The following is a 57,671-nucleotide window of genomic DNA, read 5'->3' on the forward strand; positions in this document are numbered from 1 at the left end:
GGTTGGAAGGACATGCCGCTGACCGACGCCGCGCAGACCGTGCAGGTCTCGGCCTACCCGGACGCCTACGCCCAGTGGGAGCAGCAGGCCGCCGACCTCGTCGCCAAGCACTGGAACTGACACACCAGAGCACGACAGCACGACCGCACGACATGATCGCTGGCCGGCACCCGAACACTGGGGTGCCGGCCAGCGGCATATCCACCGACAGTCCACGTACCTCGAGCTAAACCGGAACCGGCACACGGACGGCGACCAGAGTCAGGGCTGGGGGGCGACCGTCCCCGGCGCAGGGATCAAGCCTGACCGCCCGGAGCCGGGGACGGTCGCCCCCCAGCCCCAAGCGCAACCACCGAAAACCCGCAAGCCGCAACCCGAGGACATCAGACCCGGAAGCCAGCCGCCCGAGCCGCCTCACGTTCCCGACGCCGCCCGGAACGTCGGCGCAGGAACCAGTAGACGAAGGCCACCAGCCCGAGCAAAAAGGCCAGCACCAGCACGGGCAGGATGATCGCGACCACCGACACCACGACGCTGGTCGCGTCCTCGGCGGTGCTGGCCACCGGGGCGCCGAACCCGGCGGTGGTGGCGTTGATGACCGGGCGCGCGGCGGACTTGAGCAGGTGGACGCCGAGCGCCACCAGCACTCCGGTGACCACCGGCACCCACTGGTGTGACGAGAAGAAGCTGCCGGGGTCGCTGACCGTCACCGTCTCGGACGAGGAGCCGGCGCCGAAGGCCAGGCCGCCGGCGGTGGGGCGGACCACCGTCTGCACCACGTCGTTGATGTGGTCGACCACGGGGACCTTGTCGGCCACCACCTCCACGGCGAGCAGCACGGCCAGGATGACGACGACCCACCCGTTGCCGAGCCAGGTCCAGCCGCTCGGCAGGTCGATCAGGTCGGTGTAGCGCGCGAGCAGACCGAGGGTGAGCAGGGGTATGTAGGCGTTCAGCCCCGCCGAGGCGGCGAGGCCGGTGCCGGTGAGGACTTCGAACACCGTCTCAGCATCCCACCGCCGCGCCAGTGCCGCTCGGTGGCGATCGGCAGGCACTCGGCTACCCTCGTCGGGTGCGGTTGGTCATTGCGAAGTGCTCGGTGGACTACGTCGGACGGCTCTCGGCTCATCTGCCGCTGGCCACCCGGTTGCTGATGGTGAAGGCGGACGGGTCGGTGTCGATCCACGCCGACGACCGGGCGTACAAGCCGTTGAACTGGATGAGCCCGCCCTGCCGGCTGGAGGAGGCCCCGGGCATGTGGCGGGTGGTCAACAAGGCCGGTGAGGAGCTGCGGATCACCCTGGAGGAGATCTTCCAGGACACCTCGTACGAGCTGGGCGTGGACCCTGGTCTGCGCAAGGACGGGGTGGAGGCGCACCTGCAGGAGTTGCTGGCCGCCAACCCGGGTGTGCTGGGCGAGGGGTACACGCTGGTCCGCCGGGAGTACATGACGGCGATCGGGCCGGTCGACCTGCTCTGCCGTGACGCCAACTCCGGCTCTGTCGCGGTCGAGATCAAGCGGCGCGGTGAGATCGACGGGGTGGAGCAGCTCACCCGTTACCTGGAACTGATGAACCGGGATCCGCTGCTGGCGCCGGTGGTCGGGGTCTTCGCCGCCCAGGAGATCAAGCCGCAGGCGCGGGTGCTCGCCGCCGACCGGGGCATCCGCTGCGTGGTCGTGGATTACGACAGGCTGCGCGGCATCGTCAAGGACGAGCTCACCCTCTTCTGACCGCGCACGCCGGCCGGCCTCACCTCGGTACGCAGCCGGACCGGCAGGAACTGCATCCCGGGTGCGATCCAGCGCGGTTCGATGGGGAAGTAGCGGTAGGGCGTCTGCACCCAGTGCCGTCCGGCGAGCGAGCGCACCGCGTCGGCGAACCGTGCAGCCGACGCTCGTGCCCGCCGACGCGCTCCAGGACCGAGTTGGAGAAGACCAGGTCGTACCGGTCGCCGCTCAGATGGGCCGGCAGGTTGCAGGCGTCGGCCCGTTCGACCCGGGCCCAGTCGGGGACGATGGCGGGCGGCTGTTCCAGGTTGACCACGGTCACCCGGGCCGGTCGGAGGGTGGCACGGGTCCAGGTGCCGAGCCGGCCGCCGAGATCGATCACGTGCATCTGGTCGAGGTCGGGGAAGGTGCGTGCCAGCCAGTCCGAGCGACGACGTCGCTGCCGAGCGCTCCACGACCGGTCACTGTCGACAAGGCGGTAACGCAATCGATTGGGGCCCATTTAACGCAATGTGCCGTCGCGAACACGGCGGACAAACATGGGATTCACCTATCCCTGCCGGGATCGGTTATCCGACACTCACCTGCCGTACATCATCTTGATGGCCTTCACGAGACGGGCCATGTCGGACGGGGTGCGTTCGAAGGTCATGGACGGCAGCAGCGAGCGGGCCCGCCGGCGGGTGATCGCCTTGGCCCGGCCGAACTCGCGCAGCCCGTCCGCACCGTGGATCCGCCCGAAGCCGGAGTCACCCACCCCGCCGAAGGGCAGGGTGGACATCCCGGCGAAGGTGAGGGCAGAGTTGATCGAGGCCATCCCGGAGCGCAGCCGCCGGGCGATCGCCACGGCGCGGCGCCGGCCGAAGACCGAGCCACCCAGGCCGTACGGCAGGGCGTTGGCCCGGGTCACGGCCTCGTCGGCGTCGCGGACCCGGGTGATGGTCAGCGTCGGCCCGAACGTCTCCTCGCGGACGGCGGCGGACTCCTCCGGCACGTCCACCAGCACGGTCGGGTGCACGTACGGCGGCTGCACGGCCTCCGGGCCGCCGAGCACGGCGCGACCTCCCGAGACGATGGCGTCGTCGATGTGCCGGCGGATCACGTCGAGCTGGCCGGGCATGGTGATCGGGCCGATGTCGGCGCCCTCCGCCCCGACGGTCAGGCGGCCGGCGCGGGCCACCACCTTGTCGAGAAACGCGTCGAAGATCGGGTCGACGGCGTAGACCCGCTCGATCCCGATGCAGGTCTGGCCGGCGTTGGTCAGCCCACCCCAGACGCACGCCTCGGCGGCGGCGTCGAGGTCGGCGTCGCTGTCGACGATCATCGCGTCCTTGCCGCCGGCCTCGATCAGCACCGGGGTCAGTGTCTCGGCGCAGGCGGCCATGACCTTCTTGCCGGTGGCCGTGGAGCCGGTGAAGGCGAGTTTGTCCAGTCTGGAGCGGCACAGCGCGGCGCCGACGTCGCCGAGCCCGTGCACCGCGGCGAACACCGGCTGCTCGGGCACCACCTCGGCGAAGCTGTCCACCAGCCACTGGCCGACGACCGGGGTGTACTCGCTGGGCTTGAACACCACGGCGTTGCCGGCCGCCAGGGCGTACGCGGCGGAGCCGATCGGGGTGAAGACCGGATAGTTCCACGGGCCGATCACGCCAACCACCCCGTGCGGCTGGTATTCGAGGTGACCGGAGAACTCGGCGAGGATCAGCCGGGACCGCACCCGGCGCGGGCCGAGCACGCGGCCGGCGTTGCGGGCGGCCCAGTCGATGTGCTCGATCGCGGTGACGATCTCGACGATCGCGTCGGCGACCGGCTTGCCGCCCTCGACGTGCACCAGCTCGGCGAGCTGTTCGATCCGCTTGGCGAGCAGGGCGCGCCAGCGCAGCAGGCGTTCCCGGCGACCGGTGAAGCCGAGCGCGGCCCACCACTCGCCGGCGGCGCGGGCGCGATCGACCGCCTGCCGAACGTCGGCCTCGGTGGCGATCGGGAGTCGCCCGGCCTCCGCGCCGGTCGCCGGGCTGGTGGAGACCAGAAGGCCCGCCTCGATGACCGGGGTACCGGGGACATGCACAGCCGTCATGGCGGAAGTCTAGATTACTCGCCGGTAGGGCTGCGATCGCGCCGACGGCACCGAAGTCACCGCCCCCTGCCCGGTCGTTGATCAGGGCAGGCCACCGGCAGGTCAGCGAACCGGGCCACCCGAACCGTCGAACGGGAGGTGGCCGGGAGGAGGCGGCGAGATGGCCGGCCGGTCGGTATGGGCGACTACCGTGTGATGGCAGGCTGACGCGCGGAGTGACGGTGTGGGGTGGAGGACTGACTGTCCATGGAGGAACATCCGGAACTGATGCCGCTGTTGACGGTGGCCGGCGGGCCGATGCGGGGCGCGAGCTTCCGGCTGCGTACCGAACCGCAGCTGATCGGGCGGGCACCGACCGCCCACGTGGTCATCCCCGACCCGCACCTGAGCCGCCAGCACGCCGAGGTGTGGCTGGCCCCGGAGGGGGCGACGCTGCGCGACCTGGGCTCGACCAACGGCACCTGGCTCAACGACCGCCGGATCACCGGCACCGAACGCCTCGCCGACGGCGACGTGGTCCGGGTCGGCCGTACCGAGCTGCGTCTCTTCGACCCGGGGGTGGCCCGCACCGACCCGGTCGGGCTCAGCTTCGGCCCGGCCCGCCGCGACCACCGGCCCACGCTGCCGCTGCCGCTGGCACCGCCGCCCACCGCGCCGCGCGGCACCCCGGTCGACGCCGCGCTGACCCCGGGAGACGCGCCGCATTGAATCCCGGCGCCGCGCCACGCTGAGGCCGGGTAACGCGCTGAGGTCAGGGACCCACCCGCCTGGTCGGCCGGCCTCGAATGAGCGGGCGCGGCCACATTGGAGGAGCGCCCGGAATGGGCGGTCGACACCTGGTGCGGCGGTCCGCGGCGTGGCACCATCCCGCGGATGGAGACCGAGCAGCGCACCGTCACGGCGAACGGCATCACCCAGGCGGTACGGGTGGCCGGCCCGCCGGACGGCACGCCGGTGCTGCTGATCCACGGCAACTGCTCGTCGGCGCTGTTCTGGGAGCCGCTGGTCCGTCGGCTGCCTCCGACACTGCGGGTGGTCGCTCCCGACCTGCGCGGCTACGGCGACACCGAGGTCGCGCCGGTGGACGCCACCCGCGGTCTGCGCGACTTCGCCGACGACGTGGCCGCGCTGCTGGACGACTCCGACCTGTTCGGCTCGGCCGACGCCCGCCCGGTCGTGGTCGGGCACTCGCTGGGCGGGGGAGTGGCGATGCGGCTGCTGGTCGACCACCCGCACCGGGTGGCCGGGCTGCTGCTGGCCGCACCGGTCTCGCCGTACGGCTTCGGCGGCACCCGTGACCTGGTCGGCACGCCGTCCACCCCCGACTTCGCCGGTACCGGCGCCGGCACCGTCAACCCCGACTTCGTCGCCCGGCTGGCCGCCGGCGACCGGGGCACGGACGCCCCCACCAGCCCACGGTCGGTGCTGCGCAGCGCGTACGTCGCCGAGCCGGCCGCACTCGGCGCCGACGAGGAGCTGCTCCTGGACAGCCTGCTCTCCACCGCCACCGGGGACGACAACTACCCCGGCACGGCGGCGCCCTCGGCGAACTGGCCGGGCACCGCCCCGGGGGAGCGTGGCGTGCTCAACGCGCTCGCGCCGACCTGGTTCCGGCTCGCCGACGAACTGGTCGCCGTCGCGGCCAAGCCGCCGGTCACCTGGGTACGCGGTGACGCCGACGTGATCGTCTCGGACACCTCGCTGTTCGACCTGGCGTACCTCGGCTCGCTCGGCGTGGTGCCCGGCTGGCCCGGCGAGTCCGCCGCCCCGGCGCAGCCGATGGTCGGCCAGACCCGGGCGGTGCTGGAGCGGTACGCGGCGGCCGGCGGCGCGTACCACGAGGTGGTCCTGCCGGGTTGCGGGCACAGCCCGCACCTGGAGCGGCCGGCGGAGTTCGTCGCGGAGCTGCTGGCGTTGACCGGCGTGCCGGCCACCTGACCGCCACCCGGGAGCACCCTGGGCGCGGTGGGTGAAATATGCCACGGCGTCTCGACAACCGAGCGTCACATGGCAGACTCGCGCGCATAACCTTAGCGGCCGTTCAGCGGCCGTGCGGAGCATTTGGGGAGGCCGGTCGTGGCGCGCGAGTTCAGCAGCGTGGGCGTGGTGGGACTGGGCACCATGGGTGCCGGCATCGTCGAGGTCTTCGCCCGCAACGGCATCGACGTGGTGGCCGTCGAGATCTCCGAGCCGGCGCTGGAGCGCGGCCGGGCCAACCTCACCGGTTCCACCGACCGCGCGGTCGCCAAGGGCAAGCTCGCGCCGGAGGACCGGGACGCGCTGCACCAGCGGGTGCACTTCGCGGTCGGGCTGGACGCGCTGCACTCCGTCGACCTGGTCATCGAGGCGGTGCCCGAGCACCTTGACCTCAAGCAGCGGATTTTCGCGGAGCTGGACCGGGTCTGCCGGCCGGAGACCATCCTTGCCACCAACACCTCGTCGCTGAGCGTCACCGAGATCTCGGTGGCCACCACGCGGCCCAACCAGGTCATCGGCATCCACTTCTTCAACCCGGCCCCGGTGATGAAGCTGGTCGAGGTGGTCCGCACGGTGGTCACCTCGCCCGAGGTGGTCGCCGACGTGGAGGCGCTCTGCGCCCGGCTCGGCAAGGTCGACGTCACCATCAACGACCGGGCCGGCTTCATCGCCAACGCGCTGCTCTTCGGCTACCTGAACCACGCGGTCGGCATGTTCGAGTCGCACTACGCGACCCGCGAGGACATCGACGCCGCCATGAAGCTCGGCTGCGGCCTGCCGATGGGCCCGCTGGCGCTGATGGACCTGATCGGTCTGGACACCGCGTACGAGATCCTGGACACGATGTACCGCCGCGGCGGGCGGGACCGCCGGCACGCCCCGGTGCCGCTGCTCAAGCAGATGGTCACGGCGGGGCTGCTCGGCCGCAAGTCCGGCCGGGGCTTCTACACCTACGAGCGGCCCGGGTCGCCGGTGGTCGTACCGGACGAGGCGACGCCGCTGACCACCGAGGCCGCGCTCGCCGACGGCGCCCGCGCCATCGCGAAGGTCGGCGTCGTGGGCTCGGGGACGATGGCCACCGGGATCATCGAGGTCTTCGCGAAGGCCGGCTACGAGGTCGTCTCGGTCACCCGGGGCGCGGAGAAGTCCGCGAAGGTCTGCGAGGCGGTGAAGACCTCGCTCAACAAGGGCGTCGTCCGCGGCAAGCTCGCCGAGGCCGACCGGGACGCGGCGCTGAGCCGGATCAGCTGGTCGGCGACGCTGGACCACCTCGCCGACGTCGACCTGGTCGTCGAGGCGGTGGTCGAGGAGCTGAGCGTGAAGAAGGCGCTCTTCGCCAGCCTCGACGAGATCTGCAAGCCGGGCGTCGTGCTGGCCACCACCACCTCCTCGCTGCCGGTGATCGACGTGGCGATGGCCACCCAGCGGCCGGCCGACGTGGTGGGGCTGCACTTCTTCAACCCGGCGCCGGTCATGCCGCTGGTCGAGGTGGTCCGCACCATCCGCACCTCGCCGGAGACCACGGCCACCGCCCGGGCGGTCTGCGCCGCGCTGGGCAAGACCGGCGTGGTGTGCGGCGACCGTTCCGGCTTCATCGTCAACGCCCTGCTCTTCCCCTACCTGAACGACGCGGTGAAGATGCTGGAGGCCAGCTACTCCACGGCCGACGACATCGACCACGCCATGAAGCTGGGCTGCGGTTACCCGATGGGCCCGTTCGAGCTGCTCGACGTGGTCGGGCTGGACGTCTCCCTGGCCATCCAGCGGGAGCTGTACCTGGAGCTGCGCGAGCCGGGCTTCGCGCCCGCGCCGCTGCTGGAACACCTGGTCACCGCCGGCTACCTGGGCCGCAAGACCCGCCGCGGTTTCCGCGACCACTCGCACCGCTGAGCGTGTCAACGCCGGCCGGCCCGGGCGGCGTCTGCAGGGTGTGACCTTCGAGGAGTACGTCGGCAGCCGCGGCCCGGCCCTGATCCGCCTGGCCCGGCTGCTCACCGGCGACCCGCACCGGGCCGAGGACCTCACCCAGGAGGTGCTGTCCCGGGCGTACGTGCACTGGCGTCGGATCTCCCGCGCCGACCGGCCCGACGTGTACGTGCGCCGGATGCTGGTCAACGCCAACAACTCCTGGTGGCGGCGTCGCTCCAACCGCGAACTGGCCACCGCGAGCTTCGTCGACCAGCCGCACCGCGGTGACCTCGGCGGCGAGGCGGCCGACCGGGACGCCATGTGGCGGCTCATCCTCGGCCTGCCCGACCGCCAGCGCGCCGTGCTCGTGCTGCGCTACTACGAGGACCTCGACGACGCGACCATCGCCCAGATCCTGGACTGCTCGCCGGTCACCGTCCGCACCCACGCCATGCGTGCGCTCGCCAACCTCCGGGAGCGCTGCGGCGTCCCGACGACGAACGGGAGCCGACCGTGACCGACCTCGACCAGCGGATCGACCAGACACTGCGCGAGCACGCCGAGGGCAGCGTGGACACCGACCGGCTGCTGGCCGGCGCGGTGACCCGGGGCCGCGCCCGGGTCCGTCGCCGGCGTACCGTCGCCGGCACCGCGCTCGGCATGGTGGCGGTGCTCGGCGTGGGCATGGCCGTCGGCCCGGCGGACCTCCCCGGGGCGGGCCTGGACGGCGTCCTGCCCGGGCTGGGCCGACCGGCCGACGCCGTGGCGTCCGCGGTGCCGCCCCGGGCCGACGGCGTACCAGGCGCGGCCGCCCGACCCGACCAGGTCGGCGCCGATCCGAACGTGCTGCACTTCGGGTTCGCCCCGGGCCGCCTCCGGTACCTCTACTGGTCGGTGACCCCCGGGGTGGAGACGGCGCAGCTCGACGTGGGCGGGCGGGCGGTCACCCTGGAGCTGGCCGCGTCGGCCGAGGCGTTGCCCGGGTACGCCCCGGGCCTACCGGGAAGCGCGTCCGTGCCGGTCGGGAAGGGCGTCTTCGACGGATCGGTGTCGCAGGCTGCGCTGGTCGACGACAAGCCGGTCTGGCTGCGGCACTGGCAACCGGCCCCGGGAGTGTACGCGCGGGCCACCGTCACCGGCGAGGACCGGCGCGGCCTGTTCGACGTGGCCACCGCGCTGCGGCTCGACCAGGCGTACCGCTGCGGGGGCCCGCTGCGGCTCACCACGCTGCCGGCGGATGCCCGGGTCACCTCCTGCGACGGGCAGGTGGCATCGTTCCCGTCCGGGTTCCAGTCGCGGCTGGTGGTCACCCGAGGGGTCGAGGCGCAGATCTTCGTCGAGTTGCAGTACGGACTCGGCATCGTCGGGAATCGCACCGAGGGAAACCGGACGATCGGTGGCAGACCGGCCTACCGCTCCGGCCCGGGCGCGATTGAGCTGCTCGGCTTCCCCAAGGCCCATCTGACCGCCCACCTCGGTTTCCCGGACAAGGGGTTCACCGATGACGACGTGGCGACCGTGCTGGGCGGGGCGCAGGTCGCCGAGCCGCTGGACGATCCCTCCGCCTGGTGACCGCCCGGGCCGCTCCGGCCGCCGGACCGTACGCTTGGTGACTGTGAGCCCCCGTCGCAACCGCCCCCGCCGGGACGAGAACGCCAACCTGGATTCGGATCGGGTCCGGCAGGGCGTCGCCTCGGTGCAGCAGTGGACCGACGGTGCGTGGCAGGTGCGCGGGATCGGCGCCGGCGCGTCGGTCAAGACGTACCGCTGCCCCGGTTGTGACCAGGAGATCCGGCCCGGGGTGGCGCACCTCGTGGCCTGGCCGGCCGACGGCCTGGGCGACCTGACCGACCGGCGGCACTGGCACAGCGGCTGCTGGCGGGCCCGGGACCGGCGCGGCCCGGCGGTCCAGCGCGGCCGGGGCACTCCGCGCTACTGAGCGACCCGGCCGGGGCACCTCGCGCCACGGCTCGGCAACCCGGCCGGGCGTCTCGCGCCACGCCTGAGCGACGTGGATCACCCCGTTCGCGCCCGGGCGGGCGGCGGCGGCGACTTCGCGACAGACTTGACCGGTGAGCACACCGATCCGCGCGTCGTCGATCCTGCCCGGCCGTCGGGAGGACATCGAGCTGCACACCGCCGACGGTCTGCGGCTGGTCGGGGAGCTGGCTCTCCCGGCCGACCGGGCGCCGGTTGCCACCCTGATTTGCCTGCACCCGCTGCCGACGCACGGCGGGATGATGGACAGCCACGTGTTCCGCAAGGCGGCCTGGCGGCTGCCCGCGCTGGCCGACCTGGCCGTGCTCCGGTTCAACACCCGGGGCACCAGTAGCCTGCGCGGAACCAGCGAGGGCGCCTTCGACGCCGCGGTCGGCGAGCGCTACGACGTGGCCGCCGCCATCGAGTACGCGGAGTTCGCCGAACTGCCGAACATCTGGCTGGTCGGCTGGTCGTTCGGCACCGACCTGGCCCTGAAGCACGGCTACGACCCGGCGGTCGCCGGGGCGATCCTGCTCTCCCCGCCGCTGCGCTTCTGCACCCCGGCGGAGTTGGCCGTCTGGGCCGACTCGGACCGGCCGCTGGTGGCCCTGGTGCCGGAGTTCGACGACTACCTGCGTCCGACCGAGGCGCGGGAGCGCTTCGCCGCGGTACCGCAGGCCGAGGTCGTCGGGGTGCCCGGCGCCAAGCACCTCTGGGTCGGCGACGCGGAGACGGTGCTCGACGAGATCGTCCGCATCGTGAACCCCGCGGTCGAGGTGCCGCTGCCGAGGACCTGGGACGGCCCGATGGAGAAGGGCGACGTCAGCGCGTACGCCGACCGCACGGTCGCCTCGTTCGCCGACACGCCGGTGCCCGGGCCCCTCGCCGACCCGGCCGGCTGACCCACGCGCGCCCGGTCAGCGGGTCTCCTGGCGGGGGAGGACCACCTCGCGCAGGATCAGTTGCAGCGCCGCCACCGTGGGAATGGCGATCAGCGCGCCCACCACGCCCAGCAGCGCCACCCCGAGCAGCGCGGCGAGCAGGGCCGCCACCTCGTTGACCTCCACCGAGCGCCGCATCACCTTCGGGTAGATCACGTAGTTCTCCACCTGCTGATAGATCAGGAAGAACACCGCGCAGGCGATGCCCACCGGCAGGCTGGTGGCGAACCCGACCAGGCTCACGATCACCGCCCCGAGGGAGGCGCCGATCTGCGGGATCAGGTCGGTCACCGCGACCACCACGGCCAGCGCGAACGGGTACGGCAACCCGACGATCAGCGCGAAGACGAAGGTGGTCGCCCCGGCCAGCACCGCGATGCTCAGCGCGCCGACCATGTAGGCGCCCACCTTGGCCAGGATCTCGTCGCCGATGAGCTGCACGCGTTCCCGGCGCGAGCGGGGCACCAGCGCGTACCCCAGGGAGCGCAGCCGGTTGAAGTACGCCAGGAAATAGATGGTCAGCACCAGCACGGTCAGCGTCCGGAAGACCGTGCCGAAGATCAGCTGGGCGCCGCCGAGCACCCCGCCCAGCGCCCGGCCCACCGTCTCCGCGTTGGCCGCGTTCTGCACCCGCTCCACCACGTCGTACCGCTCCACCAGGTCGTTGACCGTCGGGTTGCGCCGCAGCTCCTCGAGGAGGCTCGGGATCTGGTCGACGAACTCACCCGACTGGGTGACGATCGGCGGGACCAACGCCACCACGCCGCCGCAGAGCAGCAACACCACGCTCAGCGCCACCACCGCGACCGCCAGGCCGTGCGGCAGGCCCCAGCGGCGCAGCCGCACCACCGCCGGGTTGAGCCCGACCGCCAGGAAGAGCGCGATCAGCACCAGCACCAGGATGCCGCCGGCATTGCGGATGCCGAGATACAGGGTGTACGCCAGCAGCACGCCGAGCGCGCCGGTGAAGCCGAGCAGGAAGCTGCTGCGCCGCAGCGGTCGTCCCGGCGTACCGAACCGCCCGGACGGTACGGCCGGCGGCTCCTCCGCGTCGACATCCGGACCGGGCTGCGGCACCGGGTGTGGCAGCTCCGCCGACGGTGTGCCCGGCTGCACGGCCGGTTGGTCGCGTGGTTCCGTGGCCGGCGTCGCGGCTGGCTGTCCGTCCGGGTCGTCGGCCGGCGGCCCGTTCTGCGGCACGATGGATCTCCGGGGTCAGGCGGTGGGTCGGCGGGCGGCGGCGACGAACGCGCGCCAGGCGGCGGGGGCGAAGGTCAGCACCGGCCCGCTCGGGTCCTTGCTGTCCCGGACGCCGACCACCCCCGGCAGGTTGTCCGCCACCTCGACGCAGTCGCCACCGCTGGCACCGCTGCGGGTCGACTTGCGCCAGCGTGCCCCGTTCAGCTCCATGTCGTCACTACCCTCTTCATCAGCTCGATGGACTGCCGGCGGGACAGGGCTTCGTTTCGCACGCTCTCCCATCTCGCCAGCAGCGTAGCCAGACCATCCTCGGTGTCCACCACCGTGCCGCCAAGCTGGTTCTCCAGATGCCCCACCCAGCCGCCGTCGGCACCCCGGGCGAGGACGAATGGACCGGACAGTCCGACGTGGAGTCCGACCTCGGCCGGAACAATGTGCACACTGACGCACGGCTGCTCCGCACAGGAAATCAGGTGCGTGATCTGCTCAGCCATGAGCCCCCGGATCTCCTCGCCGGTGCGGCGCAGCACCATCTCGTCGATTACCGCGACGAACTGCGGAGGATCGCTCTGGGTGAAGATGGCCTGCCGGTCCATCCGGCCGGCGAGCAGTCTGCCCACGCTCTCCTCGCTGAGCATCTCGTCGCCCCGTAGGACGGCGCGGGCGTAGTTCTCGGTCTGGAGCAGGCCGGGGATCAGCGTGGGCTGGAAGCAGCGCAGTTGCTGGGCGGCACGCTCGGCATCGAGCCAGGGTCGGAACCAGCTCGGTTGACCGTCCCGTTCGGCCAGCTTGAGCAGGTAAACCAGCGTGATCCGGCGCACCGTGAGCGGCAGCGGCCGTCAGCGCGCGGCGACCGGCCCACCCGAGGGTGGGCCGGTCGCGGTCGAGGCGGGTTGGCGTCGCGGTCGCAGCGGTCAGTCCTTCTCGACCGTCACCTTGCTGGGCTTGGCGCTGCGCTCGTCGATGGTGGGCTTGCTGGGCCGCTTGCCGTTCTCGCCCGTGCTGGTGATCTTTGTCGGGGTGGCGCCCCGACCGCCCTCACCGGGCATCGCGGCGACCGTCGGCTCGCCGTCGACCCCGGCGCTGGCGGCCCCGCCGTCGACCGTGGTGACCGGCTCGGCGGCCGGCCGCGCCTTCGACTGCTCGGCGCCCTCCGCCGCTGCGGTGCCGGCCGGGCGGGCACCGTCGACGGGAACGGCCTTGGCGTTCGGACCAGCGCCGTTCTTCGACGCGGTGTCGACCGTTGCGCCGACCTTCGTGCCTGCGTCGGCCTTAGCGGCGGCGGCGACCTTCTTCCCGCCGTCGGGCCGGTGCCCGTCGGGGGACCCGGCCGTGACGGCGGTGGACGGGACCGCTCCGTCGCCGCCGGCCGGGCCGGTGGCGATCTGCAAGCGCAGCTCGGCCATCTGGCGCTGCAACTCGTCGGACTCCTGTCGGGACGCCCAGGTCTCCTGCCGCAGGTCGGCGAGCTGCTGCTGCGCCTGGGCGATCTCCAGCATCACCTGGGCGAGCTGCTGCCGGCCGGCCGCCGCCTCCTGCTGGGTGGCGGCGAGGTGCTGCTGGGTGGTGGCCAGGTGCTGCTGGGTGGTGGCCGCGTACTCCTCGAACTGGCGGCGCGACGTCGCGACGTGTTCGTCGGCCTTGCGGCGCTTGTCCGCCGACTCGGCCTCGGCCCGGCTGAGCAGCGTCGCCGCTTCCTCCTCGGCAGACTGCCGAATCGCGGCCGCGCCCTGCTCGATCTCGTTCTTGCGGCCGGTGTACTCGCTCTCCAACTGCTCCCGGCGCGTGGTGAAGCTGGTCTCCAGCTCCTGCTGGCGGGCCTTGTGCTGCTTGTCCAACTCGTCGCGGCGCTTGGCGAACTCCTGCTCGGCGCTCGCGCGCCGCTGGGCCAGCTCGCGGTCGGCCGCCTCCCGCCGGGAGTTGACCTCCTGCTCGACCCCGGCCCGCCAGGCGCCCAGCTCCTGCTGGGTCTGCGACCGCGCGTGCTGGACGTACGCCTCGGTCTCGCTGCGCATCCGCTGCACGTAGGCCTCGGTCTCGGCCCGGCTGCGCTTGGCCGACTCCGCGGCCTGGGTGGTCACCCGTTCCGCTTCCTGCTGAGCCTTGGCCCGGGTGGCCCGGCCGGCCATCGACGCGTCGTCGATGATCTGCTTGGCCTCCTGCTGCGCCTTGGCGTGGGTGGCCCGCCCGGCCTCGGTCGCGGCGTCGGTGAGCCGCTTGGCCTCCTGCTGGGCCTTGGCGTGGACCTCCTTGGCGGCCTCCCGGAGCTGGCTGGCCTCCTGCCGCGCGGTGGTCAGCGCCTCGCGGGCCGCCTCACGCAGCTTTGTGGACTCCTGCTGGGCGCGGGTGTGGATCTCCTTGGCGCTGTCGCGCAGCTGGGTGGCCTCCTGCTGGGCCTTGGCGAGCGCGTCCTGCGCCGCCTTGCGCAGCTTCGCCGACTCGTCCTTGGCGGCCTGGAGGGTCGCGTCCGCCTCCGCGCGTCGGGCGGCGCTGTGCCGGTCCTCCTCCGCGCGCCGCGCGGAGAGGGCGATCTCGAAGTCCTTGAGGGCCTTCGCGGCCTGCTCGCGGGCCTCCTCGATGATGTGCTCGGCGGCGGCCCGGCGGGCCTCAATCTCCTCGTTGGCGGCCGACAGGATCGCCTCGGCCTGCTCCTCCGCGATGGTGAGGATCTGCTCCACGCGAGGGCCGAGGTGCCGGAAGGAGGCCCGGTCCACCACGCCGACCTGCTTGCGCACCTGGGCGAGATCGCGCTGAAGCACCTCGACCTGGCCAGCGAGCTTGTGGATCTGGGTATAGGCCTGTTCGCGTTCCGCTGCGAGGGTCGCGATCTCGTGCTCCGCACGCGCCACGTACCGGTCGACCTGTTTCTTCTCGTACCCCCGCAGAGCGGACTCGAAGCTAGGCTCCGTGGTCACGTCCCCGCCGAGAGCGAACAGTTCCTCGCCGTGCGACATGCCCCCATCCTCACACGCATCGGGCCCTGCTGGGGCGATACGGACGCCCCTTGTGGGACCTACTTCACTCCTGACGCGGCAAGGGATGTCACGGACGTCGGAAACGCATACGGCGCGAGGTCACACCGGTCACCCGGTGTCACCTCGCGCCGTCGATGCCCCGATCTGGCGCCTCGCGTCAGCTGGCGGTCTCCGCGTTCACCCGCTCCTGACCGGCGTCGGCCTTCTTGACCTCCGGCTTGGCTGCCGGGGCGGCCTGCGCCGGCACGCCGGGCACGATGCCGGCGAGGCCGGAGAGCATCTGGCCGAGCTGCGAGGTGACCGCGTCCTTCTGCCGGGTGAGGTCCTCGACCTCGCGGCGGGCGGCCTGGGTGGTCAGCTCCGCCTCGGTGCGGGCCTCGGTGAGCAGGCGCTGCGACTCGGCCTTGGCCTCGTTGAGCGTCTTCTCGGAGAGCGCCTTGGCCTTGTCGATCGTCTCGTTGGCGTTGCGCTCGGACTCGACCCGGCGGGCCTCGGCGCGCTGCTCGATCTCCTTGGCCCGCTCCTGCGCGGCCCGGGCCCGCTGCTCGGCCTCGCTGACCAGCTTCTGGGTCTGCGCGACCTGCGCGGCGTGCCGCTCGGACTCCTCGCGCTCGGCCTTCTCCCGCCGCTCGGCGAGCTGGAGCTCCAGAGCCTGGAGGTCCTTGTCGCGCTTGTCGCGGGCGTCGGTGAGCAGCTTGGTGGCCTCGGCGCGCTTCTCCTCGGCCTCGCGGGCGGCCTTCGCCCGCTGCTGGGTGATCTCGCGCTCGGCGGTGGCCCGGAGGGTGGCCACCTCCCGCTCGACCGTCGACTTGAGCTCGGCCACCTCGTGCGCGGTGACGGTGCGCAGCTGCTTGGTCTCGCGCTCGGCGTCGGCGCGCAGCGTGTCGGCCTCCCGGCGGGCCTGGACGCGGACCTCGGCGGCCTCCCGCTCGGCGGCGGTACGCACGTTGCCGGCGTCGCGCTCGGCGCTGGCCTTCATCGCGGCAGCCTCGGCGCGGGCCTTGTCGGTGATCTCACGGGCCTCGAGGCGGGCGGCGGAGAGGATGCCCTCCGACTCGCGCTTGGCCTCGTTGCGGTGGTCGTTGGCCTGCTCCTCGGCGAGCCGGAGGATCTGCTCGACGCGGGTGCCGAGGCCGGAGAGGGTGGGCCGGCTGTTCTCCTCGAGCTGCTTGTTCGTGTCGGCGAGCTTCTGCTCCAGCGCGGTCATGCGCTGTTCGGCCTGGCGGAGCCGACGCTGGGCGTCGTTCATCCGCTGCTCAGCCTCGGCACGGGCCTGCTCGGACTGGGTCAGCGCGGCGGTCATCCGGCCGATGAAGTCATCGACCTGGTGGGTGTTGTATCCGCGCAGGCCAACGGTGAAATCTGGCTGCGAGTTCGCGTTATCGAAGAACGCGAGAGGGGAGGACTGCTGCTGGGGCATTGGGACATACTGGCAGACGCCCCAGGGTGCTTCGCAAGAGCGGTACGGAGCTTTCGTGTCCTCATTACATGGTCAACTTCGGCGCTCGACGACGCCGGACCAATCGGCGATCTTGGCAGGTCCCGGGCGGGTCGGACGACACGCAGAGTGACGCGAAAAAGGGCCGCGGCGTGCTCCCGCGGCCCTTTGTTCGCCCCTGGCGGGTATCCCGCAAATGGGTGTGGAAGAACAATGGTCGATCACCGCAATGGCCATCGGGCACTCACCCGTCCGGCCGGTGGGCCGGTCAGTGCCCGCGGAACCGGTTGATCGCGTCCTCGTGCCGGGCCCGCAACTCACCGTCGCGTACGCCGAGCCCGTCGCTGGGGGCGAGGCAGCGCACCCCGACCTTGCCCTGGTGCGTGTTGCGGTGCACCTCGTACGCCGCCTGGCCGGTCTGCTCCAGCGGGTAGGTGCGCGAGACGGTGGGATGCACCCTGCCGAGCGCGACGAGACGGTTGGCCTGCCACGCCTCGTGGTAGTTGGCGAAGTGACTGCCGACGATCCGCTTGAGGTGCATCCACAGGTAGCGGTTGTCGTACTGGTGCTGGAAGCCGCTGGTGGACGCGCAGGTGACGATGGTGCCACCGCGCTTGGCGACGTAGACGCTGGCCCCGAAGGTCTCCCGGCCCGGGTGCTCGAAGACGATGTCCGGGTCCTCGCCGCCGGTCAGCTCGCGGATGCGCTCGCCGAAGCGCCGCCACTCGTCCGGGTCCTGGGTCTCCTCGTCCTTCCAGAACCGGAACCCCTCCGCCGCGCGGTCGATGACCAGCTCGGCGCCCATCTTCCGGCACAGCTCGGCCTTCTCGGGTGAGGAGACCACGCAGACCGGGATCGCGCCGCCGTTGAGTGCCATCTGGGTGGCGTAGCCGCCGAGGCCGCCGGACGCACCCCAGATCAGCACCACGTCGCCCTGCTTCATGTTGGCGCCGTGGTGCGAGACGAGCTGGCGGTACGCGGTGGAGTTGACCAACCCCGGGCTGGCCGCCTCCTCCCAGGTCAGGTGCCGCGGCTTCGGCATCAGCTGGTTGGCCTTGACCACGCACAGCTCGGCCAGCCCGCCGAAGTTGGTCTCGAAGCCCCAGATCCGCTGCTGCGGGTCGAGCATGGTGTCGTCGTGGCCGGCCGAGTCCTCCAGCTCGACCGAGAGGCAGTGGGCGACCACCTCGTCGCCCGGCGCCCACCGGGTCACGCCGGGGCCGGTGCGCAGCACGACGCCGGCCGCGTCCGAGCCGACCACGTGGTACGGCAGGTCGTGCCGACGGGTCAGCTCGGAGAGCCGGCCGTAGCGCTGGAGGAACCTGAAGGTGGACACCGGCTCGAAGATGCTGGTCCACACCGTGTTGTAGTTGATCGCGCTGGCCATCACCGCGACCAGCGCCTCGCCCGGGCCCAGCTCCGGCGTCGGCACCTCCTGCACGTGCAGCGCCTTGCGCGGGTCCTTGTCCCGGGTGGCCATGCCGTCGAACATCCGTGCCTCCTCGGCACGGACCACGACGCCGCGGTACGTCTGCGGCACGGGCAGCCCGGCGACGGCGGCGAGCTCCCGGTCCGGGTCGCTCGATTCCTCCGCTGCCATGATCGCTTCGAGGATGTCCTGCACGGTGACCTCCGGTTCGTCCGCACCCGCGCACGGGCCTGGGTGCTGCCATCGTCGGCGCCGGTGCGACCGACCACCATGTCGGTTTCCGACACATCCGGCACCGGCCGCGCTCCTGTGGGCCGGGACGTTACTGAACGGTAGCTAGGGCCGGAAGTCCTCTGTGAAAAACTGCATCCGCCGATGCGTGAAGGTGCCCGGCCGCGCCCCCAACCGCGCAGAGACGTGCTCGCGCTGCCTCAAGCGCGCGGTTAGGAGGGGCCCCGGCTATGCACGAGGCGTTAAGAAGGGGCCCTTCCTTGCGCGGTCAGTGGGTGGCGGCGGGCTGGACGAGTTCGACGAGGACGCCGCCAGCGTCCTTCGGGTGCACGAAGTTGATCCGGGAGTCGGCGGTGCCGCGGCGCGGAGTGTCGTAGAGCAGCCGCAGGCCACGTTCGCGCAGCGCCGCGCAGGCCACGTCGATGTCCACCACGGTGTACGCCACCTGCTGCACGCCGGGGCCGTTGCGGTCGAGGAACCTGGCGATCGTCGACTCCGGCGTCAGCGGCGCGAGCAACTGCACGCAGCCACCCTCGGCGGTCGGGCCGACGGCCAGCATCGCCTCCCGGACACCCTGTTCGGTGTTGGTCTCGGTGTGCACGCAGCGCATCCCGAACGTCCGCTGGTAGAAGTCGATCGCGGCGTCCAGGTCGGCCACCGCGACTCCGACGTGATCGATCTTGCGGAGCCCGATGTCTGTGACGTAGTCCGCAGCGGGCTCGGCGGGGGAGTTCTCAGCCATGGCGCTAGTCTGGCCGAACAATCGTTAAGGCGTACAGGTCGGCACCCCCCTCGGAGGCAGGTATGGCTTCGGTGATCGTCAGCGGCGCGCGGACCCCCATGGGGCGCCTGCTGGGCAACCTCAAGGACCTCCCGGCCACGAAGCTCGGCGGGATCGCGATCAAGGCGGCCCTGGAACGGGCCGGCGTGCGCGGTGACCAGGTCCAGTACGTGATCATGGGGCAGGTGCTCCAGGCCGGCGCCGGCCAGATCCCGGCCCGGCAGGCGGCGGTCGAGGCGGGCGTCCCGATGTCCGTGCCGGCGCTGACCATCAACAAGGTCTGCCTCTCCGGCCTGGACGCGATCGCCCTGGCCGACCAGCTGATCCGGGCCGGCGAGTTCGACATCGTGGTGGCCGGCGGCATGGAGTCGATGACCAACGCCCCGCACCTGCTGCTCGGCCAGCGCGGCGGCTACAAGTACGGCGACGTGGTGGTCAAGGACCACATGGCGCTGGACGGGCTCACCGACGCCTGGGACTGCTGCTCGATGGGCGAGTCCACCGAGCGCCTGGGCACGAAGCACGGCATCAGCCGCGAGGAGCAGGACGCGTTCGCCGCGGCCAGCCACCAGCGGGCCGCCGCCGCCCAGAAGAACGGCCACTTCGCCGAGGAGATCACCCCCGTGGTCATCCCGCAGCGCAAGGGCGAGCCGCTGGTGATCAGCGAGGACGAGGGCATCCGCCCGGACACCACCGTCGAGTCGCTGGCCAAGCTGCGCCCCGCGTTCACGAAGGACGGCACGATCACCGCCGGCAGCTCCTCGCCGATCTCCGACGGTGCCGCCGCCGTGGTCGTGATGAGCAAGGCCAAGGCCAAGGAGCTGGGGCTCACCTGGCTGGCCGAGATCGGCGCGCACGGCAACGTGGCAGGTCCGGACAACTCGCTGCACTCGCAGCCGTCGAACGCGATCAACCACGCCCTGAAGAAGGGCGGCCTGAGCGTCTCCGACCTCGACCTGATCGAGATCAACGAGGCGTTCGCCCAGGTCGGCGTCCAGTCCACCCGTGACCTCGGCATCAGCGCGGACAAGGTCAACGTCAACGGCGGGGCGATCGCGCTCGGCCACCCGATCGGCATGTCCGGCGCCCGGCTGGTGCTCACCCTCGCGCTGGAGCTGAAGCGGCGTGGCGGCGGCACCGGCGCGGCGGCGCTCTGCGGCGGTGGCGGGCAGGGCGACGCGCTGATCATCCACGTTCCGGAAAGCGCGGCGGCCAACCAGTGAGCGCGAGGAGTGAGCCGGTTCTGCGAGCCCCGCAGTCGCGAACGAAGATGGCGCAGTGAGCGAAGCGGTCGAGCACGTCCCGGCTACCGGCGCGCCGTCGGTGCGCCGCAGCCGGGACGTACCCCAGCTGGTCGAGCGGGCCCGCGCGGGTGACCCCCGCGCGGTGGCCCGCCTGATCACGCTGGTCGAGAACGGCGACGAGCTGCTGCCGGCGATCGCCTCCGCGCTGGCCCCGTACGCCGGTCAGGCCCAGGTCGTGGGGCTGACCGGCTCACCCGGGGTGGGCAAGTCGACCACCACCAACGAGCTGGTCCGGTCGCTGCGGGCACGCGGGCACCGGGTGGGCGTGCTGGCCGTCGACCCGTCCAGCCCGTTCACCGGCGGCGCGATCCTCGGCGACCGGGTCCGGATGCAGGACCACGCCACCGACCCGGGCGTCTACATCCGGTCCATGTCCAGCCGGGGGCACCTCGGCGGGCTGGCCGCGGCCACGCCGCAGGCGGTCCGGGTGCTGGAGGGCGCCGGCTGCGACGTGGTGCTGGTGGAGACCGTCGGCGTCGGGCAGGCCGAGGTGGAGGTCGCCTCGCTGGCCGACACCACGCTGGTGCTGCTCGCGCCCGGCATGGGCGACGCGATCCAGGCGGTCAAGGCCGGCATCCTGGAGATTGCCGACGTGTTCGTGGTGAACAAGGCCGACCGGGACGGCGCCGACGCCACCGTCCGCGACATCCAGGGCATGATCGCGCTCGGCGAACGCGGTCCGGGCCAGTGGCGACCGCAGGTGGTCCGCTCGGTGGCCGCGCGCGGCGAGGGCATCGACGACATCGCCGCCGCCATCGACAAGCACCGGGGCTGGCTGGTCGAGCACGGCGAGCTGCGCCGCCGCCAGGAGACGCGGGCCGCCGCCGAGATCGAGGCGATCGCGCTCGGCGCGCTCCGCGCCCGGATCGGTTCGCTGCGCGACGGTACGGAGCTGCCGACGCTCGCCGCCAGGGTGGCCGAGGGCGCCCTCGACCCGTACGCGGCTGCCGACGCGCTGCTCTCCCAGCTCGCCCGCTGACACCCTCCACCGGGGACACCCCGGCGGCACCTGGCCCTTGTAGGCTCGCACCGCCCCACCGGGGGCCGGGTGCGACAGCAGGGGAGCGGTACGTGAGCGACGAGTCGACGCGGGAGCTGGCCACGGTGCCGGCGGTGGCCGGCGGGGCGACCCAGGTTTCCGACGAGGTGATCGAGAAGATCGCCGTGGCGGCGGCGCGGGCGGTGCCCGGGGTGGCCGAGCTCGGCGGGGACGTGGCCCGGTTCTTCAACTCGGTGCTCGACCGGGTCGGTCTGGACCAGCTGGGTGACGCCCGGCGCGGTTGCTCGGCCCACGTCACCGGGGACGCCGCCGTGGTCAACCTGGTGCTGGTGATCGAGGCCGGCTACCCGGTTCCCGAGGTGACCGGCCAGGTGCGGGCCCAGGTCTGCGCGGCGGTCGAGGCGTACGGGCTGCGGGTCGACGAGGTCAACATCCGGGTCGACGACGTGGCGATGGGCGGGCCTGCGGCACCGGCCGTCTGACGGTCCGGCGCAGCTCAGGTTACCCGCCGGTACGACTTGCCTTAGCGATCGTTCAGGAGTGGGCTCTACACTCGACGTGCAGTCGAGGACCCAAGGAGGAGCCCTGCGCATGGACGCCGACGAGATCGCCGCCGGACGGGCACGCTGGCAGGCCCGGTACGACGCCGCGCGCAAGCGGGACGCCGACTTCACCACGCTCTCGGGGATGCCCGTCGACCCGGTGTACGGGCCGCCGGAGGGCGCCGCCTACCCGGGCTTCGAGCGGATCGGCTGGCCCGGCGAGTACCCGTACACCCGGGGTCTGTACCCGACCGGCTACCGGGGGCGGACCTGGACCATCCGGCAGTTCGCCGGCTTCGGCAACGCCCAGCAGACCAACGAGCGCTACAAGATGATCCTCGGCGCCGGTGGCGGCGGGCTCTCGGTCGCGTTCGACATGCCCACCCTGATGGGCCGCGACTCCGACGACCCGCAGGCGCTCGGCGAGGTCGGCCACTGCGGCGTCGCCATCGACACCGCCACCGACATGCAGGCGCTCTTCGACGGCATCGACCTGGCCGGCGTCACCACCTCGATGACCATCTCCGGCCCGGCCGTGCCGGTGTTCTGCATGTACCTGGTCGCCGCCGAGCGGCAGGGCGCCGACCTGTCCAAGCTGGACGGCACCCTGCAGACCGACATCTTCAAGGAGTACATCGCGCAGAAGGAGTGGCTCTTCGACCCCGAGCCGCACCTGCGCCTCATCGGCGACCTGATGGAGTACTGCGCCCGGGAGATCCCGCGCTACAAGCCGCTGTCGGTCTCCGGCTACCACATCCGCGAGGCCGGCTCGACCGCCGCGCAGGAGCTGGCGTACACCCTGGCCGACGGTTTCGGCTACGTCGAGCTGGGGCTGAGCCGTGGGTTGGACGTCAACGTCTTCGCGCCGGGGCTGAGCTTCTTCTTCGACTCGCACGTCGACTTCTTCGAGGAGATCGCCAAGTTCCGTGCCGCCCGGCGCATCTGGGCCCGCTGGCTGCGCGACGTCTACGGCGCGACCAGCGAGAAGGCCCTCTGGCTGCGGTTCCACACCCAGACCGCCGGGGTGTCGCTGACCGCGCAGCAGCCGGTCAACAACGTGGTCCGGACGGCCGTGGAGGCCCTCGCCGCGGTGCTCGGCGGGACCAACTCGCTGCACACCAACGCCCTCGACGAGACCCTGGCGCTGCCCACCGACGAGTCCGCCGAGATCGCCCTGCGTACCCAGCAGGTGCTGATGGAGGAGACCGGCGTGGTCAACGTGGCTGACCCGCTCGGCGGCTCCTGGTACGTCGAGGCGCTCACCGACAAGATCGAGGCCGAGGCGGAGGAGATCTTCGCCCGGATCATGCAGCTCGGTGGGGAGGGCCCGCACCAGATCGGGCCGATGACCTCCGGCATCCTGCGGGGCATCGAGGACGGCTGGTTCACCGGGCACATCGCCGAGTCGGCCTTCGTCTACCAGCAGGCCCTGGAAAAGGGTGACAAGAAGATCGTCGGGGTCAACTGCCACACCAGCACCACGGCCAAGGAACTGGAGATCCTGCGCATCTCGCACGAGGTGGAGCTGGAGCAGCGCCGGGTGCTGGCCGAGCGCAAGGCCGGCCGCGACGAGGCCGCCGTACGCGCCGCGGTGACCCGGATGGTCGAGGTCAGCCGCACCGACGGGAACATGATCCCGGCCATGCTCGACGCCGTCCGCGCCGAGGCGACCCTCGGCGAGATCTGTGACGCCCTGCGCGCCGAGTGGGGCATCTACCGCGAACCCGCCCGCTTCTGACCCTTCCCCCTTCCGCGATCGTGCACCCGCCGCCCCACCGAATGCCGCGAAAGCCGCACAACGGGGGCGCGGAGTGCACGATCGCGGAAGGGCGGGGGTAGGGGCGATGAGCAGGGGTGAGAGTCGCAACTGTCGCCGTCGCGGTTGATCTGAGTTCCGCTGTACACGTGCGAGACTAGGTAACCATGAGCGACCCACGGATCACCTCGTCGATCTTCACCCGCGGCGCGGTCGACCTCAGCACGCTGCGCGGCGCCGCACCAGCCAGTACCCGCCCCGGCACACCCTCGCAAGCCGGTCCCTCCGGCGGTTCCCCCGGCACCCCCGCCGCCGGTGGCGACGCCCCCGTTGTCGACGTGACCGAGGCGACCCTCCAGGCCGAGGTGCTCGAACGGTCCATGACCATGCCCGTGGTGGTCTTCTTCGGCGCGGCCGGCTTCCCGGAGAGCGACCAGTTCGCCCCGGTGCTGGAGCAGCTCGCCGCCGAGGGGGGCGGCGCGTGGGTGCTGGCCCGGGTCGACGTGCAGGAGAACCCGCGGATCGCCCAGATGTTCCGGGTGCAGGGCATCCCCATGGTCTACGCCGTGGTCGGCGGCCAGCCGATCGACGCCTTCTCCGGGGTGGTGCCGGAGGCCCAGCTGCGGCAGTGGATCGGGGCGGTGCTCAAGGCCGCCGGCGTGACCGTCGCCGAGCCCGAGGACCCCCGCCTCGACGAGGCGGACGACGCGCTGATGAGCGGCGACCTGGACGCCGCCGAGCGGGCGTACCGCAAGATCCTGGCCGACGCCCCCGCGGACGCCGCGGCCGAGGCGGGCCTGGCCCAGGTCGGGGTGGCCCGCCGGGTCGCCGGCACCGACCCGCGCGCCGCGCTCGCCGCCGCCGAGCAGGCGCCGGACGACGTGGACGCCCAACTGCTCGCCGCCGACATCGAGGTGCTCAGCGGCCTGGCCGAGCAGGCGTACGCCCGGCTGGTGGGCCTGGTCCGGCGGACCGCCGGCGAGGACCGGGAGAAGGTCCGCCAGCACCTGGTCTCGCTGTTCACCATCGCCGGCCCGGACGATCCGGCGGTCGCGTCGGCTCGCCGGGCCCTGGCCAGCGCCCTGTTCTGAGTTCGTAGCACGCCAGCGCGGGCCGGCCTCCCGGCCGGCCCGCCCGACCACCGAGGACGGGAGCTCACGATGCGCCGGATCGCCGTCCTCGACGCGCCGACAAATCTCGGTCTGCGGCCGCCGACGTCCACGTCGGTCCCCGGCTGCGGCAAGGCGCCGGGTGCGCTGCGCGACCACGACCTGCTCGCCCGGCTGCGGGCCCGCGACGCCGGCTGCATCACCCCACCCCGGTACGACCCGGGCGACTGGCGCCCCGGCGACGGGGTGTGCCACGCCCGGGAGATCGCCGACTACTCGATGGCGCTGGCCGAGCGGATCGGCTCCATCATCGACCGGGGCGAGTTCCCGCTGGTGCTGGGCGGAGACTGCTCGGTCCTGCTCGGCTCGGCGCTGGCCATGCACCGCCTCGGTGAGGCGGTCGGCGGCCGCATCGGGTTGGTCTTCGTCGACGGGCACTCCGACTTCAGGCATCCCGGCAACGCCTCCTACGTGGGCGCGGCGGCCGGTGAGGACCTGGCCCTGGTGACCGGGCGCGGGCAGGCCGACCTGGCCGCCCTGGAGGGACGCCGGCCGTACTTCCGCGACATCGACGTGGTGGTGCTCGGCATCCGCGCGCAGGACGAGTACCGGCTCGACCTCCAGGCGGCCGGCATCACCACCCGGCCGGTGCCGGCGCTGCGCGCCGAGGGGGCCGCCCGCACGGCCCAGTGGGCGCACGAGCAGCTCGCCGACTGCGCGGGCTACTGGGTGCACATCGACGTGGACGTGCTGGACCCGGCGGTGATGCCGGCGGTGGACGCTCCGGACCCGGGCGGGATCGCCTTCGCCGAGCTGGAGATCCTGCTCGCCGGGCTGGTCGACACCCCGCACTGCCTCGGGGTCGAGCTGACCGTCTTCGACCCCGACTACGACCCGGACGGCTCCTACGCCGCGGAGATCGTCAACACCGTGGTGGCCGGGCTGGCGCCGGTCACCGCCCCGGAGGCGGTGCCGCCCCGGCTGCTGCCGGGCCGGTCGGCCGCTCCCGGCCCGCGCCGCGGCAACGGTCGCCCCGCGCCCACCCCGGCGGCGAACGGCGGCGATCCACGCCCTGCGGAGATCCCTCCGCAGGCCGATCCGGCCGGCTCGGTCGCGTCGCAGGAGTCGAGCCGGTTGGAGCCCGTCGGCCCGCCATCCTCGGCCGGCGCCGGTCGGCTGCGTCGCCCGGTCCAGCCGGCGCACGACCAGCCCGCCGACGACGACGGCCCCACCCCGTCCACCGCCGGCATCGCCTGACCCAGCCGGGGCTGATCCATTCCGTTCCCCGCACGTGGGGTGTCCGCGTGTGCGGGACACCCCGACGTCCGTGAACCCGAGTCGATCAGCGCAGCCGGCGGGGCCGCGGGGCGTCAGCGGGGGAGGGCGCGGAGGAAGCGTTCGGCGATCGGGACGGCCGAGGCGGTGCTGGCGCCGCCCTTCTCGACGAAGACGGCGAACGCCACGTCGCCCCGCCAGCCGACGAACCAGGCGTGCGTGTGGGCCGGGTTGTCGTCGTACTCGGCGGTGCCGGTCTTGCCGTACACCGGGCCACCCGGCACGTCCTTGAGCGCGCTGCCGGTGCCGGCGGTGACCACCTCGCGCATCATCGTGCGCAGCGCCTCGACCGACGCCGGCTTGAGCTGCTCGCCGGCCGGAGCGGGCTTCGCCGGCGCCGGGTCCGACACCAGCTTCGGTTGCTCGAACCGGCCCCGGGCCACCGCGGCCGTGGCGCCGGCCATGGCCAGCGGGCTGACCAGCGTGGTCCCCTGGCCGAACGCGGCAGCGGCCTGCTCGGCCGGGCTGCCGTTCACCGACACCTTGCCGGTGAACGCGTCCGCGCCCAGGTCCCACTGCCCCTCCAGGCCGAGCGAGCGGCCGGCGACGGCCAGCCCGTCGCCGCCGAGCTCCGGTGCCAGCGCGGCGAAGGCGGTGTTGCAGGACTTGGCGAAGTCGGTGCGGAACGGCACCGGGCCGAGCGCGAAGTTGTCGGAGTTCTTGAACGAGCGGCCGTCCACCGTGAACGTCTTCTCGCAGTTCACCGTGCCGTCCAGGGTGACCGCTCCCCGGTCGAGCAGGCCCAGCGCGCTGACCATCTTGAACGTGGAGCCCGGCGGCACCTGGGCGGTGAAGGCGAGGTTCTCCCCGGCCGGCCCGGGGCCGTTCGCCGCGGCGAGCACGGCGCCGTCGCTGACCCGTACGGCGACCAGCGCGGACCGGCGCGGTTCGGCGCGCAGCGCCGTGTCGGCGGCGTTCTGGGTGGCGATGTCCAGGGTGGTTCGGACCGCCTGCCCGGGCTGCGGCTCCCGGCGGAACAGCTCGGTGCCGGTGGGCGTCAGGGTGCCGTCCCCGGCGGGACGCTCGACCAGCACGGTGAGGCCGGGGGCGCCGCGCAGCCGCTCGTCGTAACGCCCCTGCAACCCGCCGTGCCCGACGAGGTCGCCGGCTTCGTACCGGTCGGGGTGCGCCGCCAGGTCGTCGGCCTGGGCCGGGTCGACCGAGCCGAGCAGCGCGCGGGCGAACTCCCGGGCCGGCGCCAGGTCGAGCTTGTCGGCCTGGAACTTCGTGCCCGGCAGGTCGTAGATCCGAGGCTTGATCTGCTTGTACGCCTCCTCGCGCAGCGTCACCACCTCGACGAAGGCGCCCGGCTCGGCCGCCGACACCCGCTTGGGCAGATCGGCCAGGTCGACCGCGGGGACCAGGGCTGGGCGGATCGCCTTGAAGGCGGCGTCCAGGTCCTTGACCAGCTTCCTGATTTCGGTGACCTCGCTGGGCTGCACGCCCACCCGGACCACCGGACGGGGCGCCACGATGGGCTGCCCGGCCCCGTCGAGCAGCGCGGCCCGGGGGCCCGTGTCCCGGCGCAGCCCCAGCCGGTCGCCCGTGGTGAGCTGCTCGTGCAGCACCCGGGGCTCCCAGATCACCTGCCACTGGTCGTCGTCGCCGTGGGCGAGCCGTACCTCGCGGTCGTAGGCCCAGCGGGTCTGACCGGGCAGGTTCCACTCCACCCGGATGCTCGCGGTCGCGATGTCGGCGGTGATCTTCGGCTCGCCGCGGCGGGTCAGCGTGGGCGGGGTGCCCGCCAACTCGCCGGAGAGCTCCTTGATCTCGGCCATCACCTTGCCCGACGCCAGCTTGGCGCCGGTGGGGTCGACGAGGCCCACCGCCTGGAGGTCGCCCTTGCGCCAGCCGGCGAGGAAGGCGTCGAGGCTGCGTTGCGGCCCGTCCTCGCCCGAGCAGGCGGTCAGGGCGCCGGCGGCGAGAACGGTCGCGGCGAGCGCCGCCACCGCTCGGCGGACGCGGGACCGTGGGCGGGCATGCGGTGACGCCAGGTGCATGGAGCAGGTCCTTCCGGGTTTCGGACTGTCCTGCACGGTAGTACGCCCACGCTGTCCGCATCGTCCCCGGTCGGCGGCCCGCGCGCGGGAAGACGGACCCGCGAGCATGTGATGAACATCGCGTGGCGGGGTATCCCGCAGCCAGCCAACCTCGGACCCGCAACGGGTGAAAGGACAGAGTCCCGATCCGGACGTCCGGCCAGTGGTCCGCCGACGAAGGGGCAGAGCGGCAGGCATACCCTGGGCGGCAGAGTGACCCACAACGCGGTGGGTCGAGGGGAGTGGCACCGATGGACCGGCGTCCGGCGATCAAACCGGAACCCGACCTCCGGCAGGATGACTCCGGCCGGGACGACGACAGCTTCGATTCGGCGACCGACGGGGACGGCTACGGCCGACTCGACACGGGAGTCACCGGCATGACCGGTTCGAGCATCGACACCATCTACGACATGGGCGTGCCGACCGAGGCGCTGGCCGACGACGTGGAGGACGCCGAACTCGACGAACCGGTACCCAACGCGGAGCGCCTAGTGGCCCAGGCGGTCGCGCTCGCCGGGGACGACCACGACGCGGCGACCCTGGTCGGGCGCTTCTGGCGGTTCGCGCCGGACGAGGAGCTGATCGGCTTCACCGCCGAGGAGATGCTGGACGCGGCCCGGGCGCACCGGGACCTCGCCCAGCAGCGGGTTCCGGGGGAGTTGAAACTACGGATCCACGAACCCCACGCCGACCAGCACCACACGGTCATCGAGATCGTCACCGACGACATGCCGTTCCTGGTCGACTCGGTCACCGCGCTGCTCAACTCGTACCACCTGGACGTGCACCTGCTCGTCCACCCGCTGGTGGTGGTCCGGCGCGAGCCGCTGGGCCGGCTCACCGAGGTCTCGGCGGACGTGGAGCCGGACGACGCGATCGCCGGTGACATCATCGAGAGCTGGATGCGGATCGAGATCGACCCGGTCCGCGACGCCGACGAGCGGGACCGGCTGCGCCGGGAACTCCAGCGGGTGCTCACCGACGTGCGCGAGGCCGTGGAGGACTGGCCGAAGATGCGCCAGCGGGCTCTCGCCCTCGCCGACGAGCTGGCCTCGGCCCGCACCTCGGACAACCGCCCACCGGTGCCGGAGAAGGACATCACCGACTCGGTGGAGCTGCTGCGCTGGCTCGCCCACGACCACTTCACCTTCCTGGGCTACCGGGAGTACCGGCTCGTGGACGTGCCCGGCGGGGACGACGCGGACGCGGTCGACGGCAAGGCGTTGGAGGCGGTGCTCGGCACCGGCCTGGGTATCCTGCGCTCGGACTCCCCGGACGCCCGGGCGTTGTCCTCGTTGAACCCCGAGGCGCACGAGAAGGTGCTGGAGAAGCGCCTTCTGATCATCACGAAGGCCAACTCGCGGGCCACCGTGCACCGCTCGGCGTACCTGGACTACATCGGCTTCAAGGTGTTCAACGAGGCCGGTGAGGTGATTGGCGAGCGGCGCTTCCTGGGCCTGTTCTCCACCGCCGCGTACCGCACCAGCGTGCGGGAGCTGCCGGTGGTGCGCCGCAAGGTCGCCGAGGTGCTGGACCGCTCCGGCCTGAGCCAGCGCAGCCACTCCGGCAAGGACCTGCTGCAGATCCTGGAGACCTACCCGCGCGACGAGCTGTTCCAGATCAAGACCGACGACCTGTACCACGCGGTGATCGGTGTGCTGCGGATGGCCGGCCGCCGGCAGTTGCGGGTCTTCCTGCGCCGGGACGCGTACGGCCGGTTCATCTCCTGCCTGATCTACCTGCCCCGGGACCGGTTCACCACCCAGAACCGGCTGCGTATGCAGGACATCCTGCTGCGCGAGCTGAACGGCGTCGGGGTGGACTACACCACCCGGGTCACCGAGTCGATGCTGGCCCGGGTGCACTTCATCGTCCGCACCGACCCGACGAAGCCGCCCGGCGACATCGACGCCGACCTGCTCGCCGAGGAGCTGGCCGACGCCACCCGGCTGTGGGACGACGACTACCGGCTGGTGCTGGAGCGCAAGCTCGGCGACGAGCAGGCCAAGCACCTGTTCGCCCGGTACGCCGACGCGTTCCCGGAGGGCTACAAGGACGGGCACACGCCGTACGAGGCGATGAAGGACCTGGCGAAGCTGGAGCTGCTGGAGGAGCCCGGCCAGCTGGAGATGCACCTGTTCCGCAAGCAGTTGGTGCCCCGGCCGGGGACCCGGCCGCCCGGCGCGGACCTGATCGAGGCGATGGACGTCCGTTTCAAGGTCTACCGGTACGGCGAGCCGATGATGCTCTCCGCGGTGCTGCCGGTGCTGCACTCCCTGGGCGTACGGGTCGTCGACGAGCACCCGTACGAGGTGGACCGGATCGACGGCCGGATCTACCTCTACGACTTCGGCCTGCTGCTGCCCGAGGGGCACCAGGAGCTGGCCGAGGTCCGTCCGCACGTGGAGAACGCGTTCGCGGCGGCCTGGCGCGGCGAGGCCGAGGTGGACCGGTTCAACGAGCTGGTGCTGCGTGGTGGGCTGACCTGGCGGCAGGTGGTGGTGCTGCGGGCGTACGCGAAGTACCTGCGTCAGGCCGGCACGGTCTTCTCGCAGGACTACATGGAGCAGACCTTCATCGCGTACCCGAAGATCGCCGCGCTGCTGGTCGAGCTCTTCGAGACCCGGTTCGCGCCGGGGACGCTCGACACCGAGCAGCGCCAGCAGCGCAGCGGTGAACTTGTGGAGACCATCCGCGCGGCGCTCGACGACGTGGCGAGCCTCGACCAGGACCGCATCCTGCGCTCGTACCTGACGCTGATCCAGGCGACCCTGCGGACCAGCTTCTACCAGAAGCCGATCGGCGGGCGGCCGAAGGCGTACGTGGCCTTCAAGCTCGACCCGCAGGCGATCCCGGACCTGCCGGCACCCCGGCCGAAGTTCGAGATCTTCGTCTACTCGCCCCGGTTCGAGGGTGTGCACCTGCGGTTCGGGCCGGTGGCCCGGGGCGGGCTGCGCTGGTCCGACCGGCGGGAGGACTTCCGTACCGAGGTGCTCGGCCTGGTCAAGGCGCAGATGGTGAAGAACACCGTGATCGTGCCGGTGGGCGCCAAGGGCGGCTTCGTGCTGAAGCAGAAGCCGGGCGACCGGGACGAGGCGGTCGCCTGCTACCAGGAGTTCGTCGGCGCGATGCTCGACGTCACCGACAACATCTCGGGCGGGCAGATCGTCCCGCCCGACGACGTGGTCCGGCACGACGGCGACGACCCGTACCTGGTGGTCGCCGCGGACAAGGGCACCGCCACGTTCTCCGACATCGCCAACGAGATCTCCAAGGCGCACAACTTCTGGTTGGGCGACGCGTTCGCCTCCGGCGGTTCCGCCGGCTACGACCACAAGCGGATGGGCATCACGGCCCGGGGCGCCTGGGAGTCGGTCAAGCGGCACTTCCGGGAGATGGGCCTGGACACCCAGACCCAGGACTTCACGGTGGTCGGCGTGGGTGACATGTCCGGCGACGTGTTCGGCAACGGGATGCTGCTCTCCGAGCACATCCGGCTGGTGGCCGCCTTCGACCACCGGCACATCTTCCTCGACCCGGACCCGGACGCGGCCACCTCGTACGCGGAGCGTCGGCGGCTGTTCGACCTGCCCCGCTCGTCGTGGGAGGACTACAACCCGGAGCTGATCTCGGCCGGCGGCGGCATCTTCCCGCGTACCGCCAAGTCCATCCCGATCACGCCGCAGGTCCGGGCGGCGATCGGCCTGGACGACGACGTCACGCAGCTCTCTCCGCAGGAGCTGATGAAGGCGATCCTCACCGCGCCGGTGGACCTGTTCTGGAACGGCGGCATCGGCACCTACGTCAAGGCGTCCAGCCAGACCAACGCGGAGGTGGGCGACAAGTCCAACGACGCGATCCGGGTGGACGGGCGGGCCCTGCGCTGCCGGGTGGCGGGCGAGGGCGGCAACCTGGGCTGGACCCAGCTCGGCCGGATCGAGTACGCGTTGACCGGTGGGCGGATCTACACCGACTTCATCGACAACGCGGCCGGGGTGGACACCTCCGACCACGAGGTGAACATCAAGATCCTGCTCAACACCGCGGTCGCCGACGGAGAGCTGACCACGGCCGAGCGGGACGAGCTGCTGGCCGAGATGACCGACGAGGTCGCCGAGCTGGTCCTGCGGGACAACTACGACCAGGCCCGGGCGATCAACAACTCGCAGGCCCAGGCCGCGTCGCTGCTCCCGGTGCATCGCCGCATGATCAACGAGCTGGAGCGCTCGGGCGCGCTGGACCGGGCGCTGGAGGCGCTGCCGCCGGACGAGGAGCTGGCGGTCCGCAGCGAGTCCGGGCTGACCGCGCCGGAGTTCGCGGTGCTGCTCGCGTACGTCAAGATCGTCCTGGAGAGGGAGATCCTCACCGAGGGGCTGGCCGACGAGGAGTGGACGACCGACGTCCTGGTCAACTACTTCCCGACGCCGATGCGCGAGCGGTTCGCCGACCGGATGGGCCGGCACCGGCTGCGCCGGGACATCGTCACCACCGTGCTGGTGAACGAGGCGGTCAACCGGGGTGGCATCTCGTTCATCTTCCGGGTGGTCGAGGAGACAGCGGCCAGCGCGGCGGACGTGATCCGGGCGTACGTGGTGGTCCGCGAGGTGTTCGGGCTGCGCGAGCTGTGGGACGCGGTGGAGGCACTGGACAACAAGATCTCCCCGGAGCTGCAGACCAGCGTCTACCTCGACACCCGGCGGCTGCTCGACCGGGCGGTGCGCTGGCTGGTGACCAACCGGCGTTCGCCGATCGACGTGCCGGCCGAGATCGCCCGGCTGCGCGACGGGGTGGCCCGCCTGCTGCCGGGGATGGAAGAGCTGTTCTACGGCACCGAGCGGGAAAGCATCGCGGCGCACATCGACTCGATGACCGAGCGTGGGCTGCCGCGTGAGCTGGCGGAACAGGCGACCCGGCTGATGTACAGCTTCGGCCTGCTGGACGTGGTGGAGACCGCCACCGGCAGCGGACGGGACGTCGGCGAGGTGGCCTCGGTCTACTTCGTGCTCTCCGACCTGTTCCGGGTGGACTCGCTGCTGTCGAAGATCTCCCTGCTGCCGCGGGAGGATCGCTGGCAGACGCTGGCCCGGATGGCGCTGCGCTACGACCTGTACGCCGCGTTGGCCGCGCTCACCGCTGAGGTGCTCGACTCCACGCCGGAGGACCAGCCGCCGCACGAGCGGGTGCACCAGTGGGAGGAGTCGAACGCCACCTCGATCCACCGGGCCCGGCGGGCGATGGGTGAGTTCGACGAGTCCCGGGCGGACCTCGCCGCCCTGTCCGTGCTGCTGCGCCAGATCCGCACCCTGGTGCGGACCTCCGCCGCCGCCTGAGCTGGACGACGCCGGACGCGGTCCGGCCGGTCGGGATGAACCCGACCGGCCGGACCGCGTTCGTGTTGAGGGTCACTTCGTCAGGCTGGCGAAGACGATCACGTTGTTCAGGTAGGTCTTCGCGGTCGGGTCGAAGTCGCCGCCACAGGTGACCACCCGCAGTCCCGGGCGGTCGCTGGGGCCGTAGACCAGTTCGGTCGGGAAGGACGCCTTCGGGTACGACTTCACCGAGTCGACCCGGAAGGTGGCCGGCTGGCCGTCCACCCTTCGCACGGTGATCGTGTCGCCGGGGGTGAGCGAACCGAGATCGAAGAAGACGGCCGGCCCGAGCTTCGCCGAGTCGACGTGCCCCACGATGACGGCGTTGCCGGTCTCGCCCGGGCTCGCGCCCGGCTCGTACCAGCCGGCCTGGTCGGCCTGGTCCAGCGGGGGAACCTGGACAGTGCCGTCCGGGTTGGTGCCCAGCGACATGATCTTCGCGTTGACGCCGATCCTGGGGATCTCGATGGTCGTGGGAGCCGAGCGGGCGAGCCCGGCCGGCGCGGCGCCCTCCGAGGCTCCGCCGTCGGCGAGGTCCGCGTCGGTGCCGGTGCTCGCCGAGACCTCGGGACCGGCCTGGGCCAGCGGCTGTGGTGGGCGGGGAGCGGGAGAGTCCTGCATCGCGACGCCGATCATGCCGGCGCCGGCGAGGGCCAGGGCGACGACGACGGCCGCGCCGGCGGCGCGCCACGGTTTCCCGTGACGGCCGCCGGCCCGTGTCGTCGTCACGTCAGACGAGCGAACCATCGGTCCGCCGACGACGCATCAGCACGATCCCGCCCAGCGCGGCAGCGCCGAGCAGGCTCGCCCCACCGGTGGCCAGGCCCCGGTCGGTGCCGGTGCTGGCGCCACCGTCACCACCGTCGACCCCGCCGCGCGGCAGCACGACCAGCTCACCCTCGCCGCAGGAGCCCTTGAGCTCGTAGCGACCCGGGCGGGCGTCCTTGTCCACCTTGGCCTCGCCGTAGTAGACGAAGTCCCGCTTGTGCTCCCAGCGGTCCTCGTCACGGCCACCCTTGTCGTCCCGGTCGTCCTTGCCGTAGTCGTCACGGTCCTTGGAGTCCCAGTCCTTGTCCGAGCCGTACTCGTCGCGGTCGTCCTTGCCGTAGCCGCCACGGTCGTCGTTGCCGTAGTCGCCGCGCTCGTCGTAGTCCCGGTCGTCCTTGCCGTAGTCGTTACGGTCCTTGGAGTCCCAGTCCTTGTCCGAGCCGTACTCGTCACGGCCGTTGCGGTCGTCGTCCTTCTTGCCGTGGTCGTCCTTGCGGTCGTCGTCCTTGGACTCCCAGTCCTTCTTGCCGTGGTCGTCCTTGCGGTCGTCGTCCTTCTTACCGTGGTCGTCCTTGGACTCCCAGTCCTTCTTGTCCTCGTCGCGGCCGTCCTGGCCGTGCTCGTCGCCCTTCCAGTCCTTGCTGTCCTCGTCGCCGTAGGAGTCCGCGGCAGCGCCGCCGCCGTAGCCGCCCGGCTGGCCGTTGTTGTCGTCCTTGCCGTTGTCGTCCTTGCCCTTGTCCTTGTCGTCCTTGCCGTTCTCGTCCTTGCCGTTGTGGTCCTTGCCGTTGTCGTCCTTGCCCTTGTCGTCCTTGCCGTGCTCGTCCTTGCCCTTGTCCTTGTCCTTGTCGTCCTTGCCGTGCTCGTCCTTGCCGTTGTGGTCCTTGCCCTTGTCGTCCTTGCCGTGCTCGTCCTTGCCCTTGTCCTTGTCGTCCTTGCCCTCGTCGTCGCGCCAATCGTGGCGGTCCTCGCCCCGGTCGTCGCGGACCGGCTTGAGCTTGACCTTGCCGGTGACCTTGGACCACACGTACGCGTGCTCCTGGCGGTCCGGGCAGACCTCGAGGAGCTTGACCTCGTCGCCGGCCTTCACGATGTGCGGCTTGGCGTAGACCTTGCCGTCGCGGTGGTCCTTGCCGTGGTCGTTGTGCCCGTCGGCGAACGCGATCCCCGGCGAGAACACCAGGAGCGAGGCGCCGCCGAGCGCGGCGCCCGCGACGACCTTCCCGAGCATCTTCTTAGCCATGACCTGCGTCACTCCATCCCTGTTGTCCTGAGCCCGGCGACAACCGAGCTACGACCGACGTTAGACCGTTTCGCGACCTATGAAGGGAAACATTCACGTTCTGCCCTTTACTGAGAGTAAGCGGCTTAGGAGTGCTAAATGGCTTTCCGGGCCGTCCGGTGCGTCTCGCGCATCCCACGGCGTTCCGTGCGACCCACGCCGTTGCGGGCCGCCCGCGCCAGCCGACAGCGGTCATCCCGTACCGGCCGTCGCATGTCCGCTCGCGCCGCCCGGGGCTCACTCGGCGGTATCGTCCGACTCGGGCAGAGCTGGGACGTCCGGGCAGCATGCATCGAGGCATTGCGATGGAAGCGCTCCCATGCGAGAATCGACGCACGCGGTTCCGGAGCCACACCGCGCAGGCAGGAGTCGAGGGCATCCGGTCCGCCGGACGACATCCCGCCGCCGACCGGCCGCGCGCCGGCCGCTCACCACCACCGCCCGTCCGGGTCGGGCACCCCGAAGAATCCGTCGGCACCGGCGGCTGTCCGCGCAGGACGCCGATCGGGCCGCCCCGCCGGCCCGTACGCCGGGCCCGGTCCCGCCCAAGGAGATCAGTGGCATGAACGTATGGAGAAGGCTGTCCGGCCAACGCCGGGCCCTCGCGCTCGCCGGCGCGGGTGCCCTGGTCGCCGGCGGCTTGGTGACCATCCCCGTCACCGCAGCGCAGGCCGCGACGCAGTGCGACGTCGCCTACTCGACGAACGACTGGCCCGGTGGCTTCACCGCGAGCATCACCATCAGGAACCTCGGCGATCCGATCAACGGCTGGACGCTCGGTTGGACCTTCCCCGACGCGGGCCAGCGGGTGCAGCAGGGCTGGTCGGCCGAGTTCACCCAGTCCGGCGGTCAGGTCACCGCGCGCAGCCTGTCGTACAACGGCGGCCTCGGCACCGGCGCGTCGACCAGCATCGGGTTCAACGGCGCGTGGAGCGGCAGCAACCCGAAGCCCACCTCGTTCACGCTCAACGGCGCGCCCTGCAACGGCGGCGGCCCGACCACCCCGCCGCCCACGACGCCCCCGCCGACCACTCCGCCGCCCCCGGGAGCAAGGTCGACAACCCGTACGCCGGGGTGAAGGGGTACGTGAACCCGGAGTGGAAGGCCAAGGCGGACGCCGAGCCGGGCGGCAGCCGGGTCTCCAGCAACCCGACCGCCGTGTGGCTGGACCGGATCGCCGCCATCGACGGCACCACCGGAAGCAGCTCGAACGGCGCCTTCGGGGTACGTGACCACCTGGACGAGGCGCTGCGCCAGGGCGCCGGGTACATCCAGTTCGTGATCTACAACCTGCCGGGCCGGGACTGTGCCGCACTCGCCTCGAACGGTGAGCTGGGCCCGAACGACCTGCCCCGGTACAAGACCGGGTACATCGACGCCATCGCCGCGATCCAGGCCGACCCGAAGTACCGCAACCTGCGAATCACCAACATCATCGAGATCGACTCACTGCCGAACCTGGTGACCAACACCTCCGGCCAGCCCGGCGGCACGGCGATGTGTGACACGGTCAAGGCCAACGGCGCGTACGTCAACGGCGTCGGCTACGCGCTGAGCAAGCTCGGGCCGATCGGCAACGTCTACAACTACATCGACGCCGCGCACCACGGCTGGATCGGCTGGGACAGCAACTTCGGGCCGACCGCCGACATGCTCAAGAGCGCCGCGGTGGTTCTCCGCGCAGTTCCAGGAACTCATGCGCAACGCGTACCCGGCGCTGTGAGCGGGACGCGCTGACACCCACCCGCCGCCGGCAGTGGGTGAGGCACTCCGGCGGCAGGTTCGCCGAGTCCCCGGTTCGACCGTCCCACGGTCGGACCGGGGACCCTTCGTACGCGGGGCGCACCCCCGGGTCACGGCACGGTGCGCTCGATCGCCGCCTGTCCCATCTCGGCCAGGTCCCGGCGGGCCCTCTCCAGGTTCTCCGGCGTGAGGTCCTGCCCCCGCGCCATCACCAGGTCCTCCGGCTCCCACGGCTGCTCCGCCCCGGTGCGGATGTTGTCACCGCCGGCGCCGGTGCCCGTCCCGGTCGCCCCGGTGCCCGCCGCGTACGGATCGCCGAGGATGTCCGGTGACCCGGTGTCGGGCACCGCGCCGTCGGGCTCGGCGAACGTCGGGGTGTCGCGGTCGGGGCCGCCGCCGGTGCGCAGCTGCGGCACGGTGCTGTCGTCGTCCACCGCGGAGGCCACCTCCGGGCTCTCCTCGAGCGGCGCTTGGCGGTCACGATCGGTCATGGTGCTGCCTCCTGTGTCCGGCGCGTTGCGTGATCCCCGTGGCGTACCCCGTCGAACCGTGCCCATGCGCCGCATCCGCACCAACCCGGGCGGCGCCCCGGGTCGGGTCAGTGCGCGGGCTCGGTCTTGTTGGGCGCCGGCGGCTCCGCCGGGCGCAGCCACTGCCAGAGCAGCATCAGCAGGCCGAAGGCGAGCATCGCCAGCCCCGCCCAGAGGTTGATCCGCACGCCCTCGGCCTTGTCGATCTCGGCCCGGCTGTCGAACACGCCGATCAACGTCACGATGATCCCGTACGCGACGAACAGGGCACCGATCACCCGACGGATGTCGAACAGGCGCGCGGCGGCCGAGCGCCGCTGTTCGGCCTCGGTCTCGCTGATCAGCGGGTCCTGTGCCGGCTGCTTGTGGTCGTCCATCTGCCGAACCACCCTTTCCTAGAAGACCGGGATGTAGAACAGGGCGGCCAGCGCCACCGCGATCAGGCCGAGCAGCACGGGGGAGCGGTACCAGGCCTGGTCCCCGGCCAGCACGTCGCCCTTCAGGTCGACCCCGCCCATGCCGTAGACCAGGCCGCGCAACTCGTCGTCGCGCTTGGACGCGGTGAGCGGGGTGATGATGGCGGCGGCCACCGCCACCGTCACGAACGCGATGCCGGCGCCCCAGAAGCTCTCCTCCAGGTCGGAGTTGAAGTGGACCACTCCGCCCCGGTAGAGCAGGTAGGTGACCAGCGAGGCCAGGGTGCCCAGCAGCAGCGACCAGAAGCCGGCCAGCGCGCTCATCCGCTTCCAGAACATGCCGATGATGAAGGTGGCGAACAGCGGCGCGTTGAACAGCGAGAAGAGCGCCTGGATGTAGTTCATGATGTTGCTGAAACCGGCCGCGATGAACGCGGTGCCGATGCCGACCACCACGGCGCCGATGGTCGCGTACCGGCCGACCCTCAGGTAGTGCTCGTCCGACCGGTTGGGCCGGATGTACGCCTGCCAGATGTCGTACGTGAAGACGGTGTTGAAGCCGCTCACGTTGGCGGCCATACCGGCCATGAACGAGGCGAGCAGACCGGTGACCGCCACCCCGAGCACGCCGTTGGGCAGTAGGTCACGCATCAGCAGCGGGATCGCGTTGTTGTACTGCAGGTCGCCCTTCTCCGCGCCGAGCCCCTGCACGGTGACCAGCGCGACCAGGCCGGGAATGATGGTGACCAGCGGGATGACCAGCTTCGGGTACGCGGCGATGATCGGCGTACGCCGGGCGGCGCTCATGTTCTTGGCCGACAGGGCCCGCTGCACCTCGGCGAAGTTGGTCGTCCAGTAGCCGAAGGAGAGCACGAAGCCCAAGCCGAAGACGATGCCGATCCACTGCGCGCCGAGCGGATTGTCGGTGCCGCCGGTGTCCTGCCAGGCGTGCAGGCCGGCCTCGCCGAGCTTCGAGTCCCGCACCGCGTCCATCAGCCCGGACACGCCGCCCACCTTGACCAGGCCGATCACCGTGACCGGGATGAGGCCGGCCAGGATGACGAAGAACTGGAGCACCTCGTTGTAGATCGCCCCGGAGAGGCCGCCGATGGTGATGTACGCGAGCACGATCGCGGCGCCGACCACGACCGCGGTCCAGAGCGGCCAGCCGAGCAGTGCCTGCATGACCAGGGCCAGCGCGTAGAGGTTCACCCCGGCGATGAGCACCTGGGCCAGGGCGAAGCTGATGGCGTTCAGCAGGTGCGTGGGGCGGTTGAACCGCAGCCGCAGGTACTCGGGCACGCTGCGGACCTTCGAGCCGTAGTAGAAGGGCATCATCACGATGCCCAGGAAGACCATGGCTGGGACCGCGCCGATCCAGTAGTAGTGGACCGTCATCACGCCGTACTGGGCGCCGTTCGCGGCCATCCCGATGATCTCCAACGCGCCCAGGTTCGCCGAGACGAAGGCCAGACCCGTGACCCAGGCCGGCAGGGAACGGCCGGAGAGGAAGAAGTCGACACTGGTCCGGATCGCCCGGCGGGCGGCGAAGCCGACCCCCAGCACGGTGATGAAGTACAGGGCCAGGATGAGGTAGTCCAGGCCGTTCATGTTGAGCCGAAGACTGCCGCCGTCGTCCATCCCCGTCACCCCTCGTCCCGTCCGCCCGTGTCGGATGCGCGCGCCCTATTACCCGAGACGCGGGGGTTCATGCCTCGCTGTCGCTCCCGCCGTTTTCCCACCGGCCCGGGTGGTCTCGTCCCCTGACACGCGAGGGCGCCCCGACCGGGTTCGGTCGGGGCGCCCGGGGTGGTCGGGGTCAGCGGCCCAGCACGCGGTCCAGGAAGTCGCGGTAGCGGCGCACCGCCATCCGGAGTTCCTCGGTGTCCGCCGAGCCGGCGTCCTGCCAGCCGCCCAGCGTGTTCTTCTGCGCGGCCAACGCCGAGGCCAGCGCCTGGATGGCCTCTTCGACCAGCGACTGGGCCTCGCCGGCCGCGGCCCGCGGATCGTCCACGAAGCGCAACTGCACGTCCCGCCAGCGGTCCCGGAACCGTTGTGCGGCGTCCACGTCCAGGAGGGTGGCCGGCTCGGCCGCGACGGTCGCTCCGGCGGGCCGAGCGGTGCCGGCCGACTCCAGCGAGGGCGCGACCGCGCCGGAGCGCGCGGGGTCGGCGTCCGGTGACACCGCGTCCGGATCGACCATCTCCGGGGTGGCGCTGCCATAACCGGCCGCGCCGGCGGCGACCGCGTCCCGATCACCGCCGCCCCGGACGGTCCGGTTCCCGTCCCGGCGGTGCAGTTCGGCGGTCGGGTCGGCGCGCAGCCCCTCCGGCTCGCCGCCCTCCGCGCCGTCACCCGGGCGGGCGGTCCGTTCGGCCCGGGGATCGGGCTGGTCCTCGGGGCGCGGGCTGGCCAGCGCGGAGGCGGCCACTGCGTCGGCCACCGTGGTGGCGCCGAACACGGTCGGCAGCGGCCCCGGCTCGTGGAACCCGCCCTCCCCGGTGCCGTCGGTGGACCGGTCGTCCGACCGGCGTCGCCGATCGGTGCCGTCGGCGACGGCCGGGTCGTCGAAGGTGCCCCGGTCGTCCAGCGCGTCCTCGGGTACGTCGGCCCGGTCGCCGGTCGGCGGCACCGGAACCGGAGTGGATCGGACGGCCTCGGGGTGGTCGTTGCTCACCTGCTGCTCTTCCTGGCGCATCGGTGGCCTCCTCAGCGGCTCGTGGCGTCGTGCGGGGTGTCCGGGTGGCGCTGCTCCGGCGGGCGCTGGCCGACCGGCTCCTCGCCGAGCAGGTCGGCGAAGAGCGCCCGATAGTGCACGACCGCCTGGCGCAGCTCCTCGGTGCTCGCCTCACCCCGGGAGTTGCGCAGGTGGATCTCGTGTGCGTCCCGGTACTGGGTGAGCGTGCGGGCGTGCTCGACGGACAGGTGGGCGATCTGGTCGGAGAAGTCCCCCGTCGGGTAGCCCCGTTCCTCGATGAGCCGGGTGACCAGTTCGTCGGCGTCACCCACGGTGTCGCCCGGTGCGTCGATGAAGCGGACCTGGAGCTCTTCCCAGGCGGCGGCGTAGCGGGCCCGGGAGTCCGGGCTGAGCGGGGTGAGCGTGAGCTCGGCGTGCCGGCGTTCCCGGTCGCGCAGCTCGCGTTCGGCGGCGGCCCGGTTGTCCTGCTCGGCGACCACCCGGTCGTACTCCGGCCCGAACCGGTTGCGCAGCCCGCGGCGGCGGGCGAACGTCCGGGCGACCACGGCCAGTGCCGCGATGACCAGCACGACGAGCACGATGACGATTATCTGCGTGGGCGACATGGGCTCCTCCTTCGTTACCCGTATTCCCTCGGCGCACTGTTCGCCAATCCCGATTCGGGCGACTTTCCCAAACGAACCCGCCGTACCGGCGCGCCGCATCGGAGCGTCGCCATCGGCGCAACGGGCGGTAGTGCATCGGCCGGTGATTACGTATCCTGCCCAAGGCGCCCGTGCCGGTGCCCGGCGTCACACCCGGGCGCAGCCCGGCCGGAGCGTTGCCCGGCGGTGCCGGAGCCCCTCCTGCCACCCCTGCACCGGGCGAGGTCTGATGAGAACCCGCGACTGGCCGATCCGCTCGAAGCTGACCGCGCTGGTGGTCGCGCCGGTCACCGCGCTGCTCGCGCTCTGGATCTTCGCCACCACGCTGACCTTCGGGCCGGCCCTCGACCTGCTCTCGTCCCGGACCCTGCTGTACGACCTGGGCCGCCCGGGCGAGACCGTGGTCGTGGAGCTGCAACGGGAGCGCCGGCTCTCGGTGGTCCAGCTCGCGGGCACCGCGGCGCTGCCGGCGCTGGCCGAGCAGCGGCAGCGCACCGACCGGGCGGTCGCGGAACTGCGCCGGCGGGTCGGCGGCGAGAAGCTGCGTGACGCCACCGACGACCTGCTCGACGCCCGGGTCGACCAACTCGTGACCGCCCTGGAGGCGCTGCCGACGGGCCGCGGGTTCATCGACGGGCGCCGGGTGGACCGGGCCGGCGCCATCGGGCTCTACAGCGGGATGATCTCCTCCGCCTTCCAGGCGTTCGCCGGCATGGCGAACCTGCCCGAGCCCGATCTGAACCGGCAGGCGTTGGCGCTGACCGCGCTGGGCCGCTCCCGGGAGCTGCTCGGGCAGACCGACGCGCTGCTGGCCGGGGCGCTGACCGCCGGCCGGTTCGCCGACGGCGAGCACGCCCAGTTGGTGCAGGCCATCGCCAACCAGCGCTGGCTGACCGAGAGCGCGGTGGCCGACCTGCCCGACGCCGACCGCGCCGCGTACCAGCGACTGACCGAGGGCGCCGCGTTCACGCGGCTGCGCGCCATGCAGGACACGCTCGTGGCCGCCGACCGGTCCGGCCGGCCCCCGGTGGACGCGACCGCGTGGCAGGCCAGTCACGACGCGGTGCAGCAGCAGCTGCGCGACTTCGAGCTGGCCGAGGCCGACGGGCTCACCGACCGCTCGGTGCCGATGGCGGTGCGGATCCTCGTCCGGCTGGCCGCCGCCGGCGTGCTGGGGCTGGTCGCGGTGGTGGTCTCGGTGCTGGTGGCGGTGCGGGTGGGCCGCACCCTGGCCCGCCGGCTCAGCGGCGTTCGCACCGCGGCACTGGAGCTGGCCGAGCGCCGGCTGCCCGAGGTGGTCACCCGGTTGCGCCGGGGCGAGCAGGTCGATGTCGACCGGGAGGCGCCACCGCTGGAGTACGGCAACGACGAGATCGGCGAGGTCGGGCGGGCCTTCACCCAGGTGCAGCGCACCGCGGTCCAGTCGGCCGTCGACGAGGTCACCCTGCGCCGGGGGCTCAACGAGGTCTTCCTCAACATCGCCCGGCGCAGCCAGAGCCTGGTGCACCGGCAGCTCGCGCTGCTGGACCGGATGGAACGGCACACCGAGGATCCCGACGAGCTGGCCGAGCTGTTCCGGGTGGATCACCTCGCCACCCGGCTGCGCCGGCACGCCGAGGACCTGGTCATCCTCGCCGGCTCCGCTCCCGGCCGGGGTTGGCGCAACCCGGTCGCCATGCTCGACCTGGTCCGGGGCGCGAGCTCCGAGGTCGAGGCGTACGACCGGGTGGACATCGCCTCGGTGCAGCCCGCCGGCGTGCTGGGCCGAGCCGTCGGTGACGTCATCCACCTGCTCGCCGAGCTGGTCGAGAACGCCACCGCCTTCTCCCCGCCGGACACGCGCGTGGTGGTCACCGGCGAGCCCGTGGCCAACGGCTACGCCCTGGAGATCACCGACCGGGGGCTGGGGATGTCCGCCGCGGCGCTGGAGGCGGCGAACCTCCGACTGGCCAGCTCGCCCGAGTTCGACCCGGCGCAGAGCGCCCGGCTCGGCCTGTTCGTGGTGGCCCGGCTGGCCGCCCGGCACGGGGTGCGGGTGACCCTGCGCCCGTCCGAGGCCGGCGGCGTGAGCGCCGTGGTGCTGATCCCCGCCGAGCTGGTCACCGCCGAGCCGCCGCTCGGCCCCGACCCCGCCCCGGGCGGCGCCGACCGGCGGCTGGCCCGGACCAGGACCCGCGGCACCGTGCCCCGCCCCCGCACCGGCCGCTCCCGGCCGGCGGCGGCACACGCGACCGACGGCGTACCGGCGGCGCCTTCGACCGCCGCGTCACCGTTCGACGGTGCGGCGCAGTCGACGGCCGTACCGGCCGACCCGACGTCGGACGAGCTGGACGGCCTGCCGCGCCGGGTCCGTCGGCGTACGCCGGTCGTCCGGCCCCGGCCGGCGGTCGTCGACGGCCCGGACCCCCGCTCGCCCGAGGAGGTACGGCGGGTCATGTCCGCGCTGCAGGCCGGCACCGCCCGCGGCCGCGCCACCGTCGTCGCCCCCACCCCCGACGGCGACACCGTCCGCATTCCCACCGGCGCCATCGCCCCCGACGGCGCCACCGTTCGCCGCGACTCCGGCCCCGACGGGGCCAACGGCGCCGACCCGGCGCCCGCGCCGCCCGAACCGGCGGCGACTCCGGAACCCCTGACCGCTACTGAGAGGGACGCCTAGTGCGGCAATCGACGACGCGGAGCGCCGGCCTCGACTGGCTGCTCGACGAGTTGGTGGAACGCGTACCGGCCGCCCGTGAGGCGGTGGTGCTCTCGGCCGACGGGCTGCTGCTCGGCTCCTCGGCCGACCTGGATCGCTCCGACGCCGAGCACCTCTGCGCGCTCGCCTCCGGCTTCTCCAGCCTGGCCCGGGGCGCGAGCCGGCACGTCGACGGCGGCCCGGTCCGGCAGACCGTGGTGGAGATGGAGTCGGCGTACCTCTTCGTCACCGCCGCCGGAAAGGGCGCCTGCCTGGCCGTGGTGAGCGACGCCGACGCGGACATCGGCCTGGTCGCCTACGAGATGGCGATGCTGGTCATCCGGGTGGGGGAGAGTCTCAGCGTGCCGGCCCGCTCGTTGGCGGATGCCGGCGATGTGGACTGAGCCGCCGGGTCCGCAGCCCGAGTGGTTGGACGGGGAAGCCGGCCCGGTGGTGCGTCCGTACGCCCTCACCGGAGGCCGGGTACGCTCCGCCGTCGGCAACTTCGACCTGATCGCGTACGTGCTGGCCCGGCCGGACGTCGACCCGGCGGTGCGGCTGCAGCCGGAGCACCGGCGCCTGGTCGCCCTGGCCCGCCGGCCGGTGCCGGTTGCCGAGCTCGCGGCCGGGTTGGACCTCGCGGTCGGCGTGGTCCGGGTGCTGCTCGGCGACCTGCTCGCCGAGGGCCTGGTCGAGGTGCACGGCCCCTCGGCCGCCCGCAACCTTCCCGACGACGACATCCTCAAGGCGGTGGTCAGTGGACTCCGGGCGCTATGACCATGGGGGATCCGGCCACCGGATCCCGCTGGCACTGAAGATCCTCATCGCCGGGGGTTTTGGTGCCGGCAAGACGACGCTGGTGAGCGCGCTCAGTGAGGTCCGGCCGTTGCAGACCGAGGAGGTGCTGACCGACGCCGGGATCGACACCGATGACGTCTCCGGGGTGGAGGGGAAGTCGACCACCACGGTGGCGATGGACTTCGGCCGGATCACCATCAACGAGGACCTCCTGGTCTACCTGTTCGGCACGCCGGGGCAGGACCGGTTCTGGTTCCTCTGGGACGAGTTGGCCTTCGGCGCGCTCGGCGCGGTGGTGCTCGCCGACACCCGGCGGCTGGCCGACTCCTTCCCGTCGATCGACTACTTCGAGCAACGGGGGATCCCGTTCGTGGTCGCGGTGAACTGCTTCGACGACTCCCGCCGGTTCAGCCTGGACACCGTGCGCCGGGCCCTCGACCTCGACCCCGACGTGCCGATGGTGCTGTGCGACGCCCGGGACCGGCAGTCCGGCAAGCTGGTGTTGATCTCGCTGGTCGAGCACGTGGCCCGCCAGCGGGGCGAGCCGGTGCCGGCGGCCTGAGCCGCCGGCAGTGGGGCGGCCCGAGCCGCCCGGGGGCGGCCGGCGGGGTCGATCGGGGTTAAGCCGCCGGCGTGCGGGGCAGCCTCTGGTTGGATCGACGCAGGAACCGGCGGAGGGCGGGCATGGTGAACGGTCAGGTCGAGGTCGTCCACATCGGGGGTTACACGGCGGAGAGCGGTGGTCGGGGTACCGGCATCGTGGCCGCGCGACGCGACCCGATCTCGGGCGAGCTGACCCCGCTCGGCACGGTGGCGGTCACCCCGTCCCCCTCGTTCCTGGCCCGGCACCCCACCCGCCCGGTCCTCTACGCGGTCAACGAGCTGCCCGAGGGGCAGATCAGCGCCTGGCTGGTCGGGCCGGACGGCGCGCTCGACCCGCTCGGCACCCGCTCGACCGGGGGCGCCGAACCGTGCCACCTGGCGGTGCTGCCGGACGGCGGGCACCTGGTCGCGGCCAACTACGGCGGCGGCAGCGTCGCGGTCTTCCCGCTCGACCCGCAGGGCGTGCCCGGTGAGCGCACCGACCTGGTGGTGCACGAGGGGCACGGCCCGGACCCGGAGCGTCAGGAGCGGGCACACACCCACATGGTGTCGCCGGCGCCGGGCCGGGGGCCGCTGCTCGCGGTGGACCTGGGCACCGACTCGGTCTACCGGTACGACCTGGACGGCGCCACCGGCCGGCTGGTGCCCCGCGCGCCACGGGTACGCACCGCGCCCGGCACGGGCCCCCGCCACCTGGCCCGGCACCCCGACGGGCGGCGCTGCTACCTCGCCGGTGAGCTGGACGGCTCGGTCACCGCCTACCAGCTGACCGACGACGGCGCGCTGCACCAGCGCGGTCGGGTCGACGCCAGCGAGCGGGCCGGGCACGTCCAGCCGTCGGAGATCGCGGTCGCCCCCGACGGCCGGTTCCTCTACCTGGCCAACCGGGGCGTGGGCACGATCGCCGTCTTCGCACTCGGCGGCGAGCTGCCGGAGCTGATCGCCGAGGTGGACACCGGCGGCGGGTGGCCGCGGCACTTCGTCCTGCTGGGGGAGCACCTCTACGTGGCCGACGAGCGGGCCGACATGGTGCGCGTGCTGCGCGTCGACCCCACCACCGGCGTGCCGGCGGCGGTCGGCGAGCCGGTGCCGGTGCCGAGCCCGACGTGCGTGCTGCCCTGACGCCCACGACCCGGACCCCTCGTCGGGCCCGACGCGTCGGTACCGCCCGATCTGCAACACGCCGAGGCGGCGTCGTCACGCACCGTCGCTAAACGGCGATCAACTGTTTCTCCTGCGTAACTTTAGTCCGAACGGTTGTGGCATGTACCCCGCCAGATCCGCAAGATGGTCACCGTGTCAGCAGGCCGCCATCGCATGCGTACGAAGCTTCATCTAGCAGCCGCCGCCGGAACGGCGACGGTTCTCGTCGTCACGACCGGCGTCTGGTTCGGCTACCGACAGCTGGTCCAGCCCTCCTGTTCGGGCGAGATCCGGCTCTCCGTCGCGGTCGCCTCCGAGCTCGCCCCGGCGGTGGACGCCGCGGCGTCCCAGTGGGTGCGCGACGGCGCGGCGGTCGGCGGCACGTGCATCAAGGTGGATGTCTCCGCGTCCGACCCGGTGGACGTCGCCGCCGTGGTGGCCGCCAAGCACGGCGCCGTCCTGGCCGGGGTCGGCCAGGCCAACGGCACCGCGGTCACCCCGGACGTCTGGGTGCCGGACTCCTCGACCTGGCTGCTGCGGCTGAAGAAGGACGCCACCGCGTTCGCCCCGACCAACGGCGCGTCGATCGCGAGCAGCCCGGTGGTCGTCGCGATGCCCGAGCCGGTGGCCACCCGGCTGGGCTGGCCCGAGGCGAAGCTCAGGTGGGTCGATCTGCTCAAGCAGGTCACCAGCAGCAAGCCGCTCACCACCGGGATCGTCGAGCCGACCCGGGACGCGGCCGGGCTGTCCGGTCTGCTCTCGCTGACCGCCGCCGCCAACGGTGCCGGCGGGGACGCGCAGCGCAACACGGTCGGGGCGCTGCGGGCGCTGGCCACCGGGCGCTCCTCGCTCCGCAACGACCTGCTGGCCCGCTTCCCGACCGCGAAGGACCCGACGTCCATCGCGAGCGGGCTCGGCGCCGCGGCGCTGTCCGAAGAAGACGTGATCGCCTACAACAACAAGAAGCCACCGGTCCCGCTCGCCGCGCTCTACCTGGATCCGGCGCCGATGCCGCTGGACTACCCGTACGCGGTGCTGCCCGGCATCGAGCCGACCAAGGCCTCGGCGGCCGGGGTGCTCTTCGAGCTGCTCACCCAGGCGAAGTTCCGGGACCGGCTCGCGGCGCAGTCGCTGCGCGCACCGGACGGCAACTGGGGTTCCGGCTTCAAGGCACCGCAGGGTGCGCCGAGCCCGGCCGGCGCGTCGACCGCGCCGGCGACCGGCGGAACCGCCGCGGGTGGTCTGGACCCGGCCGCGATACAGCGTGTCGTCTCCAGCTGGTCGATCGCCACCCAGTCCGGCCGGATGCTCTGCGTCATCGACGTGTCCGGTTCGATGAAGGAAGAGGTGCCCGGCGCCAACAAGCGCAACCGGGAGGAGGTCACCCTCGACGCGGCCCGCCGCGGCCTCGGCCTCTTCGACGACTCCTGGGCGATCGGCCTGTGGACCTTCTCCACCAACCTCGTCGGCACCCGGGACTACCGGCAGATAGTCCCCATCGGGCCGCTCTCCGGCCAGCGGGCCAAGCTCGAGACCGCACTCGGCACCATCAAGCCGTCCGAGGGCAACACCGGCCTCTACGACACGATGCTGGCCGCGTACCAGGCGGTGCAGGAGGACTGGCAGCCCGGCCGGGTCAACTCGGTGGTGCTCTTCACCGACGGCAAGAACGAGGACGACAAGGGCATCACCCAGCAGAAGCTGCTCAGTGAGCTGAAGCGGATCGCCGACCCGGAGCGACCGGTCCAGGTCGTGATGATCGGTATCGGCGAGGAGGTCAGCAAGGCCGAGCTGGAATCGATCACCAAGGTCACCGGCGGCGGCACCTTCGTCACCAAGGACCCGAGCGAGATCGGCAGCATCTTCCTCAACGCCATCGCGCTGCGCCCGCCCGCGCCGCGCTGAGTCGAGGCACAGGCGAGAAAGGGCCCGCCGTACCGGCAATCCGGTACGGCGGGCCCTTTCTCGGTCCCCCGGAGCGGCGAAAGTGACGGCAATACGTCCGAAGCAATCGGCGACCATAGTTGTCGGGGCAGGATGTCGACGTGCTCCGGCATCCTCGGTCCGCCTCCGGCCCGACCGTCGACCGGGGCCGTCCTGAACGAAAGTGGGAGGGCCGGTGACCGCGGCGACACTGTTGACCCCCGCCAGTCCGTCGTCCCGGCCGGACGGCCGCCCCGCCGGCCTGCTGGCGCGCGCCGACGAGCGGGCGTACGTCCGGGTGCTGGTGGTGCTGGACACCGCGATCCTCACCGTGGCCCTGCTCGTCGGCTACGTCACCCGCTTCGGCGACGAGGAACCGAGCGGCTCGAAGATCCCCTACGTGCTGGTGGCGCCGGGTCTGGTGCTGGCCTGGCTGGTCTCGCTCAAGGCGCTGGGTTGCTACGACGACCGGGTGATCGGTTACGGCGCGGACGAGTACCGCCGGGTCAGCTCGGCCAGTCTGCGGCTGGCGGGCGGCATCGCCATCGCCGGCTACATCGCCGACGTGGAGGTGTCCCGGGGCTTCCTCGGCATCTCCTTCGCGGTGGGCACCCTCGGGCTGGAGGTGGCCCGGTTCGCCGCCCGTAAGCGCCTGCACCGGGCCCGGTCGCGGGGCGCCGGCTGGTCGCGCAAGGTGCTGGTGGTCGGCGACACCGCGCACGTGCTGGAGCTGTTGCACACGCTGCGCCGCGAGCCGTACGCCGGCTACCAGGTGGTCGGGGCGTGCATCCCGGACGCCCTGCTGGCGCCCGTGGCGCAGCGGCTCGGCGACGTGCCGGTGGTGGGCTCCTTCCGCGGCATCCCGGAGGCGGCCACCGCCATCGGGGCGGACACCGTCGCGGTCACCGCCTCCGGCGAGCTGACCGCCGCCCGGCTGCGGCGGCTCGGCTGGCAGTTGGAGGGGACCGGGGTGGACCTGGTCGTGGCGCCCGCGTTGACCGACGTGGCGGGCCCGCGCATCCACACCCGGCCGGTGGCCGGGCTGCCGCTGATCCACGTGGAGGCGCCCGAGTTCCGCGGTGCGCGCAAGCTGGTGAAGGGTTTCGTCGACCGGTCCGTCTCGTCGCTGGCGCTGGCGCTGCTGCTGCCGCTGATCGCGCTCCTCGCGCTGGCCATAAAGATCGACAGCCGGGGCGCGGTGCTGTTCCGGCAGACCCGCGTCGGCCGCGGTGGCCAGGAGTTCGGGGTGTTCAAGTTCCGCACCATGGTGGTCAACGCGGACGCGCTGCTGGCGGAGCTGGTCGCCCGCAACGAGACCGACGGCCTGATGTTCAAGATGCGCGACGACCCCCGGGTCACCCGGGTGGGGCGGCTGCTGCGCAAGTGGTCGCTGGACGAGCTGCCGCAGCTGGTCAACGTCCTGCTCGGCCAGATGAGCCTGGTGGGGCCGCGCCCGCCCCTGCCGTCGGAGGTGGCCCGCTACGACGGCGACGTGGCCCGCCGGCTGCTCGTCAAGCCCGGCATGACCGGCCTCTGGCAGGTCAGCGGCCGCTCCGACCTGAGCTGGGAGGACGGCATCCGGCTCGACCTCTACTACGTGGAGAACTGGTCGCTCGCCGTCGACCTGACCATCCTCTGGAAGACGCTCGGCGCCGTGCTCAACGGGCGCGGCGCGTACTGAGCGCCGGACCGGTCAGGGCTGCGGACCGGTCCAGTCCAGGCAGACCACCACCGCGTCGTCGACCAGGTCACCGGCCACGAACGCACGCAGGTCGCCGATCAGTGACCGGACCGCGTCCAGTGGCTCCATCGGGCCGGTCCGCCGCAGGAACCGGTCCAGGGCGGTCTCGCCGTAGCGCACGTCCTGCCCGGTGGCCTCGACCACCCCGTCGCTGACCACGAAGAGCCGGTCGCCGCGCTCCAGGGTGAACCGCTGCTCGTGGTAGTCGGTCGCCTCGAACATGCCGAGCGGGAACTGGGCCTCCAGCGGCTGCTCGACGACCTCCCCCTCGCGCAGCCGGACCAGCCGCGGCGAGCCGGCGTCGACCACGGTGACCGCACCGGTGCGCAGCTCCAGCTCGATCAGCAGCGCGGAGATGTGCTGCTCGCCCCGGTGCAGGTCGTAGACGGCCTGGTCGGCGAGGGCGGCCTGGTCGGCCAGGCTGAGCCCGGCCCGGCGGGCGTTGCGCAGGGCGTGGGTGGCCAGCGAGGTCAGCATCGACGCGGCGACGCCCTCACCGGTGCCGTTGATGGTCGACAGCCAGAGCCGGTCCCCGTCGTCGGACCAGTCGAAGCTGTCCCCGCGCACCGTGTACGCCGGCTCCAACTGCCCGGCGAGGCTGAACGAGGGCCGGACCCGGCTGCGTCCGGGCAGCAGGTCCCACTGCATCTCGGCGGCCAGGGTGAGCCGCTGGCTGCGCCGGGCGGCGCGGTACACGTCGGTGCCGGGGGAGACGGCGGCCACCTCGTGGGCGAGCGCGGTGGCGATCTCGGCCAGTTCGGCGACGACGGTCGGGTCGTCCGGGACGGGAGCCAGTGCCAGCACCCCCCGGCGCTCGCCGCGCATGCTCACCGGGAACCAGCCAGTCCCGTCGGCGACCACCGGCATCTGGTGGTCGAAGCAGCGCCAGGCCGGGTGGCCAGGACCGGTGATGGCTGCGCCCTCAGTGAGCGGCAGCAGCTCCGCGAGCCGGTAGTCGACCTGGAACAGCTCGGTGTGGGTGATCTGGTACGACTCGGCGACGACATCGGCGATTCCCCGCAGGAGCAGATCGGCCGGTGTCTCGTTCAGGGCACGTCGTGCCCGACTGACCGGTTCGCTCATTACCGCTCCCTTGATCAAAGCTCGACCACCAGTGGGTTCGGAGTAGTCTCGGGCCACCATGGCCGAACTGCACGGTCCGCCGGACCCCGAAACGAGTATGGCTGCCGCGTTGGACGCGACGGCCGGTGCCCTGCTGTCCGTGTGGGAGTCCGCCCGGGAGCGGACCACCAGCCGGGTCTCCGGTGCGCAGCTCCGCGCCGTGATGGTCGTCGAACGGCACGACGGGATCAACCTGCGCCGGCTCGCGGACCGACTGGACATGCTGCTCAGCTCGGCGAGCCGCCTCTGTGACCGGCTGGTGGCCGCCGGGCTCATGGAGCGCGAGCCCGGCCGGTTCGACCGGCGGGAGATCTCCCTGCACCTCACCCCCGACGGCCGGCGGTTGATCGCCGAGCTGCGGGCCGAGCGGCACGCACAGCTCACCGCCATCCTGGCCGGGATGAGCGCGGCGGGCCGCGACGCCCTGCTGAGCGGGATGCGGGAGTTCGACGACTCCGCCCGCCGGCAGGAGGCGGCACAGGCCGCGTCGGCGCCCACCGACCCGGACGGGTCTGACGACCCGGAGCCCTCGTCCCGGCCGGAGCACCCGGAGCCCTCGTCCGGGCGGGCGCACCTGCAGGGCTCGGCCGGGTCGGCAGACCCAGCCACCCACGCCGGGCAGGCGCGTCCCGAGCGGCCCGTCGGGCTGACGCGGGAATGGTCGACGGGCGACCCATCGGTGGCTCGCACCGCCTGAGGTCCGCCAACGCGGCCGCGTCCGGCACCGCCCATGTCGGTCGGCGCGGCCCGCTCACGCCGACGCGCACACGGCCAGCATCGCCATGTCGTCGTGGGCCTGCCCGTCCAGCCACTCGTCGACCAGCCGGAGCAGCCGGTCGACCAGCGCGACCGGGGGCAGCCCGGCCGCCGCGGTGAGCGCGGCGCGCAGCCGCTCCTCGCCGAACATCTCCGCCGCGTGCGGGCCCCCGCGCGCCTCGGTCACCCCGTCGGTGTACGCGAGCAGCAGCTCGCCGGGTGCCAGGTGCACCGTGGTCTCGGCGAACCGGGGCGCGGCCAGCGCGCCGACCGGCATCCCGCCGACCGGGACCGGGGTCACCGTGCCGCTGGCGGCCACCAGCAGCGGCGACGGGTGGCCGCCACCGGCGATCCGGACGTCGACCCCGGTCTGCGCGCGGTCCAGGGAGCCGAGCAGCAGGGTGGTGAACTGGCCGCGCCGGGCCGCGTCGGGCGCGTCGAACAGCGCCCGGTTGAGCAGCCGGATCAGCTCCAGCGGGCGCTGCTCGACCAGCCGCAGGGTCTGCAGCGACTGGCGGACCCGCCCGGTCAGCACCGCCGCGCCGACGCCCCTGCCGCACACGTCGCCCAGGGCGAACAGGGCGCCGCGCTCGTGCGGGAACACCTCGTAGAAGTCGCCACCGATGCGCAGGCTGTCGCCCGTGGCTCGGTAACCGCCGACCAGGCTCACCCCGGGCACCGCCGGAAGCTCCGGTGGAAGGAGGCTGGTCTGCAGGACCCGGGCCAGGTGGACCTGCTCGCCGTAGAGCTCCGCGGTGGCCAGCGCCGCGCCGGCCCGGGCGGCGAACTCGCGGGCCAGCTCGATGTCGCGCCCGCCGAAGCCGACCCGACCAGCCCGACGGACGAGCAGCAGTGCTCCGGCCGCGCCGGCGGGACCGGGCATCCGGTTGACCAGCACCGTGCCCGGCCGGCCGAAGCCCGGCGGCAGCACGGCGGCCAGGTCGGCGAGCGTCGCGTCCAACCACGGAGTGGCGTCGGTGCGGTGGCCGTCCAACGCCTCGGCCAGGCCGGGGACGGTGCCGGTCAGCTCCGGACCGGCCAGGCCGGTGACGGGGGCCGGGTCGTCGTCGGCGTACCGGATCCAGCGCAGCGGGTACGGCTCGGCCGGCGGCGGCCGGTGCAGCACCACGGCGGCGTCGGCCAGGTATTGCACGGCGAGGGTGGTGGTGGCCCGCAGCGTCTCGTCCCAATGCAGCGACAGCCCGAGCCGACTCCCGGCCTGGGCGAGGAACGCGGTGCGGGAGCGCTCGGCCAGCAGGGCGTCGGTGCGGGCGTGCTCCTCGGTGACGTCCCGGACGTACCAGGCGTACCGGCGGCCAGCCAGTCGGCGCCGGACGCCGCGCAGCCGCCGGCCGCCGTGGTCGGCGTCGAAGGTGTCGGCGTCGGCGGCGACCGCGCGGGCCAGCACCGGCACCGCGCACCGGGACAGGTCGGTGCCCGCGCCGAGTTCCGGGAGCAGTTCCGCCGCCATCGCGTTGACCAGGGTGACCGTGCCGGCCGGGTCGGTGGTGAGCACCGCCTCGGCGAGCCCGTCGAGCAGCTCGCGGGCCAGTCGGGAGTCGGCCGGCAGCGCGTTGCCGGAGGTCGAACGGGTCGGCTGGCGGGACGCCCGGCCACCGCCGCTGACCGGGCCGGCGATGCCGCCCCGTTGGGTCGTGGTCACGACCCGCCGCCGGGCGCCCGGGCCGGACGACCTGTGCGCATGCTGGTACTGAACTCCTCGGCCGGGGATGGTTGCCTACCGGCAAGCGTACCGAGGCGAGCCGGCGGACGCCCATCGAGCAGGGGGCGTGGTCAGCCGGTGCGGGCCAGCCAGCCGGAGGGCCGGGCGACGATCCGGCGTACCACCGAGCCGGCCGCACCGGTCGCGGCGGCCTCCGCGCCGAGTGCCGCCGCTCGGACGGTGACCGGCGACCAGGCGGCGGTGAGCACCCGGCGGGAGATCTCGGCGAGCACCGGCGGACGCAGCCAGGGCGCCAGCCGGGCGTACCCGCCACCGAGCACCACGGTGTCCAGGTCCAGCAGGTTCACCACGGAGGCGACCGCGACGCCGAGCGCGGATCCGGCGTCGTGCAGGGCCCGGAGCGCGGCCGGATCGCCGGCCCCGGCCAGCTCGGCCAGCCGGGCGGTCGCGGTGTCCGCTGGAAGGTCCGCCCCGGCCAGGCCGGCGGCGGCGAGGATCGCCTCCTGGCCGGCGTACTGCTCCAGGCACCCCCGCCCCCCGCAGCGGCACTCGCGACCCTCGGGTCGGACCGGGATGTGGCCGATCTCGCCGCTCCAGCCGCGGGTGCCCCGGAACAGCGCCCCGTCGAGCACGATCCCGGCACCGATGCCGACCTCCCCGGAGATGTGCAGGAAGCTGGTCGGGCCGGGTGGCCCGGCGTGCAGCTCCCCGAGCGCGGCGAGGTTGGCCTCGTTGTCGACCACCAGCGCCGGTACGCCGTCGATCCGCTCGGTCAGGGCCGGGTGCCCGGCGAGCAGCGCCGGCACCGGCACCTCCCGCCAGCCGAGGTTCGGCGCGAGCCGGACCACGCCCGCGGCGTCGACCAGCCCCGGCACGGCGAGCGCGGCCCCGGCCAGGACCAGGTCCTCCCGGGCGGCGTCGGCGCGGGCCCGCCCGGCCAGCTCGACCAGCCGGGCCAGGGCGTCGGCGGGAGCGACCGGGCGCAGGTCGGCGCGGTGCACGGTGCGGTGCCGCACCCGCCCGGCCAGGTCGACCACGCAGACGGCCAGGTAGTCCACGTTGATCTCCAGCCCGAGCCCGGCCGCGCCGTGCCCGGCAAGCACCAGCCCGCGGGCAGGACGCCCGGCGCCGGCCCGGGGCGCCGGCTCGGCCTCGGTCACCAGCCGGCCGGCGATCAGGTCCTCGACGACGGCGGAGACGGTGGCCCGGGTGAGGCCGGTCGCCGCGGCGAGGTCGGCCCGGGACGGGGGGCGGTCGGCGGCGGCGATCCGGCCGAGCACCAGGGCGAGATTGAGCTCGCGCAGGCTGCCCTGCCGGACGGCGCCGGCCGGGGCGGTAAGGGGGCTCACCCCTTGACACTGCCACACGCCCGCCAAATAATTCAATCACTGAACAAATAGCGGTCGACACCCCCGGAGGTCCGTCATGGCACCCCGTCCCACCCCCGCCGACAAGTTCTCCTTCGGGCTCTGGACCGTGGGTTGGCAGGCCCGCGACCCGTTCGGCGACGCCACCCGCCCGGCGCTCGACCCGGTCGAGGCCGTGCACCGGCTCGCCGAGCTGGGCGCGTACGGGGTCACCTTCCACGACGACGACATGGTCCCGTTCGGCGTCGACACGGCCACCCGCGACCAGCACATCGCCCGGTTCCGCAAGGCCCTCGACGAGACCGGCCTGGTCGTGCCGATGGTCACCACCAACCTCTTCACCCACCCGGTGTTCAAGGACGGCGGCTTCACCAGCAACGACCGCGAGGTGCGCCGGTACGCGCTGCGCAAGGTGCTGCGCAACGTCGACCTGGCCGCCGAGCTGGGTGCGAAGACCTTCGTGATGTGGGGCGGCCGCGAGGGCTCCGAGTACGACGTCGCCAAGGACGTGCGCGCCGCGCTGGACCGCTACCGCGAGGCCGTCGACCTGCTCACCCAGTACGTCATCGACCAGGGATACGACCTGCGCTTCGCGCTGGAGCCCAAGCCCAACGAGCCGCGCGGCGACATCCTGCTGCCCACGGTCGGGCACGCGCTCGCCTTCATCTCCCAGCTCGCCCACCCGGAGCTGGTCGGCCTCAACCCCGAGGTCGGGCACGAGCAGATGGCCGGGCTCAACTACATGCACGGCATCGCCCAGGCGCTCTGGCAGGGCAAGCTGTTCCACCTCGACCTCAACGGCCAGCGCGGCATCAAGTACGACCAGGACCTGGTCTTCGGCCACGGCGACCTGATGAACGCGTTCGCCCTCGTCGACCTGCTGGAGAACGGCGGCCCGAACGGCGGGCCGACCTATGACGGCCCTCGGCACTTCGACTACAAGCCCTCGCGCACCGAGGACATGGACGGGGTGTGGGCCTCGGCGGCGGCCAACATGGCCACGTACCTGCTGCTCAAGGAGCGGGCCGCGGCGTTCCGCGCGGACCCCGAGGTCGCCGAGGCGCTGGCCGCCAGCAAGGTCGCCGAGCTGGGCACCCCGACCTTGAACCCGGGCGAGGGGTACGCCGACCTGCTCGCCGACCGGTCCGCCTTCGAGGAGTTCGACGTGGACACGGTGGCCGCCCGGGGCTTCGGCTTCGTCCGGCTCAACCAGCTCGCCGTCGAGCACCTGCTCGGCGCGCGCTGAGGCCGGCCGCCATGCCGTTGGTCGCGGGGGTGGACTCCTCCACGCAGTCCTGCAAGGTGGTGATCCGGGACGCGGAGACCGGTGCCCTGCTGCGGCAGGGGCGGGCGCCGCACCCGGACGGCACCGAGGTCGACCCGGAGGCCTGGTGGCGGGCGCTGGGCGCGGCCGTCGAGCAGGCCGGTGGGCTGGCCGACGTGGCGGCGGTCTCCGTCGCCGGTCAGCAGCACGGCATGGTGTGCCTGGACGAGGCGGGCCGGGTGGTCCGGCCGGCCCTGCTCTGGAACGACACGCGCTCCGCCGACGCCGCCGCCGACCTGGTCGAGGAGGCCGGCGGCGGCGCGGTCGGGCGCCGCTTCTGGGCCGACGCCGTCGGCAGCGTGCCGGTCGCCAGCTTCACCGTCACCAAACTGCGCTGGCTCGCCCGGCACGAGCCGGAGGCGGCGGCGCGGGTGGCCGCCGTCTGCCTGCCACACGACTGGCTGACCTGGCGGCTGGCCGGGGCGCCGGGGCTGGCCGGGCTGCGCACCGACCGGGGCGATGCCAGCGGCACCGGCTACTGGTCGCCGGCGACCGGCGCCTACCGCTTCGACCTGCTGGAGCGCGCCTTCGGCCGGCGTCTGCTGCTGCCCGAGGTGCTCGGTCCCGCCGGCCTGGCCGGCACCCTGCACCCGGAGGTGCTGGGCGGCCCGGGTGGCGCGCTGCTCGGCGCCGGCACCGGGGACAACGCCGCCGCCGCGCTGGGCGTCGGTGCCGGCCCGGGTGACGTGGTCGTCTCCATCGGCACCTCCGGCACCGTGTTCAGCGTCGCCGAGGTGCCGGCGGCCGACGACAGCGGCGCAGTCGCCGGTTTCGCCGACGCCGCGGGGCACTTCCTGCCGCTGGTCTGCACGCTCAACGCCGCCCGGGTGCTGGACGCCGCGGCGGGCATGCTCGGCGTCGGCCTGGACGAGCTGGCGGACCTGGCGTTGGCCGCGCCGGCCGGTGCCGACGGGCTGGTGCTGGTGCCGTACCTGGAGGGCGAGCGGACCCCGAACCGCCCGCTGGCCACCGGTGCGGTGCACGGCCTGACCCTGGCCACCTCCACCCCCGGGCACCTGGCGCGGGCCGCCGTGGAGGGCATGCTCTGCGCGCTCGCCGACGGCCTGGACGCACTGACCGCGCAGGGCGCCACCGTCCGCCGGGTCATCCTGGTCGGCGGCGGGGCACGCTCGGCCGCGGTCCGCCGGATCGCGCCGCAGGTCTTCGGCTGCCCGGTGGTCGTGCCGCCGCCGGGGGAGTACGTCGCCGACGGTGCGGCCCGCCAGGCCGCCTGGGTCGCCCTCGGCGGCGACGCGCCGCCGGCGTGGGCGCTCCAGGGCGTCGAGGAGTACGCCGCCGAGCCCGTTCCCGCCGTCCGTGACCAGTACGCGG

General features: G+C 72.8%; 45 protein-coding genes and 1 pseudogene (1 of these 46 running past the window's edge). 26 read left to right on the forward strand and 20 right to left on the reverse strand.

Features of this window, described 5'->3' with window-relative positions; genetic code table 11:
- Positions 1-383: 383 nt before the first annotated feature.
- A complete protein-coding gene (locus ACFOW4_RS15665) occupies positions 384-1,001 on the reverse strand; it encodes a DUF4126 domain-containing protein (RefSeq protein ID WP_377528266.1) in 618 nt (205 codons plus the stop codon).
- 71 nt (positions 1,002-1,072) lie between these two features.
- Between ACFOW4_RS15665 and nucS the strand changes: the two genes are divergently transcribed.
- On the forward strand, positions 1,073-1,732 hold the full coding sequence (gene nucS, locus ACFOW4_RS15670) for an endonuclease NucS (RefSeq protein ID WP_377528268.1): 660 nt from the start codon (positions 1,073-1,075) through the stop codon (positions 1,730-1,732).
- Positions 1,733-2,309: 577 nt separating this feature from the next.
- Here the strand turns inward: nucS and ACFOW4_RS15675 are convergent.
- A complete protein-coding gene (locus ACFOW4_RS15675) occupies positions 2,310-3,806 on the reverse strand; it encodes an aldehyde dehydrogenase family protein (RefSeq protein ID WP_377528270.1) in 1,497 nt (498 codons plus the stop codon).
- Positions 3,807-4,052: 246 nt separating this feature from the next.
- On the opposite strand from ACFOW4_RS15675, the gene ACFOW4_RS15680 reads away from it, so the two are divergent.
- From ACFOW4_RS15680 to ACFOW4_RS15710, 7 genes are all read left to right on the forward strand, one after another.
- Positions 4,053-4,514 (forward strand): FHA domain-containing protein, encoded by a 462-nt coding sequence (locus tag ACFOW4_RS15680; RefSeq protein WP_377528272.1) that lies wholly within the window; start codon positions 4,053-4,055, stop codon positions 4,512-4,514.
- A 165-nt stretch (positions 4,515-4,679) separates the two neighbouring features.
- Entirely contained in the window at positions 4,680-5,744 is a 1,065-nt protein-coding gene (locus ACFOW4_RS15685) for an alpha/beta fold hydrolase (RefSeq protein WP_377528274.1), read from the forward strand.
- A gap of 138 nt (positions 5,745-5,882) precedes the next feature.
- Entirely contained in the window at positions 5,883-7,673 is a 1,791-nt protein-coding gene (locus ACFOW4_RS15690) for a 3-hydroxyacyl-CoA dehydrogenase family protein (protein WP_377528276.1), read from the forward strand.
- A gap of 40 nt (positions 7,674-7,713) precedes the next feature.
- The gene (locus ACFOW4_RS15695; RefSeq protein ID WP_377528278.1) at positions 7,714-8,208 is read left to right on the forward strand and encodes a SigE family RNA polymerase sigma factor; all 495 of its coding nucleotides are present in this window, start codon (positions 7,714-7,716) and stop codon (positions 8,206-8,208) included.
- Positions 8,205-9,263 (forward strand): hypothetical protein, encoded by a 1,059-nt coding sequence (locus ACFOW4_RS15700; protein WP_377528280.1) that lies wholly within the window; start codon positions 8,205-8,207, stop codon positions 9,261-9,263. The genes ACFOW4_RS15695 and ACFOW4_RS15700 overlap by 4 nt, the downstream gene beginning before the upstream one ends.
- A 37-nt stretch (positions 9,264-9,300) precedes the next feature.
- A complete protein-coding gene (locus ACFOW4_RS15705) occupies positions 9,301-9,630 on the forward strand; it encodes a hypothetical protein (protein ID WP_377528282.1) in 330 nt (109 codons plus the stop codon).
- Between the two features lie 133 nt (positions 9,631-9,763).
- On the forward strand, positions 9,764-10,573 hold the full coding sequence (locus tag ACFOW4_RS15710; RefSeq protein ID WP_377528284.1) for an alpha/beta hydrolase: 810 nt from the start codon (positions 9,764-9,766) through the stop codon (positions 10,571-10,573).
- A 15-nt stretch (positions 10,574-10,588) separates the two neighbouring features.
- On the opposite strand, the gene ACFOW4_RS15715 is transcribed toward ACFOW4_RS15710, so the two are convergent.
- From ACFOW4_RS15715 to mce, 7 genes are all read right to left on the reverse strand, one after another.
- Entirely contained in the window at positions 10,589-11,689 is a 1,101-nt protein-coding gene (locus ACFOW4_RS15715) for an AI-2E family transporter (protein WP_377528455.1), read from the reverse strand.
- A 138-nt stretch (positions 11,690-11,827) separates the two neighbouring features.
- Positions 11,828-12,022, reverse strand: coding sequence for a DUF397 domain-containing protein (locus ACFOW4_RS15720; RefSeq protein WP_377528286.1), 195 nt, complete (start codon positions 12,020-12,022; stop codon positions 11,828-11,830).
- Positions 12,013-12,633, reverse strand: coding sequence for a DUF5753 domain-containing protein (locus ACFOW4_RS15725; protein ID WP_377528288.1), 621 nt, complete (start codon positions 12,631-12,633; stop codon positions 12,013-12,015). The genes ACFOW4_RS15720 and ACFOW4_RS15725 overlap by 10 nt, the downstream gene beginning before the upstream one ends.
- Positions 12,634-12,726: 93 nt before the next feature.
- Complete coding sequence (locus tag ACFOW4_RS15730; protein ID WP_377528290.1) at positions 12,727-14,766, reverse strand: hypothetical protein; 2,040 nt, start codon at positions 14,764-14,766, stop codon at positions 12,727-12,729.
- A gap of 178 nt (positions 14,767-14,944) precedes the next feature.
- On the reverse strand, positions 14,945-16,207 hold the full coding sequence (locus ACFOW4_RS15735) for a cell division protein DivIVA (protein WP_377528292.1): 1,263 nt from the start codon (positions 16,205-16,207) through the stop codon (positions 14,945-14,947).
- A 286-nt stretch (positions 16,208-16,493) separates the two neighbouring features.
- Positions 16,494-17,849 (reverse strand): crotonyl-CoA carboxylase/reductase, encoded by a 1,356-nt coding sequence (gene ccrA, locus ACFOW4_RS15740; RefSeq protein WP_377528294.1) that lies wholly within the window; start codon positions 17,847-17,849, stop codon positions 16,494-16,496.
- Positions 17,850-18,153: 304 nt separating this feature from the next.
- Complete coding sequence (gene mce, locus ACFOW4_RS15745) at positions 18,154-18,627, reverse strand: methylmalonyl-CoA epimerase (RefSeq protein WP_377528296.1); 474 nt, start codon at positions 18,625-18,627, stop codon at positions 18,154-18,156.
- A 62-nt stretch (positions 18,628-18,689) separates the two neighbouring features.
- Here mce and ACFOW4_RS15750 point away from each other — a divergent pair, with 62 nt between their 5' ends.
- The 6 genes from ACFOW4_RS15750 to ACFOW4_RS15775 all read left to right on the forward strand — a co-directional run bounded on the left by ACFOW4_RS15750 (position 18,690) and on the right by ACFOW4_RS15775 (position 25,634).
- Positions 18,690-19,889 carry an acetyl-CoA C-acetyltransferase gene (locus ACFOW4_RS15750; RefSeq protein WP_377528298.1) on the forward strand — a complete coding sequence of 400 codons (1,200 nt, stop codon included), beginning with the start codon at positions 18,690-18,692 and terminating at the stop codon, positions 19,887-19,889.
- Positions 19,890-19,944: 55 nt separating this feature from the next.
- On the forward strand, positions 19,945-20,949 hold the full coding sequence (meaB, locus tag ACFOW4_RS15755) for a methylmalonyl Co-A mutase-associated GTPase MeaB (RefSeq protein ID WP_377528300.1): 1,005 nt from the start codon (positions 19,945-19,947) through the stop codon (positions 20,947-20,949).
- 92 nt (positions 20,950-21,041) lie between these two features.
- Positions 21,042-21,452, forward strand: coding sequence for an Asp23/Gls24 family envelope stress response protein (locus ACFOW4_RS15760; protein WP_377528302.1), 411 nt, complete (start codon positions 21,042-21,044; stop codon positions 21,450-21,452).
- Positions 21,453-21,561: 109 nt separating this feature from the next.
- The gene (locus ACFOW4_RS15765) at positions 21,562-23,250 is read left to right on the forward strand and encodes a methylmalonyl-CoA mutase (protein ID WP_377528304.1); all 1,689 of its coding nucleotides are present in this window, start codon (positions 21,562-21,564) and stop codon (positions 23,248-23,250) included.
- A 185-nt stretch (positions 23,251-23,435) separates the two neighbouring features.
- Entirely contained in the window at positions 23,436-24,359 is a 924-nt protein-coding gene (locus ACFOW4_RS15770) for a tetratricopeptide repeat protein (protein ID WP_377528306.1), read from the forward strand.
- 69 nt (positions 24,360-24,428) lie between these two features.
- Positions 24,429-25,634, forward strand: coding sequence for an arginase family protein (locus ACFOW4_RS15775; protein WP_377528308.1), 1,206 nt, complete (start codon positions 24,429-24,431; stop codon positions 25,632-25,634).
- Positions 25,635-25,747: 113 nt separating this feature from the next.
- On the opposite strand, the gene ACFOW4_RS15780 is transcribed toward ACFOW4_RS15775, so the two are convergent.
- Positions 25,748-27,712 carry a penicillin-binding transpeptidase domain-containing protein gene (locus tag ACFOW4_RS15780; RefSeq protein ID WP_377528310.1) on the reverse strand — a complete coding sequence of 655 codons (1,965 nt, stop codon included), beginning with the start codon at positions 27,710-27,712 and terminating at the stop codon, positions 25,748-25,750.
- A 290-nt stretch (positions 27,713-28,002) separates the two neighbouring features.
- Between ACFOW4_RS15780 and ACFOW4_RS15785 the strand changes: the two genes are divergently transcribed.
- A complete protein-coding gene (locus ACFOW4_RS15785) occupies positions 28,003-33,084 on the forward strand; it encodes an NAD-glutamate dehydrogenase (RefSeq protein WP_377528312.1) in 5,082 nt (1,693 codons plus the stop codon).
- A 72-nt stretch (positions 33,085-33,156) separates the two neighbouring features.
- Here the strand turns inward: ACFOW4_RS15785 and ACFOW4_RS15790 are convergent, their stop codons facing one another.
- On the reverse strand, positions 33,157-33,852 hold the full coding sequence (locus tag ACFOW4_RS15790; RefSeq protein ID WP_377528314.1) for a class F sortase: 696 nt from the start codon (positions 33,850-33,852) through the stop codon (positions 33,157-33,159).
- A gap of 1 nt (position 33,853) precedes the next feature.
- A complete protein-coding gene (locus ACFOW4_RS15795) occupies positions 33,854-35,131 on the reverse strand; it encodes a hypothetical protein (RefSeq protein WP_377528316.1) in 1,278 nt (425 codons plus the stop codon).
- Between the two features lie 601 nt (positions 35,132-35,732).
- Here ACFOW4_RS15795 and ACFOW4_RS15800 point away from each other — a divergent pair.
- Positions 35,733-36,838: pseudogene (locus ACFOW4_RS15800) on the forward strand (glycoside hydrolase family 6 protein); the annotation flags it as partial.
- Positions 36,839-37,023: 185 nt separating this feature from the next.
- Here the strand turns inward: ACFOW4_RS15800 and ACFOW4_RS15805 are convergent.
- The 5 genes from ACFOW4_RS15805 to ACFOW4_RS15825 all read right to left on the reverse strand — a co-directional run bounded on the left by ACFOW4_RS15805 (position 37,024) and on the right by ACFOW4_RS15825 (position 41,162).
- Positions 37,024-37,404, reverse strand: coding sequence for a hypothetical protein (locus tag ACFOW4_RS15805; RefSeq protein WP_377528318.1), 381 nt, complete (start codon positions 37,402-37,404; stop codon positions 37,024-37,026).
- A 107-nt stretch (positions 37,405-37,511) separates the two neighbouring features.
- Positions 37,512-37,820 (reverse strand): hypothetical protein, encoded by a 309-nt coding sequence (locus ACFOW4_RS15810; protein WP_377528320.1) that lies wholly within the window; start codon positions 37,818-37,820, stop codon positions 37,512-37,514.
- 18 nt (positions 37,821-37,838) lie between these two features.
- The gene (locus ACFOW4_RS15815) at positions 37,839-39,500 is read right to left on the reverse strand and encodes a sodium:solute symporter family protein (protein WP_377528457.1); all 1,662 of its coding nucleotides are present in this window, start codon (positions 39,498-39,500) and stop codon (positions 37,839-37,841) included.
- Positions 39,501-39,678: 178 nt separating this feature from the next.
- The gene (locus ACFOW4_RS15820) at positions 39,679-40,557 is read right to left on the reverse strand and encodes a hypothetical protein (protein ID WP_377528322.1); all 879 of its coding nucleotides are present in this window, start codon (positions 40,555-40,557) and stop codon (positions 39,679-39,681) included.
- 11 nt (positions 40,558-40,568) lie between these two features.
- Positions 40,569-41,162 (reverse strand): hypothetical protein, encoded by a 594-nt coding sequence (locus ACFOW4_RS15825; RefSeq protein ID WP_377528324.1) that lies wholly within the window; start codon positions 41,160-41,162, stop codon positions 40,569-40,571.
- Between the two features lie 268 nt (positions 41,163-41,430).
- On the opposite strand from ACFOW4_RS15825, the gene ACFOW4_RS15830 reads away from it, so the two are divergent.
- From ACFOW4_RS15830 to ACFOW4_RS15860, 7 genes are all read left to right on the forward strand, one after another.
- On the forward strand, positions 41,431-43,860 hold the full coding sequence (locus ACFOW4_RS15830; protein ID WP_377528326.1) for a nitrate- and nitrite sensing domain-containing protein: 2,430 nt from the start codon (positions 41,431-41,433) through the stop codon (positions 43,858-43,860).
- Positions 43,860-44,282 carry a roadblock/LC7 domain-containing protein gene (locus ACFOW4_RS15835; protein ID WP_377528328.1) on the forward strand — a complete coding sequence of 141 codons (423 nt, stop codon included), beginning with the start codon at positions 43,860-43,862 and terminating at the stop codon, positions 44,280-44,282. Before ACFOW4_RS15830 ends, ACFOW4_RS15835 begins: the two co-directional genes overlap by 1 nt.
- Complete coding sequence (locus tag ACFOW4_RS15840; protein WP_377528330.1) at positions 44,272-44,655, forward strand: DUF742 domain-containing protein; 384 nt, start codon at positions 44,272-44,274, stop codon at positions 44,653-44,655. Before ACFOW4_RS15835 ends, ACFOW4_RS15840 begins: the two co-directional genes overlap by 11 nt.
- Entirely contained in the window at positions 44,636-45,238 is a 603-nt protein-coding gene (locus tag ACFOW4_RS15845) for an ATP/GTP-binding protein (RefSeq protein ID WP_377528332.1), read from the forward strand. Before ACFOW4_RS15840 ends, ACFOW4_RS15845 begins: the two co-directional genes overlap by 20 nt.
- Before the next feature lie 122 nt (positions 45,239-45,360).
- On the forward strand, positions 45,361-46,401 hold the full coding sequence (locus ACFOW4_RS15850; RefSeq protein WP_377528334.1) for a lactonase family protein: 1,041 nt from the start codon (positions 45,361-45,363) through the stop codon (positions 46,399-46,401).
- Between the two features lie 174 nt (positions 46,402-46,575).
- Positions 46,576-48,327, forward strand: coding sequence for a substrate-binding domain-containing protein (locus tag ACFOW4_RS15855; protein ID WP_377528336.1), 1,752 nt, complete (start codon positions 46,576-46,578; stop codon positions 48,325-48,327).
- Positions 48,328-48,541: 214 nt separating this feature from the next.
- Positions 48,542-50,026 (forward strand): sugar transferase, encoded by a 1,485-nt coding sequence (locus ACFOW4_RS15860; RefSeq protein ID WP_377528338.1) that lies wholly within the window; start codon positions 48,542-48,544, stop codon positions 50,024-50,026.
- Positions 50,027-50,038: 12 nt separating this feature from the next.
- Here ACFOW4_RS15860 and ACFOW4_RS15865 read toward each other — a convergent pair whose 3' ends face one another.
- Positions 50,039-51,169, reverse strand: a complete 1,131-nt coding sequence (locus ACFOW4_RS15865) for a PP2C family protein-serine/threonine phosphatase (protein ID WP_377528340.1) — start codon at positions 51,167-51,169, stop codon at positions 50,039-50,041.
- Positions 51,170-51,227: 58 nt separating this feature from the next.
- On the opposite strand from ACFOW4_RS15865, the gene ACFOW4_RS15870 reads away from it, so the two are divergent.
- The gene (locus ACFOW4_RS15870) at positions 51,228-51,905 is read left to right on the forward strand and encodes a MarR family winged helix-turn-helix transcriptional regulator (protein ID WP_377528342.1); all 678 of its coding nucleotides are present in this window, start codon (positions 51,228-51,230) and stop codon (positions 51,903-51,905) included.
- 54 nt (positions 51,906-51,959) lie between these two features.
- On the opposite strand, the gene ACFOW4_RS15875 is transcribed toward ACFOW4_RS15870, so the two are convergent.
- Together ACFOW4_RS15875 and ACFOW4_RS15880 are read right to left on the reverse strand one after the other, a co-directional pair.
- Positions 51,960-53,627: a PP2C family protein-serine/threonine phosphatase gene (locus ACFOW4_RS15875; protein ID WP_377528344.1), complete on the reverse strand. Its 1,668-nt coding sequence runs from the start codon at positions 53,625-53,627 to the stop codon at positions 51,960-51,962.
- A gap of 131 nt (positions 53,628-53,758) precedes the next feature.
- Positions 53,759-54,997 (reverse strand): ROK family protein, encoded by a 1,239-nt coding sequence (locus ACFOW4_RS15880; protein ID WP_377528346.1) that lies wholly within the window; start codon positions 54,995-54,997, stop codon positions 53,759-53,761.
- A 76-nt stretch (positions 54,998-55,073) separates the two neighbouring features.
- On the opposite strand from ACFOW4_RS15880, the gene xylA reads away from it, so the two are divergent.
- Both xylA and xylB read left to right on the forward strand, forming a co-directional pair.
- Entirely contained in the window at positions 55,074-56,261 is a 1,188-nt protein-coding gene (gene xylA / locus ACFOW4_RS15885; protein WP_377528348.1) for a xylose isomerase, read from the forward strand.
- An 11-nt stretch (positions 56,262-56,272) separates the two neighbouring features.
- On the forward strand, positions 56,273-57,671 hold the 5' portion of the coding sequence (xylB, locus tag ACFOW4_RS15890; RefSeq protein WP_377528350.1) for a xylulokinase. The gene runs 32 nt beyond the window's last position; the window shows 1,399 of its 1,431 coding nt (coding positions 1-1,399); its start codon is at positions 56,273-56,275; the stop codon falls past the right edge of the window.

The organism is Micromonospora sp. GCM10011542 (assembly GCF_042650685.1).
In the GTDB taxonomy this organism is placed as follows: Bacteria; Actinomycetota; Actinomycetes; order Mycobacteriales; family Micromonosporaceae; genus Micromonospora.

What these genes read in the sequence shown, in the direction of transcription:
- ACFOW4_RS15805 (WP_377528318.1), bottom strand. Translation starts at nt 37,404, where the DNA reads ATGACCGATCGTGACCGCCAAGCGCCGCTCGAGGAGAGCCCGGAGGTG.
- ACFOW4_RS15870 (WP_377528342.1), top strand. Translation starts at nt 51,228, where the DNA reads ATGGCCGAACTGCACGGTCCGCCGGACCCCGAAACGAGTATGGCTGCC.
- ACFOW4_RS15810 (WP_377528320.1), bottom strand. Translation starts at nt 37,820, where the DNA reads ATGGACGACCACAAGCAGCCGGCACAGGACCCGCTGATCAGCGAGACC.
- ACFOW4_RS15730 (WP_377528290.1), bottom strand. Translation starts at nt 14,766, where the DNA reads ATGTCGCACGGCGAGGAACTGTTCGCTCTCGGCGGGGACGTGACCACG.
- ACFOW4_RS15830 (WP_377528326.1), top strand. Translation starts at nt 41,431, where the DNA reads ATGAGAACCCGCGACTGGCCGATCCGCTCGAAGCTGACCGCGCTGGTG.
- ACFOW4_RS15720 (WP_377528286.1), bottom strand. Translation starts at nt 12,022, where the DNA reads ATGGAGCTGAACGGGGCACGCTGGCGCAAGTCGACCCGCAGCGGTGCC.
- ACFOW4_RS15750 (WP_377528298.1), top strand. Translation starts at nt 18,690, where the DNA reads ATGGCTTCGGTGATCGTCAGCGGCGCGCGGACCCCCATGGGGCGCCTG.
- ACFOW4_RS15785 (WP_377528312.1), top strand. Translation starts at nt 28,003, where the DNA reads ATGGACCGGCGTCCGGCGATCAAACCGGAACCCGACCTCCGGCAGGAT.
- ACFOW4_RS15820 (WP_377528322.1), bottom strand. Translation starts at nt 40,557, where the DNA reads ATGCGCCAGGAAGAGCAGCAGGTGAGCAACGACCACCCCGAGGCCGTC.
- ACFOW4_RS15865 (WP_377528340.1), bottom strand. Translation starts at nt 51,169, where the DNA reads ATGAGCGAACCGGTCAGTCGGGCACGACGTGCCCTGAACGAGACACCG.
- ACFOW4_RS15850 (WP_377528334.1), top strand. Translation starts at nt 45,361, where the DNA reads ATGGTGAACGGTCAGGTCGAGGTCGTCCACATCGGGGGTTACACGGCG.
- ACFOW4_RS15680 (WP_377528272.1), top strand. Translation starts at nt 4,053, where the DNA reads ATGGAGGAACATCCGGAACTGATGCCGCTGTTGACGGTGGCCGGCGGG.
- ACFOW4_RS15825 (WP_377528324.1), bottom strand. Translation starts at nt 41,162, where the DNA reads ATGTCGCCCACGCAGATAATCGTCATCGTGCTCGTCGTGCTGGTCATC.
- ACFOW4_RS15780 (WP_377528310.1), bottom strand. Translation starts at nt 27,712, where the DNA reads ATGCACCTGGCGTCACCGCATGCCCGCCCACGGTCCCGCGTCCGCCGA.
- xylA (WP_377528348.1), top strand. Translation starts at nt 55,074, where the DNA reads ATGGCACCCCGTCCCACCCCCGCCGACAAGTTCTCCTTCGGGCTCTGG.
- ACFOW4_RS15815 (WP_377528457.1), bottom strand. Translation starts at nt 39,500, where the DNA reads ATGGACGACGGCGGCAGTCTTCGGCTCAACATGAACGGCCTGGACTAC.
- ACFOW4_RS15775 (WP_377528308.1), top strand. Translation starts at nt 24,429, where the DNA reads ATGCGCCGGATCGCCGTCCTCGACGCGCCGACAAATCTCGGTCTGCGG.
- ACFOW4_RS15840 (WP_377528330.1), top strand. Translation starts at nt 44,272, where the DNA reads ATGTGGACTGAGCCGCCGGGTCCGCAGCCCGAGTGGTTGGACGGGGAA.
- mce (WP_377528296.1), bottom strand. Translation starts at nt 18,627, where the DNA reads ATGGCTGAGAACTCCCCCGCCGAGCCCGCTGCGGACTACGTCACAGAC.
- ACFOW4_RS15685 (WP_377528274.1), top strand. Translation starts at nt 4,680, where the DNA reads ATGGAGACCGAGCAGCGCACCGTCACGGCGAACGGCATCACCCAGGCG.
- ACFOW4_RS15735 (WP_377528292.1), bottom strand. Translation starts at nt 16,207, where the DNA reads ATGCCCCAGCAGCAGTCCTCCCCTCTCGCGTTCTTCGATAACGCGAAC.
- ACFOW4_RS15675 (WP_377528270.1), bottom strand. Translation starts at nt 3,806, where the DNA reads ATGACGGCTGTGCATGTCCCCGGTACCCCGGTCATCGAGGCGGGCCTT.
- ACFOW4_RS15795 (WP_377528316.1), bottom strand. Translation starts at nt 35,131, where the DNA reads ATGGCTAAGAAGATGCTCGGGAAGGTCGTCGCGGGCGCCGCGCTCGGC.
- ACFOW4_RS15765 (WP_377528304.1), top strand. Translation starts at nt 21,562, where the DNA reads ATGGACGCCGACGAGATCGCCGCCGGACGGGCACGCTGGCAGGCCCGG.
- ACFOW4_RS15770 (WP_377528306.1), top strand. Translation starts at nt 23,436, where the DNA reads ATGAGCGACCCACGGATCACCTCGTCGATCTTCACCCGCGGCGCGGTC.